This window comes from Vibrio sp. 10N.261.45.E2 (genome assembly GCF_002875705.1).
GTDB lineage: Bacteria > Pseudomonadota > Gammaproteobacteria > Enterobacterales > Vibrionaceae > Vibrio.
Genome location: NZ_MCZZ01000111.1, coordinates 57,672 through 115,342, shown reverse-complemented (window position 1 = coordinate 115,342; position 57,671 = coordinate 57,672). Strand labels below are relative to the sequence as shown.

The window sequence follows — 57,671 nt, the reverse complement described above, 5'->3', positions numbered from 1 at the left end:
CTTTCTCGCCAGACAGCTACGATGGCCAACGTGACAACTTCCTTGGCATGTACCGCGATGAAGCAAATCCAATTGCGGTTGAAAACGGTAAGTGTTCTAACAGCGCTCAAACTTGTTACAACCACTGTGGTTCTCTGCACAAGCAATTTACGATTCAGCCGGGTGAAGAAGTTCGCTTTGCGTATGTACTCGGTATCGGTAAAGGCAACGGTGAGCGCTTACGTGAGAAGTATCAAGACACAGCAAACGTAGACGCAGCCTTCCAAGGGATCAAAGATCACTGGGACGAGCGTTGCAACAAATTCCAAGTTAAGTCTCCAAACGAAGGCTTAGACACCATGATCAACACGTGGACACTATACCAAGCTGAAACTTGTGTGGTGTGGTCGCGCTTTGCATCCTTTATTGAAGTTGGTGGCCGTACTGGTCTTGGTTACCGTGATACTGCGCAAGATGCTATCTCAGTACCTCATGCCAACCCGCAAATGACCAAGAAACGCATTGTCGACCTGCTACGCGGTCAAGTGAAAGCGGGCTACGGTCTACACTTGTTCGATCCAGACTGGTTCGATCCAGAGAAAGCCGACGTTGAGCCTTCTAAATCACCAACGGTTGTTCCAACACCGTCAGATGACGACAAGATCCACGGCATTGAAGATACTTGTTCTGATGATCACTTATGGATCGTACCAACCATCATTAAATACGTGATGGAAACGGGTGAACATGACTTCTTTGATGAAGTGATTCCATACGCAGACGGAGGTGAAGCCACGGTTTACGAACACATGAAAGCGGCGCTGAACTTCTCTGCTGAGTACGTTGGTCAAACGGGTATCTGTAAAGGTCTTCGTGCTGACTGGAATGACTGTTTGAACCTTGGTGGCGGTGAATCTTCAATGGTTTCATTCCTACACTTCTGGGCTCTGCAAGAATTCTTAGATCTTGCTAAGTTCCGTAACAACGACACTGATGTTGCGAAATACACAGAAATGGCAGCGAACGTTCGCGAAGCGTGTGAAGCGCACCTTTGGGATGACGAAGGCGGCTGGTACATCCGTGGTCTAACCAAAAATGGCGATAAGATTGGTACTGCTCAACAAACAGAAGGTCGTGTACACCTTGAGTCAAACACGCTCGCGGTTCTATCTGGTGCGGTTTCTCAAGAACGTGGCGAGAAAGCGATGGACGCTGTTGATGAGAACCTATTCTCTGAATACGGCCTACACCTAAACTCTCCTTCATTCGCAACACCAAACGATGATATCGGCTTCGTCACTCGCGTTTACCAAGGTGTTAAAGAGAACGGTGCTATTTTCTCTCACCCTAACCCATGGGCTTGGGTAGCAGAAGCAAAACTTGGTCGTGGTGACCGTGCGATGAAATTCTACGACGCGCTTAACCCATACAACCAAAACGACATGATTGAAACACGTTACGCAGAACCATACTCGTACGTGCAGTTCATCATGGGTAAAGACCACCAAGACCACGGCCGTGCAAACCACCCTTGGTTAACTGGTACCTCTGGTTGGGCTTACTTCGCGGTAACTAACTTTATTCTTGGTGTTCGCACAGGCTTTGAAGGCTTAACGGTTGATCCTTGTATCCCAACTGATTGGCCAGAGTTCGAGGTTACTCGCCAATGGCGTGGCGCGACTTACAACATCACGGTTCAAAACCCGAATGCAGTAAGTAAAGGCGTTGCATCTATCACTATCAATGGTGAATCAGTTGAAGGCGCTATCCCGGTACAAGCGGAAGGCAGCGTAAACGATGTTGTCGTCGTTCTTGGTTAGTCATTTAATTTAACGAACAGCTATTGTCTCAAGTCTTTACAGGCTTGAGGCAATGAGACTAAAAGGATTTTCTAATGATTAAATTTGGTACAGGTGGCTGGCGCGCATTCATTGGTGAAGAGTTCACTAGAGAAAACGTCCGTTTGGTGGCGCAAGCGCTCGCTAACATCATCAATAATGAAGATGCTGCAAAAAATGGATTTGTGATCGGTTATGACCGTCGCTTCCTTTCAGATAAAGCCGCATGCTGGTTTGCAGAAGTGCTGGCAGCCAACAACATCAAAGTCAGCTTCATCGATAAGTTTGTTCCAACGCCTATCGTGATGTTCCAAGCGAAAGAGATGGGCTGCACCTACTCGGCATGTATTACCGCTTCTCACAACCCAGCAGATTACAACGGTATCAAGGTATTCATCGAAGGTGGACGCGATGCTGATGAGATCATCACTGAAAAGATCGAACAGCAAATCGCAACACTGACCAACGAAGATGTTATCCGTGTTGATTTCGAACAAGCATTAAACGACAAAGAAATCGAGATCATTAACCCAATGAACGCCTTTGTTGATTCGATCATTAACGCTATTGATATTGAATCGATCAAGAAAGCGAATCTACGCGTGTTGATTGACCCGATGTTTGGTGTAGCGAAAAACGCATTACAAACAGTACTTATCAATGGTCGCTGTGATGTCGACGTAATCAACGATGGCAAAAACCCAGATTTCGGCGGACTGATGCCCTCTCCAAGTGCAGCAACGCTATACCGCTTGAAACACTTAGTAGCAGCAGAAGGCTATGACATTGGTATTGGTACCGATGGCGATGCAGACCGCTTGGGTATTATCGATGAGAAAGGCCACTTCATTCATCCTAACGAAGTACTATTACTGCTTTACTACTACTTACTGGAATACAAAGGTTGGAAAGGCTCTGTGGTTCGTAATATCGCAACCACACACCTATTGGATAAAGTGGCGGCGGATCATGGTGAGAAGAGCTTTGAGGTTCCGGTGGGCTTTAAGCATATCAGCTCGCAAATGGAAGCCGACGACTCTCTGATTGGTGGCGAAAGTTCGGGTGGTTTAACCATTCGAGGTCACATCAAAGGTAAGGATGGCGTATTTGCATCAAGCTTACTGGTTGAGATGATCAGTGTAACGGGCAAGAAATTATCTGAGCTACTTGATGAGATCTACTCGAAATATGGCTATGCCTACACCGCAGAAGGCGACTGTAAATTCAAGCCTTCTGAAAAAGAAGCGCTCTACACTAAGATTTATGTCGAGAAGCAACTGCCTGAATTTGAATACGAAATTGAAAAAGTCAGCTATGAAGATGGCGCTAAGGTGTACTTCAAGAATGGCGGTTGGGTAATTGCTCGCTTCTCAGGAACAGAGCCGTTACTACGAATCTTCGCAGAAATGGAAGATAAAGACACAGCAGAACGTGTTCTTCAAAAAGTGAAAGACTTCCTCTCTCTATAGGCTTATAGAGTGCAGCAGTTTTGGATGGGATTTAACAAATCACTGCCTTGTTAAAGCCTATAGGTGAAGAACTCTTGCCCAGTACTTTGGTGAAAGTACTGGGCTTTTTTATCGCAATTACTATAACGATAAGTACTGCGTTGCCTCTATTTAAAAAGCCAATACGCCTTTGGTATCAACCTTTACGTTGACCGGCATACCCACTTCAAGGGCTTCTGATGAGGTTGCTAATAGTTTCTGACCATGCGCTTCGATAACATAACGACAGTGATCGCCCATAAATTGCTGTTCTAGCACTGAAATGGCACTATCTTGTTCGTAACTTGCATGAATATGCTGCGGTCTTAACAAAAGCTCACAGGTATTGCCGAACTCAATATCCGTTTGCGGTTTAGCTTCAACCATACCCAAACTGGTTTCAAATTCATGCTCTGAAATACGTTGTGCATTGAGGTAGCTACCGCCACCTAAAAAGTCTGCGACGAACTTACTCGAAGGATGGAAATACAATTCAGAGGCTGAACCATACTGTTCAATTACACCATGGTTCATAACTGCCATCTTATCTGCAAATGCAAACGCCTCTTCACGACTGTGAGTTACGAAGATAGCTGTAACACCTTGTTTTTTAAAGATCTTACGAATCTGAGAAATCAGCTCATGACGAACCTGAGTATCAATGTTAGAAAATGGTTCATCCAATAACAGCAGGTCTGGCTTATATGCCAAAGAACGAGCAATCGCGACACGCTGTTGTTGACCACCAGAAAGTTGATGCGGGTATCGGTCACCGAACTCACCTAAGTGAACCAGTTCTAACATCTCTTGAACTTTCTCTTTCTTTTCCTGCTCAGAAAGCTCTTTTAATCCAAAGCCGACATTCTGGTTTACCGTCAGGTGCGGAAACAGAGCGTAATCTTGGAAAATCATACCAATGTTGCGCTGTTCAGGTGGCAACCAATTCTTACCATCATCAATGGTTTGGCAGTTCAAACTCATCACACCGCTACTCAATGGAAGTAAGCCTGCAATCGCCTTAAGTAAGGTCGTTTTGCCGCAGCCGCTCGCACCAAGAAGACAAACAATTTCACCATGCTCAACTTCTAACGAGAGCGCTTCCAAAATGGTTTGCGACTCATACTTACAAGTCAGATCTTTAATTGATAATGCACAACTCATTAGTTTTTCTGCTCCAAGGAACGGTTTACGATGATCAGAGGAATTAAACCTACTAACACCAATAATACGGCAGGCATCGCTGCTAATTCGAGGTGCTCATCTGAGGCATAGTTATAAACATAAGTCGCCAGTGTTTCGAAGTTGAAAGGGCGCAGCAGCAATGCCGCATTTAGCTCTTTCATTGATTCGATAAACACCAGTAAGCCAGCGATCAAAGCACCGCGTTTAATCAAAGGTAAATGAACTCGACGTAACATCTGGTTAGTGTTGCAACCCATTGTTTTTGAAGCCATATCCAGTGAAGGAGATACTTTACTCAAGCTACTTTCAATACTGCCAATCGCAACCGCTGAAAAACGCACGACCATGGCAAAGATTAACGCGAACATGGAACCAGAGAAGATCAAACCCGGTCGCCCCCACTCCATGACTTTCGCAATGTCATTGATTAGGTGATCCATGAACAAAACAGGAACCATCACACCAATCGCTAACACTGTGCCTGGAACGGCATAGCCCATAGACGCAAGACGCATGTATGCCTGACTTCTCTTACCCGGGCTTACTCGTTGATTAAAGTTCACAATGAGAGCAATGATCACACCGATAATCGCAGCCACAATAGAAACATATAAGCTGTTAACCGCGTATTCTCTAAACTCTGGAGTCCAGCTTTGGCCGAAATATTTATAAGCATAAATAATTAATTGACCAAGCGGGAACAAGAATGCGACGCAGACTAAACCCCAACACCAAAATAGTGCTAGCCATTTTTTCCAACCAGACAGGTCATAACGAAAATCTTCACTACTACTGAATTGATTTTGAAATAGCTTCTGTTTACGTCGACTGTATCGCTCCGAGCTTAACAATAGAATCACGATAACCAACATGATTGCCGATATTTTCGCTGCCGCAGTCAAGCTGGAGTAGCCTAACCAGGTATCATAAACCGCAGTTGTTAAGGTGTTCACCGCAAAGTAGCTGACCGTGCCAAAGTCTCCGATGGTTTCCATAGCAACTAAAGATAAACCGACAGCCATTGATGGGCGTACAAGCGGCAAAGAGATTCGACGGAAGCTTTCCCAAGGTGAGCATTTCAATAATCTAGCGGATTGAAGTAGAGAGACGTTCTGCTCCATGAATGCAGCACGGCACAACAGGTATATATAAGGGTATAGAACAAGCGACAGAACAATAATTGCGCCAGACAAGGTTCTAATATCCGGGAACCAATACTCCCCAGGCCCCCAGCCAGTTAGGTCGCGAAGCAGAATCTGCACCGGGCCGGCAAAGTCAAACCAATCGGTAAAGATATATCCGACAATATAAGCTGGCATTGCAAGTGGCAAAACTAATGCCCACTGCAGCACCTTTTCGCCAGGCACACGACACATCGCCATGATCCATGCTGAAGGGATGCCAAATAGCAGCGACAAGAACATGGTTCCTATCACTAAAACGACAGTGTTATAAGCGTAAGTCGGCATCACCGTGGACATCAAATGAGAAAACAGCTCATTTGTCTCACCTACAGCGGTGGTGAATATCGCTAAGATCGGAAAAACCAGTAGTAAAGCGATCAAGCCACTACTGGTGTTCCATAAATAATTTTTTTCTTTCATCGCCTAATTACAACGAGGCTTAATGGAATACAAGTGCAGTTGCAAATACATCTCATGCCCTTTTAGTGGTGGGGGTTATTTATACCCATATACTGTAATGACTTCAAGATGAGATGCTCATAACTCAAGGGTTCAACGGCTAGCTTTGTATCAAAACGTAATTTTCCAAAAACAAACAACCCCAAGTTACCGAAAGTGGTGACTTGAGGTTGTCATTTTACTTAGGCCGAAGCCTACAGTAATAAATTAAAGATCGAACTTAACTTCGTCTAATAGTTTAATTGCTGCTGCGTGGTGGTCAGCAATTTGGTCTAGAGAAATTGTATCTGCTTTGAATTCACCCCATGAAGCAACAAGCTCAGAAGGTTTAACATCAGCTTTCACTGGGTATTCATAGTTCACTTCTGCGTACATGCTTTGTGCTGTGTTACCCGATAGGAATTCCATTAGCTTAACGGCATTCTCTTCGTTCGGAGAGTATTTAGCCATTGCCATACCAGAGATATTCACGTGAGTACCCGTTGTCTCTTGGTTAGGGAAGTTAATGTAAACAGCGTCAGCCCAAGCTTTTTGCTCTTTATCGTTAACCATCTTGCCTAGGTAGTAGCTGTTACCAAGAGAAACGTCACATAGACCTTCTTTGATAGCTTTAACTTGTGCACGGTCGTTGCCTTGAGGCTTACGAGCTAGGTTAGCTTTTACGCCTTCTAGCCATTCTTTAGTTTCTGCTTCGCCTTTATGAGCAATCATAGAAGATACTAGAGAAACGTTGTATGGGTGCTTACCGCTACGAGTACAGATTTTGCCTTTGAATTCAGGCTTAGCTAGGTCAGCGTAAGTGAAATCTTCACCTAAGCGGCCAACACGGTCACGAGAAGAGTAAACGCTACGTGTACGTGTTGTTAGAGCGAACCACTCATTGTTTGTATCTTGGTATTGAGCAGGAATATTCTTTTCAAGAACTTCGCTTTCAACAGACTGAACTAAACCTTGTTTAGTTAGCTCAGATAGACGACTGATGTCTACAGTTAACACTACGTCTGCAGGGCTGTATTCGCCTTCTTGAGCTAACTTTTCTGCTAAACCTTTTTTAGCAAACTTAACGTTTACTTTAATGCCAGTCTCTTTTGTGAATTCCTTGAACATTGGTTCAACTAGGAAAGGTTGACGGTAAGAGTATACGTTCACTTCTTCCGCAGCCATTGCAGCAGGGGCAATGACACTACACGCTAGAGCTGAAAGTGTTAGCAGTTTTTTCATGGTAAAATCCTTTATATCGAAATGATAATCTATATCAGTTGCGTTATTATATTCATCAGTAACACAATTACAATGATGTCCGACAAAAAAATTGTTCGCTCTGCGCCATCAGTCTCGCACTTTTGTAACAATTCATTTCAAAGCGACCACTTATGCTTGCGAAGCGTTGCCGGCTAGCTCGGTTTATCTACATCAATCAAAACTACTCGACCATTAATAACAAAACCCCACAACCAATAGCTATGGGGTTTTCTTTGTCCTGCCTAACCCGTTCAGATTAGACAAATACTATTGATTATTTTACTGATACAAACTCTGGGTAAGCGCCAACACCACAATCGTGCATGTCCATACCTTCTAGCTCTTCATCTTCACTAACACGAATACCGATTGTTGCTTTAAGCACTGCCCATACCGCTAGGCTCGCACCGAATACCCATGCAAAGATTACTGCTGCACCGAATAGTTGAGCACCAAATGTTGCATCAGCGTTGCTTAGTGGCACAGCCATTAGACCGAAGAAACCACACACACCGTGTACCGAGATAGCACCTACTGGATCATCAATCTTAGCTTTGTCTAGAGCGATGATGCTAAATACAACCAATGCGCCAGATACCGAACCAATTGCTACTGCGAATAGAGGTGATGGTGATAGAGGGTCTGCAGTGATTGCTACTAGGCCAGCTAATGCGCCGTTAAGAATCATTGTTAGGTCTGCTTTACCCCAAGTTGTTTTACATACTAGTAGTGCTGCGATTGCACCCGCCGCTGCTGCTGCGTTGGTGTTAAGGAAGATTTGACCCACTGCTGTCGCATTCTCGAAGTCTGAAACCATTAGTTGAGAACCGCCGTTGAAACCAAACCAACCGAACCAAAGGATAAATGTACCTAGCGTTGCAAGTGGCATGTTTGAACCAGGAATCGGGTAGATTTCACCGTTTTTACCGTATTTACCTTTACGAGCACCAAGTAGTAGAACGCCTGCTAATGCAGCGGCTGCACCAGCCATGTGCACGATACCTGAACCTGCGAAGTCACTAAAGCCAGCTTCAGATAAGAAACCACCACCCCATGTCCAGTAACCTTCCATTGGGTAAATGAACGCTGTTAGAACAACAGAGAAGATTAGGAATGACCAAAGCTTCATACGCTCAGCAACCGCGCCAGATACCACAGACATTGCTGTTGCAACGAATACTACCTGGAAGAAGAAATCTGACTCTAGAGAGTGGTCTGCACCTTCACCTTGAGTACCAATTAGAGTACCAAATGATGGCAACCAGCCGCCTTCACCGTTGTCGACATACATGATGTTGTAACCAACCACTAAGAACGCTGTACAAGCAATCGCGTACAAACAGATGTTCTTAGTTAAAATTTCAGTGGTGTTCTTTGAACGAACTAGGCCAGCTTCTAACATCGCGAAGCCTGCTGCCATCCACATTACCAACGCACCTGAAATGAGGAAGAAAAAAGTGTCTAGTGCGTAACGTAGTTCCGTTACTGTTGTTGTAAGTTCCATATTAAAGTCTCCAGTCCTTGTAATTCTTTAAAGTGCTTCAGCGTCCATTTCACCTGTACGGATTCGTACGGCTTGGCTTAGGTCATACACAAAAATTTTACCGTCACCGATTTTCCCGGTATGTGCTGCTTGGCTAATCGCTTCAACAACTCGGTCAACGTTTTCAGCTTGAGTTGCGATTTCTAGCTTCACCTTTGGTAGGAAATCTACTTGGTATTCCGCACCACGGTACAATTCTGTGTGTCCTTTCTGACGACCAAAACCCTTCACTTCAGAGACCGTCATACCTTCAATACCCACATCAGAGAGCGCTTCGCGTACATCGTCTAATTTGAATGGCTTAACAATGGCATTTATCAGTTTCATATTCGTTCCTTAAATTCTTACTTAATCCGTTAATTCTCTTATTACAATCCAAGTAGCGTGCCAAAAAGTTAACTTATTGATTTCAAATAAAAACAAGATGATAAGTCCCTAATAACGAAAAAGGCCGCACCATATTGGTGCGGCCTTTTCACTATCTTAATGCGTGATGCTCTTATTGCTCCAGTTTTGGGCAACGGAGCCTTCAAGGCTCTGAATGACTAACAAATAGGTGTTAGAGACTAGTAACCTAAAAAGTCAATCCAGCGTTCGATGAGTAGTTCGAAATCGTCGATTCCACAGCTTGCTTGGCTTTCACAGTTATAGAAGTCAAACTCACTGCCCTCTTCCATCTCTTGCTCATGCGCTAACACGTTTTCTTGAATCGTTACTTCATCTTCATTAATCGCAAGACTAATCTCTTTGCCAAGCAACGTCACTTCATTGCTCAGATCCTGTCGAGATTGCTCAATAAGCGCCATCACATGATCTAATTTCTGCTTATCTTTGCCGATCTCTTCTTGTAACCAGCGGCCAACGATCTCGTGCCCCATACTGCATTTCACATAGTATTCACCCATTAGAGTGTTTCTAGTAAATTCGAATTCCATAGTGCCTCCACGCAGTTACTGCAGACAGGGTTAAAAATGAGGCGAGAGTATATAGCGAAGTGCTTAAGAGGTCGAGTCGCTCATCGCCCGGTATTCAGACATAAAAAAACGCCTTCTACGAATAGAAGGCGTTTAATCAGTTATTTAACCAGTCAGCGATTAAGCCGGCTCTTGGAAGATAACCGTATCAGCTTTCTCCGTGTACTGACCCATTTTATGGAAGTTCAGGTAACGGTATGTATCTGCAGCCGTTGCATTAATCTTCTCTGCGTACTCTAGGTACTCTTCTTTTGTTGGGATACGACCAAGTATCGCACCAACAGCAGAAAGTTCAGCAGAAGCTAGGTAAACGTTAGCACCTGTACCCAAACGGTTCGGGAAGTTACGAGTAGACGTAGACATTACTGTCGACTTATCTGCAACACGTGCTTGGTTACCCATACACAGTGAACAACCCGGAGTTTCGATACGAACCCCAGCACGGCCGAAGATGCCGTAGTAGCCTTCTTCTGTCAGCTGGTCTTTATCCATCTTAGTTGGCGGAGCAACCCATAGGCGAGTGTTTAGAGAGCCATTGAACTCTTCAAGCATCTTACCTGCAGCACGGAAGTGACCGATGTTCGTCATACAAGAACCGATGAACACTTCTTGAATCTCAGTGCCTTGAACGTCAGAAAGAAGACGAGCATCATCTGGATCGTTTGGAGCACATAGGATTGGTTGATCGATGTCAGCAAGGTCGATCTCGATAACATGAGCGTATTCAGCGTCTGAATCAGCAGACAGCAACTCAGGGTTAGCTAGCCACTCTTCCATAGCTGTAATACGACGTTCGATAGTACGAACATCACCGTAACCTTCAGCGATCATCCACTTAAGCATCACGATGTTCGAGTTCAAGTACTCAGAGATAGACTCTTCAGAAAGCTTAACCGTACAACCTGCTGCTGAGCGCTCAGCAGATGCATCAGAAAGTTCGAATGCTTGCTCAACAGATAGGTGCTCAACACCTTCAATTTCTAGTACACGACCAGAGAATTCGTTGATCTTACCTGCTTTCTCTACAGTCAGTAGACCTTGCTTGATGCCGTATAGAGGAATTGCGTGTACTAGGTCACGTAGCGTGATACCTGGCTGCATTTCACCTTTAAAACGAACCAAGATAGATTCAGGCATATCAAGTGGCATAACACCCGTTGCTGCCGCGAATGCGACTAGGCCAGAACCCGCAGGGAACGAAATACCTAATGGGAAACGAGTATGCGAGTCACCACCTGTACCAACAGTATCTGGAAGCAACATGCGGTTTAGCCATGAGTGGATAACACCATCACCCGGACGAAGTGAAACACCCGCACGGTTCATGATGAAATCAGGTAGTGTATGGTGAGTGTTCACATCAACCGGTTTAGGGTATGCAGATGTGTGACAGAAAGACTGCATAACTAAATCAGCAGAGAAACCAAGACACGCAAGGTCTTTAAGCTCATCACGCGTCATAGGACCGGTAGTATCTTGAGAACCCACTGTCGTCATTTTAGGTTCACAGTACTGACCAGCACGCACACCTTCAACACCACATGCTTTACCTACCATCTTCTGAGCAAGCGTGTAGCCTTTATCAGATGCTGATGGGTCGATTGGTTTAGCAAATAGGTCCGTTTCAGCTAGACCTAGAGAATCACGAGCGCGACCCGTTAGACCACGACCAATGATCAGTGGAATACGGCCACCAGCACGCACTTCATCAAGAAGCACTTTGCTAAGCTCAAAGTTTGAAATCACAGAACCGTTCTTGTGAACAACACCTTCGTATGGGTAGATATCAATGATATCGCCCATGTTCATGTCTTGTACATTCAGCTCAATTGGTAGTGCGCCTGAATCTTCCATTGTGTTGTAGAAGATTGGTGCAATTTTACCACCAAGACAAACACCGCCAGTACGCTTGTTTGGTACGAATGGGATATCTTCACCCATGAACCAAAGTACTGAGTTTGTTGCCGATTTACGTGAAGAACCAGTACCAACAACATCACCAACGTAAGCCAGTGGAATGCCATCTTTTTGCATTTCTTCAATTTGATTGATTGGACCAACGCTACCCTGTTCATCAGGAGTAATGCCATCACGTTCCATCTTCAGCATCGCTTTTGCGTGTACTGGGATATCAGGACGTGACCATGCATCAGGCGCTGGCGATAAGTCATCAGTGTTAGTCTCACCAGTAACTTTGAATACTTTAACGGTGATCTTTTCTGCAACTTTGTCTTTAGATGTAAACCATTCAGCATCAGCCCAAGATTGAAGTACTTGTTGCGCTGAAGCATTGCCCGCTTTCGCTTTCTCTTCTACGTCGTAGAACGCATCGAACATCAGTAGAGTATGAGACAGGGCTTTAACCGCGATTGGAGCAAGCTCGGCATCGTCTAGTAGAGAGACTAGAGATTCGATGTTGTAACCGCCTTGCATAGTACCAAGCAGTTCTGCAGCTTTTGCTTTGCTTACTAGTGGAGAAGCTACTTCACCTTTAGTGATAGCCGTAAGAAAGCCTGCTTTTACGTAAGCGGCTTCATCTACACCCGGTGGAATGCGGTTTTCTAGTAGGTCAAGAATGATTTCTTCTTCACCTTGAGGTGGATTCTTCAGAAGTTCAACTAGGCCAGCAACCTGCTCAGCATCTAGTGGTTTTGGAACAACTCCTTCGGCAGCACGTTCTTCGACGTGTTTACGGTAGGCTTCAAGCACGACTTTTTTCCTCTCATTGCGGTTCACTTCTTCCCTTCATAATTGTTAGTAAAATAAAGAAGTGAACATCCTTGGAAACTTGGCTCTCCATTGCCATTTTTGTCATTCAATTTGTATTGATGAGCGGCGTCATAGAGGCCAAACTGTGGGCGGTAGAATAGCAAATTTAACGTTAAATTAAAATCTTATCATTTTGACCAACATAGCAAGTTAAGACGAAAGTCCCACTATTTTTGCCTAATTACGCACTTAAATGGCGACTCTACGCATGATTATTTGTAAGAAGTACCTACAATCAGATACACCGAATCGAAGTTATCTTCAGTTCGCCCATAAGCTAAAATGATCGGCCCGATGGGTGAATCGACACCCGCGAAAACAGAACCCGCGGTGTACATTGGTGCTTCATCAATGCTCAAATCATTGTTCGACCAAACACCACCGTGTTCGATAGACGCCCCCACGTAGAATGGTGACTCAAAGAGGCCGAAGTCATTTTCAAACCACTTATAACGATAGATAAGGCTCGTATAAGCCAAGTTTTGACCGATCAGACTATTTCTTGGAATACCTGACAGATTCAGAAAGCCACCAAGCTCTTTAGGATCAATAGGGAAGATCGAGTTCTTACTCTCTACAATCCCATAATCAAGCTTTGCGACTAAAGTATGCTTCTCAATACTCTTTGCTGCCATCAGATTAGCCGAAAACTCGTAAACAGTATCGCTCTCAGACGTCAACTCGGTGTCGTTAATAGAGGTATCATTCTGAAAATCATCATGGGAAACAAGGTATTCTAAATCAACAAAATAACCTTCGGTTGGCAAACTGAAGTTATCCAAAGTATCCAATCGATAACTTATAAATCCACCGATACGAGTGTAACCACCACTGCCCAATGAAGGTAAAGAAGACACCTCAACATCTCCGTCGGTGTAACGAGCACCAAATTTCAACTCTTGCCACAAGGTTGGTTGGTAGCCTAATGCCAATTCACCGACATACTCGCTGTAGGTCATTGGAAAGTAGTCTCTCGTTACGTCTAGCGTTGGCTCTTCAATTTCGTCAATATCGACCGGGAGGTTTCTATTTTCCTTACTGTAAACAATCGATGCTGAAGTGAACAATTTTTGGCTTGAAAAGAATGGCGAGTAAAGTTCGGCCTCAATTCGTTTATCTGTTCCCATCTCAACATTAGTTCTTAGTTCTGCACCGTGTGAGTTGATATCGGTAAAGTTGGCAGAGACACCGATCGAGTACTGACTGGTTGTCGAGAAATCATCTTCAAGAAAGAATCGAAAGTTGAGGTAGTTTGGGCCCCAAGATTTTTCGTTCACATCAACCTGCAGTTGGTCCTCACCATCAACGTTGTCAAACTCATAAGTCACCAACTCAAATCTATCTAGCGCATAGAGATCTTGCACTTTAGATTCAATTTCACTGGTCTTTAGCACCTTACCTGAATATAGGTTTAAGCGGTTTTCGAGCAGCTTGTCTGAATAGTGGGTGTTGTTGTTGATAACAACTCGATCAACGACGGTCTGGTCACCATGCTTAAGCTGCTTTCGAGCTTGCTGCTTATGCTCGATATACTTCTGGTAGTCAGCATTAGAGAGCGACAGCTTAGAAAGCTCTGAGCTATTCTGAATCGCAGCGTCATAACCCGCTTGGTAGGCACCCGGCATCTTATCGAATTCTGTCGTTTCCATTTGCCCAACATCAGGGCGCAGGAAAACATCATCATCGGTCAGTGTTTCAGCTTGCTCTTGGGTACTGCGTTGAACTAGGTAGTTAGAGAGTTGGTCTGCGGCCGCTAGAAAGTTCGTGAAGTCTTCTTTGCCTTTGTAGTTGGTGCTGATATCCACTGCAATAACGATGTCTGCTCCCATCGCTCGGGCAACGTCGACGGGCATATTATTAGTGACACCACCATCAACGAGCATTCGACCGTCAAGGGAATAAGGGGGAAGCGCGCCGGGTACCGACATACTGGCCATCATGGCATCGACAAGGTGACCATGATCGATGACCACTTCTTCAAGTTCGATAATATCAGTTGCTACTGAACGGTAGGGAATAGCAAGATGGTCAAAAGAGTCGAGTGGAGAGAGGTTACCGGTGGTCTCACGCAGAATACGCAACATATTCTGACCTTGAACCACACCTTTCCTTGCTTTGATTTCGCCCCAACCTAAGCCGAGATCGGTGTTCAGTTGGTAACGATCTTCATACTCTTTGTCACGCACTCGGCGCTCACTACGGTTAACGCGATCACGATAACCACGATTCCAATCAACCGTATAAATAAAGCTCTCAATCTCGCCTGCGCTCATCCCTGTCGCATAAAGACCACCAACATATGACCCCATACTGGTACCGGTAATATAATCCACCGGAATTCGCATCTCTTCAAGCGCTTTAAGCACACCAATATGTGCAGCGCCTTTTGCCCCACCACCAGCAAGAACGACAGCAACGGTTGGCCTTTTATGAGCTTGTTCAGCCTGCTGAGATTGATCAACCTGTGTCGCGGTAGATGCAAACAGCTGAAAACTGATCACAGTACCGACAATGCCTAAGCTGCTCACTAACCAACGAGAAATCATTATCTTAACTATCCTTGTCATTCTTTTCTGTTATGACTTTACCACTGAAAAAGCTTCTTTAGCCACTGTTTTGGTTGACTTTCACAGCTCTTTTTAATGTTTCCATTCTCATCCCAAACTGGCAGTTTGACAGTACCCTCGCAATCAAACTCCAAAGCCCCCTCAGTAGTTCGTGTAAAGCTCGCCGTTGCAATTCCAGTCGGCCAAGGCAGCAATAACTGCTCTGGTGTTCGGTGTTTGAGATAATCAGCATAAACACGTAACGCACCACTCGAACCAGTAAGCTTAGTCGGCTTATTATCATCACGCCCTAGCCAGATAGTCGTAACTTCACGGCCATCAACACCGACGAACCAACTATCTCGACTGTCATTACTGGTACCTGTTTTACCAGCTAACCCTGCCCATGCAAACTGACCTTGTAAGAAACGACCTGTACCTTCCGATACACCCCGCTTCATCGCATAGGTTGTTAACCAAGCCGCTTGCTGGTCAACGCTTTGTGATACACGAGGAATCGACTGATACAAAACCTCGCCATCAGTATCAACCACAGAACGAAGTGCCGACAAAGGCGCGATACGACCAGAGTTAGTGATGGTTTGATACATCTGCGCGACTTGGAACGGTGTTAATGAGAACGAACCCAAAAACATCGACGGCACTGGACGAATCTCATTTTTATCGACACCCAGCTTTCCAATCGTATCCGAGACGCCATCAATACCCAACTGCATCCCCAAACGAACCGTTGGTACGTTGTAAGACTTAGAAAGCGCCACGTACAAAGGCACATCCCCTCGGAACTTACGATCGAAGTTTCTTGGGCTCCACACACTGCCTTTACTGCCTTTCAAACTCAGTGGCGTATCTTTCAATGTTGTCGCCAACGTGTACTTCTGAGGTTGCTCTAGTGCGGTTAAGTAAATTGCAGGCTTAACCAAAGAACCAATAGGACGACTCGCATTCAAGGCACGGTTAAAGCCATCGTAACCAGTACGTTTCCCGCCTACCATAGCTCGGATTTCACCGGTATTTCTATCGACAGCAATAGCCGCAGCTTCCAGTTTGTTACCTGCGGTTTTCGATAAATCAGGCACCTTACGTGCAATCGACTTCTCTAATTTATCTTGGGAAACCGGATCCAGAGAGGTGAAGACTCGAATGCCTTTTTTCGCTTCAAACCGATCACCTACATACTTCTTCAGCTCAATGTTAACTTGTTGAAAGTAAGCGGGCTGACGGCTAGCAATACGTGGGTTGTCTTGAATATCCAAATCACGACTCGCCGCTTCCTCGTATTGTCGCGGCGTTAATATGTCTTGTTGCATCAACAAGCGAAGGACCAGATCTCGTCGAGTTTTTGCACGCTCGGGATAACGAACTGGGTTGTAGTACGACGGTCCTTTCACCATACCAACAAGCAGTGCAAGTTGGTCGATGCGAAGCTCTTGAATAGGTTGACCGAAATACAAGCGAGACGCTAAACCAAAACCATGAATCGCTTGCCCGCCGTTTTGTCCAAGGTAAACCTCGTTTAAGTAAGCCTCTAAGATACGGTCTTTGCTATAACGATGATCCAAGATAAGCGCAATGTAGGCTTCACGAACTTTACGCCACAATGTACGTTCACTGGACAGGAACAGGTTTTTTGCCAACTGCTGGGTCAGCGTACTACCACCTTGCACTGTTCGTCCTGCTTTAACGTTAACAACCATTGCACGAGCGATGGCCAGTGGTGACACACCATCATGTTGATAGAAGTTTCGGTCTTCAGTTGCCAATAAAGCATCAACCATCACTTCTGGGAATTGATTGCGTTTTAAGAACAAGCGTTGCTCATCATTACTTTTTTCAAGCATACCGAGCATTTTCGGTTCAACACGCAGATAACCCATGTCGCCTTTCTTCTCCAGCGACTGAATACGAGTTAACTCATTGCCGTTGAAATGCAGCATCACGTGACGATCCGCTTCAGGCCCATCCACAAACTCGAACGGGCGACGAATCATTTCAATCTTAGTTGAAGAAGATGAATATTCACCAGGGTGACGAGGTGAGCTCACCTTACGATAGTTGAGTACATCGAGCTCATTCTTTACCTGTACCAAACTCACCGGTGCTCCAGGAGACAGATCTAGTACTCGCGCATAAACCACGGTTGGCAAATCAAACAGCTGACCTTCAAAGCGCTGCTTGACCACAGAATCAAGATAAATACCGACAAACAACAACAAGGCCGCGAGCGCTAAGCCAGCTTTCCAAGAAATGCCCCATAGGATTTTCAACCAACCTCTTTTGCCAGATTTCTTAGCCTTGGGTTTAGTCTTTTTCGCAGCCGCTCTTGGTTTTCTTGGCTTGGCTTTGGTCGCTGGTGACTTCTTTGCTGGCGCTTTTTTAGGTGGTGCCTTTTTTGGCGTTAACATTTTGGTCATCATCGATTCAACTGTCGTTTGGTTTTAGTGGTTGCTACATGAGTAGCAGGGTCATCCGGCCAAGGATGTTTTGGGTAACGGCCTTTCATCTCTTTTTGTACTTCTTTGTACGCGCCAGCCCAAAAGCCGGCTAAATCTTGAGTAATTTGCAGTGGTCGCTGTGCTGGAGAAAGTAGCTCAAGCACCACTTTTTTGCGCCCTTGCGCTATCAATGGCGAATCTTGTTCACCAAAGACTTCCTGCATTCGCACTGAGATCACTGGTTCAGATTGATATTGATAACGAATGGCCTTCTTGCTGCCTGTAGGCATCAGATAATGCGTTGGCAGCCATTGATCTATTTCTTGATTCAAAGGCCAACCAAGATAAGCAGACAATGCCTGTTCAATCGAAACGTTCGCGAGCCCTTTTGCCGACTTAATACCATTCAAATACGGCGATAGCCACTCATCAAGGTGTTCAAGCAAACTCGCGTCATCCATCGCTGGCCAATCATGCTCTGGCATCCAAAGCTGTGCGCAGCGTACACGCTCAACCAACTGCTTAGCTGAAGCGGTCCAATTTAAACGATCCAATCCGCATCGCGAGACATAATTGAGCAATGCTTGACTCGCCTGATTCGCATCGGGGTCAGGTAAAGCTTTGGTGCTGATAATCAGCTTACCCAGAGATACTCGTTGCTCAGCGACTAAGCGACCACGTTTTTCATCCCAATCGGCGTAATCAGAACGCACAAATAGTTTTGGGAACTCAGCTTCTATCTGAGCTATATCAACCGCAGTGGCTAAGAAAATCTGGCTAGCTCGCCCTGTGCTGCGCATCAAATCAATCACTACGATATAGTCATTGTTTGCCAAGGGATCATCGTCACGAACCTCTGCGCCGTGGCCATTTGCCAAAAGGAAAGCGCTGCTGGTCGCGCTTCTCACTTGGGCAATTCGATCTGGGAAGGCAAAACAAAGCACTAATGGTAACAATGATTCATCAGCTTGTGACAAATCCAAGTGATGATTGAGTTTGCTCGCGAGACTTTTCGCTCGTTGCATCACCACGCTATTTTTCGAATGTTTTCTTTGCTTAAGTCGATGCAAAGAGTGCTGAATATCCGTCACATTGCGTTCCGGCTCTTCAAGCAAAGCAGCAGCAACAATCGCGACATTCAATAAATCAGGGCTGCCTTGCTGTGCTTTAACCAACATGCTGGCAATACGAGGCTCTAAACCTAAACGTTGGGCCTGTTTTCCAAATACCGTAAATTGACCATTACCGTCTAACAATTCAAGAGTCTGTAAGAGTTGCTTGGCTTGTTCAATAGAGGCCTTCGGTGGTACATCTAACCATTGCAGATCCTCAGCACTCGCAGCGCCCCATTGTGTCAATTCAGACACTAACGAAGACAAATCAGAGTGAAGAATTTCAGGCTCCGGTACAGCCGGTTGCTGCATAAGTTGCGTTTCGCTGTACAAACGAACGCACAAGCCTTCCTCAATTCGTCCTGCACGGCCCGCGCGTTGCTCAGCTGAAGACTGCGATATTTTTACTTGCTCAAGCTTGGTTATGCCCGTCTTGAGATCGAACTTCGCCACACGCTCAAGCCCGGAATCGACCACCAACCGAATGCCTTCAATCGTCAAAGAGGTCTCAGCAATATTAGTAGCCAACACCACCTTGCGACGCCCTTTCTCTGATGGCGCGATCGCTTTCTGCTGTTGAGAAAAGCTTAGTTGTCCATAAAGAGGACAAACATCGATATCGCTGGTGAGTTGTTCCAGTTGAGATTCGACTTGCTTAATCGCAGAAGCGCCCGGTAAGAAGGCTAAAAGTGAGCCTGACTCTTTCTCCATCAGAGAGCGAATCACATTGGCTATTTTAGGGGCTAGATATTCATTGGCACTCAAAGGCTGGTAACGGAAATCGACTGGGAAAGTTCGACCTTGCGATTCAACGTATTTGGCATTCGGCAATAGAGATTGCAGCGCTTGTTGATCTAAGGTTGCCGACATCACAACCACTTTTAGATCGTCACGCAACGCTTCTTGGATCTCCAAGCTAAACGCCAATGCGGTATCTGCGTGAATACTGCGTTCATGGAACTCATCAAAGATCACCATATCAACCCCAGTCAATTCGGGATCAGTTTGGATCATTCTTGTCATGATCCCTTCGGTGACGATTTCCAAGCGAGTTGCGCTGCTGGTTTTAGATTCACCACGAACTCTAAAACCTATGCTCTCTCCCACCTTTTCTCCCAACTGGCTCGCTAAGTAAGTGGCAATATTCCTTGCCGCTAAACGCCTCGGTTCAAGCATGATAATTTTGCCTTGAACGGCGTTGATCTTAACTAACTGTAAAGGGAAGAATGTTGACTTACCCGCACCGGGAGCAGCCTTTAGAATAAGTTGAGTGTGTGTTTCTATGCCAGTGAGCAGATCTGGCATCACAGCTTCTATGGGCAGTTGTGGCAATGGGAGAACCTTGTGGTGTAATGTTGGCAACATTGTACATAAAAACCTACCCGTCTAAATAAGTAATATGCACTTCAATCCGCCATTAGAGCCAGCGACTCTTATCAAACGCTACAAACGTTTTCTCACAGACATCAAACTTCCAGACGGCAGTGAGCGTACTATTCACTGTGCCAACACTGGAGCGATGACAGGATGTGCGACTCCGGGTAATACGGTGTGGTACTCAACCTCAGATAATGCAAAAAGAAAGTACCCAAATAGCTGGGAGATCTCAGAAACGGACAAAGGTCACCGGATTTGTGTAAATACTGCGCGGGCAAACCAGCTAGCGGTGGAAGCAATTGAAAATGGGACTATAGTTGAACTCTTAGGTTACAACGCGTTACGAACCGAAGTGAAATATGGTAGTGAAAATAGTCGCATTGACATTCTACTTGAAGACAACGAAAAACCGCCTTGCTATATCGAAGTAAAAAGCGTCACTTTGCTCGACGAGCAAGAAACGTTATCTAAAGGACAAGGTTTTTTCCCTGATGCGGTCACAACCAGAGGTCAAAAACATCTGCGTGAACTCACAGAAATGGTCGAATCTGGAAATAGAGCCGTACTTTTATTCACTGTTTTGCATTCAGGTATTGAAAAAGTATCCGCGGCACACCATATAGACGCCAAATATTCGTTATTACTAAAACAAGCACAAGACGCTGGAGTTGAAGTGCTTTGCTATAAAGCAGAGCTCAGCAGTACTCAAATACAACTAAAACAAGCTGTTGAATTTATCAATGGCTAAGCAAAGATGCTGAACTAATCACATTGATTGCAAGTTTGAATAAGAGTATTTGCCACCATTCGTTCTTTCTGCTATAGATACCCGCCTTAAAATTAGCTGCTTAGCAGTTGACTAGGTGTAAATAGGAGATGCTGTATGCCAGAATCTAAGAAAAAAGCGCTAGGCATCCTAGCCATCGCAGGTGTTGAACCGTACCAAGAAAAGCCAGGTGAAGAGTACATGTCACCTGAGCAAACGGAACATTTTACAAAAATTTTAGCAGCTTGGCGCAACCAGCTCAGGGAAGAAGTTGATCGTACTGTGCACCACATGCAGGACGAAGCAGCGAATTTCCCAGACCCAGTTGACCGTGCTTCTCAAGAAGAAGAATTCAGCCTAGAGTTACGTAACCGTGACCGTGAGCGTCGTCTTATCAAGAAAATTGAGAAGACACTAGACAAGATCGAAGAAGACGATTTCGGCTTCTGTGATTCTTGCGGTATCGAGATTGGCATTCGTCGCCTTGAAGCTCGTCCAACTGCTGATCTTTGTATTGATTGTAAAACACTTGCAGAGATCAAAGAGAAACAGATGCAAGGTTAATTCTTGCAGATGTAAAGAAAGGGAGCCTTGGCTCCCTTTTTTGTTTGTTATCCAAGCAAAGTATTTCACACGCTTGATAGTAAATAACAGCTTTAAGCCTTAGCTCTAAACATTAAAGCTCTCGTTTTAAACGTCTTAAGAATCGGCTACTGCGGTACCATTTAGATTAGGTTGTTCACTCATGAATTATATCGGGCGCTTTGCACCATCACCGTCAGGTCCTCTTCATTTTGGCTCACTTGTTGCTGCTCTTGGTAGCTACTTTCAAGCGAAATCTAACCAAGGAAAATGGTTAGTTCGTATGGAAGACCTCGATCCACCAAGAGAAATGGCCGGCGCTGCAGACCTCATTCTTAAGACGCTTGAGGCTTACCACCTATTTTGGGATGGTGAAGTCGTTTATCAAAGCCAGCGTCATGGTTTGTATCAAGCTCAAATCGATCAATGGGTCGCTGATAATCAAGCCTACTATTGCCAATGCACCCGCAAGCAGATAAAGGCTTTGGGCGGCTTCTACAATGGTCACTGTCGAAATGCAGGCTTAATTGATTCAGGTGAGCAAGCGGTACGCTTATGCATGGACTTCCCAGTAGAGTCCTTCGATGATGTTCGCCACGACACGATTCAAATTCCCAAAGCATTGGCTGAAGAAGATTTTATTATTAAACGCAGAGATGGATTGTTTGCTTATAACTTGGCCGTTGTCCTCGATGACATCGATCAAGGAGTAACAGAAGTCGTAAGAGGCGCAGACCTGATTGAACCAACAGGTCGACAAATCAGTTTGTATAAAACACTCAAGCAAAAAACCGTCAGTTACTTGCACTTGCCGTTGGCAACCGATGGCTTGGGGAATAAACTGTCAAAACAAAACCACGCCACCGCGATAGATCTCGACAACCCAAAACCAACGTTACTCAACGCTATGCGATTCTTAGGTTTTGAAATCCCAACGGCCCTTTGTGAGGCATCAATGGATGAGATTTTATTGTGGGGTTGCCAACAATGGAACGTCAGTCAGTTACCTGATAGTTTACAAAAAGAGCACTGTAATTAGCTCGATACTCACGGCAAATAGCACAAACGACACATAAAAATGCCATAACCAACTACTGTGGTTAAGCAGACGATGTTCTCAAATGGCTCGCGCTAAGCTATTATTAGCCGCAATTAAACTCTGCACTACCACTTTGGACTAAGAGAAAAACAAAGTTGGCGATACCTACTTTGTTCTAAACTAATGAATACAAACGACAATACCCCAAGCGAACAACGCGGATTCCACGAACTAGCTCTGAATATTTATACTCGTCAAGAGCACAATATTTCACGCAAGCAGATCAGCGACAACGCACTAAAAGTGCTATATCGCCTGAATGGTGCGGGTTTTGACGCATTTCTAGTCGGTGGTGGTGTGCGCGATATCTTATTAGGCTCTCAGCCAAAAGATTTTGATATTGCGACCAACGCAACGCCAGAGCAAATCAAACACCTCTTCAGAAACTGTCGCCTTATCGGTCGCCGTTTCCGCTTGGCACATATCATGTTTGGTCGTGACATTATTGAAGTGGCAACTTTCCGTGGTCATCACCAAGAACCATCGAAAAACGTTTCTGCACAATCGAAAGAAGGCATGCTACTGCGCGACAACGTATATGGCAGCGTTGATGAAGATGCAGAGCGTCGTGATTTCACAATCAACGCGATGTACTACAACATTGCAGACTACAGCATCCACGATTACGCCGGTGGTGTAGAAGATTTAGAAGATAAACTGATCCGTCTAATTGGCGATCCAGAAACGCGTTACCGCGAAGACCCAGTACGTATGCTACGTGCGATGCGCTTCGCTGCGAAACTGGATTTCGATATTGAAGAAGACACGGCTGACCCGATTGAAGAGCTAGCACACCTTCTACGAGATATCCCTGCAGCGCGCCTTTACGAAGAATCTCTGAAATTACTGCAATCAGGTCACGGTTTAGAAACCTACCACCTGATGCGCGAATACAACCTGTTCCAACAGATGTTCCCAGCAGTAGCGGAATACTTCACAGAAGATTACGACTCTCATACCGAACAGATGCTTGATTTGGTTCTCGATTCAACCGACCTTCGAATTGAAGATGGTAAACGAGTAAACCCAGCATTCATGTTTGCCGCAATGCTTTGGTACCCAATGAACAAGCTGGCAGACAAACTTGTGGCTGAGCAAGGTATGGCGCACTACGATGCGATCATGGAAGCGAGTAACATCATTCTTGATCAGCAAGTAAAATCTATTGCTATTCCTCGTCGTCACACTGCAACCATTCGCGAAGTTTGGCAACTGCAACTTCGACTGCCTCGCCGTAACGGTAAACGCGCCGTTCGCCTAATGGAGCTCAACAAGTTCCGGGCAGGCTACGATTTCCTAGAAATGCGTGGGGAGATTGAAGGCGGCGAAACCAAAGAGTTAGCAAAATGGTGGGAGCGTTATCAGACTGCGGGACGCAATATGCGTCAAGCAATGGCTAACGACGTTGCAGCACCATCAAAGTCAGGCCATCGTCGCCGTAAGACTTACCGAAACAAAAAGAGTAAGCAATCCGAATGATAACTGCTTACATTGCGGTCGGCAGCAACCTTGCCGACCCAGTTAGCCAAGCAAATTTGGCTATCGAAACGCTAAAAAGCCTACCGCGATCAACGTTTATTGCGACCTCTCAGCTATATAGTAGCACTCCAATGGGGCCGCAAAATCAGCCAGACTACATCAACGCGGTAGTCGCTATCCAAACCGAATTAACGCCAATTGAACTACTTGATTGCACTCAAAAGATCGAGCTAGAGCAAGGGCGCGTCCGTAAAGACGAACGTTGGGGTCCAAGAACCTTGGATCTCGACATTGTGTTATACGGCAATGAGGTGATCGATTCAGAGCGCTTAATCGTTCCTCATTATGGAATGAAAGAACGAGAGTTTGTACTCTATCCGCTTGCTGAAATCGCACCAAGTTTACAACTCCCTGATGGGACTGAGCTGACAGAACTACTGAAAACAGTAGATAAAAACGGGCTCAATGTTTGGCAACAATAGCCAAGCGCATTAAGGAAAACCAATGAAAAAAGTAACCATTAACGACCTGATCAAATGCAAACGTGAAGGCCGTAAATTCGCGACGTCGACAGCTTATGATGCGAGCTTTGCTCAGTTATTCGAAAGCCAAGAAATGCCAGTTCTGCTTGTCGGTGATTCACTGGGTATGGTTCTACAAGGCCATAACGACACATTACCAGTAACCGTTGAAGACATTGCTTACCATACGCGCTCAGTGCGCGCTGGTAGCCCAAATTGCCTTCTTATGGCCGACATGCCTTTCATGAGCTACGCAACACCAGAACAAGCTTGTGAGAGCGCTGCTACTTTGATGCGTGCTGGTGCGAACATGGTAAAAATCGAAGGCGGAAGCTGGTTGGTTGATACTGTGAAGATGCTAACAGAACGTGCAGTGCCAGTATGTGCACACTTAGGCTTGACGCCTCAATCTGTGAACATCTTTGGTGGTTATAAGATTCAAGGTCGCGACGACGATCAAGCGGATAAAATGGTTGCTGATGCACTTGCGCTACAAAACGCAGGTGCTCAAATCGTTCTACTTGAATGTGTTCCGGCTTCATTAGCAAAACGAATTACAGATGCTTGTCACGTGCCCGTTATTGGTATTGGTGCAGGTAATGTTACCGATGGTCAGATCTTGGTTATGCATGACATGTTCGGTATTTCTGCGAACTACATGCCGAAATTCTCTAAGAATTTCTTAGCAGAAACAGGTGATATGCGTAAAGCAGTAGCTCTATACAAAGAAGAAGTAGAGAGCGCGCGCTTCCCTGATGAAGCTCATACAATCGCTTAGGAGTAAGTATGCAAACTTTTGCTGAAATAGCGGCTCTTCGTGAGCAGATTAAACAGTTTAAGCGTGATGGACGTACGGTTGCTTTTGTACCGACAATGGGAAACCTGCATGAAGGTCACCTGACTCTTGTAAAGAAAGCTCGTGAACTGGCAGACATTGTTGTGGTAAGCATTTTTGTAAACCCAATGCAGTTTGACCGTGCCGACGACCTAAACAACTACCCTCGCACGTTAGAAGCAGATTTAAGCAAACTGACAGGCGAAGGCGTTGAGCTAGTATTTACACCCACGCCAGAGATTATGTACCCAGAGGGATTAGACAAACAGACGTTTGTTGAGGTTCCAGGCATATCTCACATGCTTGAAGGTGCGTCTCGTCCAGGTCACTTCCGTGGCGTAGCGACAATTGTCACCAAGCTGTTTAACATTGTTCAGCCAGATTTTGCATGCTTCGGCAAAAAAGACTTCCAGCAGCTTGCTGTTATTCGCCAGATGACTACTGACTTAGCGTTAGACATTAAAGTTGTGGGCGTTGCGACCGTTCGTGAAATGGATGGCTTGGCAATGAGCTCTCGCAATAGCAACCTAACGATTGACGAGCGCCAACGAGCGCCAGTTCTAGCGCGTACTATGCGCTGGATCAGCAGTGCTATTCGCGGTGGTCGCGATGATTACGCATCAGTGATTGAAGATGCTACCGACCAGCTACGCGCTGCCGATCTTCAACCAGATGAGATATTCATTTGTGATGCGAAAACGCTACAAGCGATCACTCCAGAATCAACTCAAGCTGTGATTCTTATGTCGGCTTTCCTAGGTAAGACTCGTCTTATCGATAACCAAGTTTTAGATTTGGTAACGGAAACCAAAGAAGAAGTGAAAGAAGAAACCGCTGAGTAATCGCTTTTTGCTCTTTACGTAGACCAGCTCCTAACGCGAAGCAAAAGCACAAATGAAAGAGACAAAAAAGGTCGATGTAATATCGACCTTTTTCTTTGCCTGCGATTCAGGATTATTGAGCGATCCCGGGTAATTAAGAATTAGCTACGTAAACCAATACCCTTTGTCACTAGGTAGTGAGCAATGCCATACAAAAGCACGATAAACACGCCCAGTACACCAAACGACGTCACGATACCCACATCAGACACACCCAAGAAGCCATACCTGAACGCGTTGACCATGTACACGATAGGGTTCAGCTTCGATACACCTTGCCAGAACTCAGGCAGTAAGCTGATTGAGTAGAACACACCGCCAAGATAAGTCAGAGGCGTCAGGATGAAGGTCGGAATGATCGAGATATCATCAAACGTGCGTGCGAACACAGCGTTAATCAAGCCACCCAGAGCGAACACAACTGAAGTTAAAAATACCGTCGCAATGATCACGCCCCAATGGTCAACTTGTAGGTCGACAAAGAACAACGACACGAACGTTACTATGGTGCCCACTAACAAGCCACGAACCACACCGCCCATTACGAAGCCGGCGATAATCACGTAGTTAGGAACAGGTGCTACAAGCAGCTCTTCAATGTTCTTCTGGAATTTGGCACTAAAGAACGACGAAGCAACGTTGGAGTACGAGTTGGTGATCACCGACATCATGATCAGGCCGGGCACAATATATTCCATGTAACTAAAGCCGTTCATTTCACCAATACGCGCACCAATCAGGTTACCGAAGATGATGAAGTAAAGCGTCATGGTAATCGCTGGCGGCACCAAAGTTTGCACCCAGATGCGCGTGAAGCGATTAATCTCTTTGGTCAACAAACTGCAGAAAGCTGTCCAATATAGGCTGTACATATTATTTACTCCCTTCACGGACGATACTTACAAATAGCTCTTCTAGACGGTTTGCTTTGTTACGCATAGAGAGGACTTTAACCTGTTGCTCGCTCAATTGAGCAAAGATGGTATTCAAACCTAGGTTCTTGTCGATTTCGATTTCTAGCGAGCCATTGACCATCACTTGGCTATTAACGCCTTCAAGCTTAGGTTCAGTCGCCCCCTCTTCCAGATCCAAAATAAAGGTCTCCGCACTCAACTTGCCCAACAAGGCTTTCATTGTTGTGTTCTCAATTAGCTCACCGCGATTAATGATGCCAATGTTACGACACAACATTTCTGCTTCTTCTAGGTAGTGCGTGGTCAAGATAATGGTAATGCCCTGCTTTTCGTTGATCTCTTTTAGGAATTCCCACATTGAACGACGCAGTTCAATATCAACGCCTGCTGTTGGTTCATCAAGGATCAACAAATGAGGTTCATGCATCAATGCACGCGCGATCATCAAACGACGCTTCATACCACCAGACAAGTTTCGCGCACGTTCGCCACGCTTTTCCCACAAATCGAGTTGAGATAGGTACTTTTTCGCTCGCTCTTTCGCTAATGCTTTTGGCACACCGTAATAACCCGCTTGTTGCAACACGATCTGCTCAACGGTTTCGAACGGGTTAAAGTTAAACTCTTGAGGCACTAAACCTAAGTTCTGCTTAGCCAACTCCAAGTCGGTATCAATGTCGTAGCCGAAGACTTTAACCTTGCCTGACGTTTTATTTACCAGTGAAGATATAACACCAATGGTGGTTGATTTACCCGCACCATTTGGACCAAGCAGTGCGTAAAAGTCGCCTTTTTCTACTTGTAAACTAACGCCCTTAAGAGCCTCGAAGCCCCCAGCATAAGTTTTTCTTAATTGCTCAATTTCTAATGCATACATAGAGATAGACTGCCATTTGCTATAGATAAGATGTTGACGACCGAGTATGAGGAAGAAAGTTATGCTTAAAACGAGCTAGCAGAAAACTAACTCAAACTTATTTACTCGGCCATTTTGCAAACAAGTTTATCGTTGATTAACGATGAATACAAATATCGTGTGAGAGTTTCTTTCGAAAACAAATAAGCATCTCAGCTACCTGAAGACCAAATCAGCGTTCAATAGATACAAAAATGCCGCTAAGTTATTCACTTAACGGCATTAATGATCAGTATTGAAGTGAGCGTCTATGGCTTATTCATATTAGATTATTTATATCAGCTCATTCATGTCAGATCATTGCTGAAAATTAAACTGACTCAAATTGATGTTCATCTCTGTCGACATAGCTTGTTGCTGCTGTCAGGGCTTCATATCTGAATCGATAAGTGTTGGATTTAGGCACTAGGTCAATCACGTGGAACTTCTCTAGTTGTTGACGAGTGTTCTCATTCGGACACAACAGGTACACCTCGCACTGCGCATCCAATGCATCCTTAATCGCATTTTCTAGTGCTAAGCCTACGGTGACATCAATCATAGGCACATCCGTCAGGTCTAGAATCATCGCTTCATAATCTGAGATACTTGAGTGCTGACGTGAAATAGCCTTTGATACACTGAATATCATCGGCCCAGAAAGATAAAAGAACAGCACCTTACCATTTGCACTATCGAGTAACTGACGTTCGCTATCGGTGAGTGGGATATCGTCTTCATCATCACCATCGCTGATCGCCTTAACTTGTCTCGCTTGCTCTCGGCTCAACCTTTCAATAATCAGAATGTTCGAGATAAACACACCAAGGCCAACCGCAATAATCAAGTCAACAAACACAGTCAGTAGCATCACACCGTACATCACACCCATGCCCGCATAACTGACCTTGTGCGCGCGCTGGATAAAACTCCAATCAAGAATATTGAAACCAACATACATCGCGATGCCAGCCAATACAGCCATTGGAATCGGCTCTGTTAAGCCACCCGCGACCAATACCACCAGCGCCAGAACTAATGCACGAATAACACCTGATAGTGGAGAACGAGCACCTACTTGGATATTAGTGACCGTCCCCATAGTAGCACCAGCGCCCGGCAAAGCGCCGAACAAGCCAGAAATCATATTCGCAATACCTTGACCGCGAAGTTCTTTGTCTGAATCGTGCTCTTTACGAGTCAGTGAGTCTCCGATAACCGCGGTCAGAAGCGTATCAATGCAGCCCAACGTACCAAGCACCAAGGCATCAATAACCATGGTGGTGAATTGCTCTGCGCTGATCGTAGGAATAACAAGAGAAGGTAAACCAGCTGGGATTTCACCAATACGGCGAATAGAGTCGGTATCAAAGATAATGACGGACAGGAGTGTCACAGCAACCAAAGCGACCAGTTGAGCGGGCACATATTTACGATATTTAGCAGGAAAACCGAAAAGAATACCGAGCGTCAATGCTCCTAAAAACAGCTCGCTGATTTTGAGATTAGCCAACGTATCTGGAAGTGCAGAAAGCGTGCCCATCACTCCGCCAGAAGGGGCGGCGTGTCCTAATAAAGGAGACAACTGAAGAATAATCAGAATAACGCCAATACCCGACATAAATCCGGAGATCACGCTATATGGCATCAAAGTGACGTATTTTCCGAGCTTTAATGTACCGAGTAATATCTGAAAAGCACCGGCCATCATTACTACGGTGAAGGTCATTGCCATTCCGGTTTCAGGGTACTTGGCCACCATGCTGGTCATTACGGCTGTCATGATTACCGTCATCGGGCCGGTTGGTTCTGAGATCAGACTGCTCGAGCCACCAAACAATGCCGCAAATAGGCCAACCATGATGGCACCCCAAAGGCCAGCTTCCGCGCCCGCACCAGAAGCAACACCAAATGCCAACGCTAAAGGTAATGAAATGATGGCTGTAGTGACACCACCAAACATATCCCCTTTGAGATTGATATCCGTAAAACGACTTCCAAACAAAACACACCTTCCTGATGATGAAATGACAAACCTTATCACTCTAACAAATGTATCAAGTGTTCAGAAAGTGTTAATTCAATCACATTATTCATGTCTTATAACCGGATCGAAGCTTCTACGCTAAGTTAATGATTTTAACGACGAGTACACGTCAGATGAGTACTATTTGACACAGTTTTTACGAGATTGAATTTGTAACATTGTGTATAGTTGAGATTCTTAATTAAGGGATGTAAGACGCAAAATGCCAGAGATTAAACAGCTTTTTGAAAACAACTCTAAATGGTCAGACGAAATTCGTTCAGAGCGACCTGAGTATTTTACAACGCTTGAAGAGGGTCAAAGCCCTGGGTTTCTATGGATTGGCTGCTCAGATAGCCGTGTTCCGGCCGAGCGTCTCACTGGTTTGTATTCTGGCGAACTGTTTGTTCACCGAAATGTGGCGAACCAAGTGGTTCATACCGACCTAAACTGCCTCTCAGTAGTACAGTACGCCGTCGATGTACTCAAAGTAAAACACATCATTGTCTGTGGTCACTACGGTTGTGGCGGTGTTAACGCGGCGATTGATAATCCTAAGCTTGGCCTTATCAACAACTGGTTGCTTCACATCCGCGACAATTACTTAAAATACCGTAAGCAAATCGAGGGGCTTCCTCGTGAGCAATGGGGTGACAAACTGTGCGAGATTAACGTCGCAGAGCAAGTTTATAACCTAGGTAATTCAACCATTATGCAAAACGCATGGGAGCGAGGCCAAGACGTTGAAATCCACGGTGTGGTTTACGGTATTGGCGATGGCAAGTTACAAGACCTTGGCGTACGTTGTTCAAGTAACGATACCCTAGAGAACAGTCACCTAGAGGCACTAAATAAGATCTTAACGATGCCTCTTCTTAGTCAACAAAGCTAGCCCTGACGTAATAAATGCACAAAGCCCGCATCAAGCGGGCTTTTTAATGACTTCTAATCGACAAGCGTAGTGATTACTCTTGAGGTACTACCTTACCGATGTATGGTAGGTGACGATATTTTTGAGCGTAGTCGATACCAACACCAACCACGAACTCATCTGGGATTTCAAAACCAATCCACTTTGTATCTACAGTCACTTCACGGCGAGAAGGTTTGTCTAGTAGCGTACAAATTTCGATTGATTTAGGGCCACGTAGGCTCAGAATCTCTTTTACTTTAGTCAGCGTGTTACCTGTATCGATAATATCTTCTACAAGTAGAACGTCTTTACCTTGGATATCATCATCAAGGTCTTTCAAAATACGAACATCACGTGAGCTTTCCATGCCGTTGCCGTAGCTAGACGCGGTCATGAAATCAACTTGGTGAGTTAAATCGATAGCACGAGCAAGATCCGCCATAAAGACAAAAGATCCACGCAATAAGCCAACTAAAACTAGATCTTCACTACCTTTGTAGTGCTCCGTGATCTGTTTGCCTAGTTCGTTCACTCGATCCTGAACTTCTTGCTCAGAGATCATGACTTCAACTGTATGCTTCATACTGCTCTCATTCTATTTGGTGATTGCGACGAATGTTGACAGTTTCGTCAGTTGTGTCGCTCAATTTTGTGCGTAAGTCTAGCACTGCTCAAATACCCACACCACCTTATGGTTCGAATTTACTGTCAGATTCTCAACGAAATGTGCGCTGGTGCCCTATCCCATACTCGCCTCCTTTCACATCAATACTGATCACGCTTTATGTATCAAGTTTGATGTAACTGTCTATAAAACAAGCTGAAAGGATTGACCATTCGCATATGCACCATTACACTCATCTTGGCTTAAATAATAATAAAATCATTAATATAAAAATTTCGTTGGCAAGGAAAATAAAATGGACTCAATATCTAAGAGACCTAGAACTAGGCTTTCACCTTTAAAAAGAAAACTTCAATTGATGGAAATTGCTCTTGAGGTATTCTCTCGCCGCGGCATCGGTCGTGGTGGACACGCAGATATTGCAGACATCGCTCAGGTGTCTGTAGCAACGGTATTCAACTACTTCCCTACCCGTGAAGATCTGGTTGATGAAGTACTTAATCACGTTGTCCGTCAATTCTCTAACTTCCTTTCAGACAATATCGACTTGGATATTCACGCAAAACAAAACCTACATAATATTGCGACTGAAATGGTGACGTTAGTCGCTCAAGATAGCCATTGGTTAAATGTGTGGTTCGAATGGAGTGCTTCGACTCGTGATGAAGTATGGCCGCTGTTCGTAACAACTAACCGCACCAACCAAATGTTAGTACAAAACATGTTCAGCAAAGCGATTGAACGTGGCGAAGTCTGTGACGATCACGACCCTAAACATCTGGCGAACCTGTTCCACGGCATCTGCTACTCACTATTCATTCAAGCGAAGCGTGTAGAAACACCGGAAGAGCTTTCAAGCTTAACGGATAGCTACTTGAACATGCTGTGCATTTATAAGTAGATTCGAGAAGAATAGTGAAGGGTTGACCTAATGGGTCAACCCTTTTTGTTTTAGCACTCGCTCTTCGTATACTAGAGCGCTGCGTACTCGCATCTCGGAGTGAAACGTTCCTGCTCCTTACTTCAGACATAAAAAAGCCGCTGACGAATCAGCGGCTTTTAAAAACATTAGCGAGTGGCTAAGAAAGAATTACTTCTTCTTTTTCACTGCTTTCTTATTTGGAAGGTCAGTGATTGAACCTTCGAATACTTCCGCAGCTAGACCAACAGACTCGTGTAGAGTCGGGTGAGCGTGGATAGTAAGAGCGATATCTTCTGCGTCACAACCCATCTCGATTGCTAGGCCGATTTCGCCAAGAAGTTCACCACCGTTAGTACCAACAACAGCACCACCGATTACGCGATGAGTCTCTTTGTCGAAGATCATCTTAGTCATACCGTCGGCACAGTCAGAAGCGATTGCACGACCAGAAGCTGCCCAAGGGAAAGTAGCAACTTCGTAGTTGATGCCTTCCGCTTTCGCTTCTTTCTCAGTCTTACCTACCCAAGCAACTTCTGGCTCAGTGTACGCAATTGATGGGATTACTTTAGGATCGAAGTAGTGCTTCTTACCAGAGATAACTTCAGCAGCTACGTGACCTTCATGCACACCTTTGTGCGCAAGCATTGGTTGGCCAACAACGTCACCGATCGCATGGATGTGAGGAACGTTTGTACGCATTTGCTTGTCAACGTTGATGAAACCACGTTCGTCAACTTCGATACCTGCTTTTTCAGCGTCGATAAGTGCACCGTTTGGAACACGACCGATAGCAACAAGAACAGCATCGTAGCGCTCAGCTTCAGCTGGTGCTTTTTTGCCTTCCATTGAAACGTAGATACCGTCTTCTTTCGCTTCAACTGCAGTTACTTTAGTTTCAAGCATTAGCTTGAACTTGTTCTTAATACGCTTAGTGAAGACTTTAACGATGTCTTTATCCGCAGCAGGGATAACTTGGTCGAACATCTCAACTACGTCTACTTTAGAACCTAGAGAGTGGTAAACCGTACCCATTTCAAGACCGATGATACCACCGCCCATGATAAGCAGTTTTTCAGGAACTTCTTTCAGCTCAAGTGCATCCGTAGAATCCCAAATGCGTGGGTCTTCATGTGGAATGAAAGGAAGTTTGATTGGGCGAGAACCCGCAGCGATGATTGCGTTGTCAAAGTTAACTGTTGTTGCTTCGCCTTCGCCTTCAACAAGAATGCTGTTAGGACCTGTGAACTTACCGAAACCGTTAACAACCGTTACGTTACGCATCTTAGCCATACCGCCAAGACCGCCAGTTAGTTGGTCTACTACTTTTTCTTTCCAGATACGGATCTTGCTGATGTCCGTTTGTGGCTCGCCGAATACAACGCCGTGCTCTGCCATCGCTTTAGCTTCTTCGATTACTTTAGAAACGTGAAGAAGTGCTTTTGATGGAATACAACCAACGTTTAGACATACACCACCAAGAGTGCTGTAACGTTCAACTAGTACTGTTTCTAGACCTAAATCCGCACAACGGAATGCAGCTGAGTAACCAGCAGGACCTGAACCAAGTACAACAACTTGGGCTTTAATTTCTTTGCTCATTGTGACCTCTTGTAGTCATTATCCCTAACAGGCTGAGTAGATGTTCTTAAATTATTGGGCTTTCAAACAGGAAACATTTTACAGAGATGTTAACAGTGTGAAAGTAGCTTTAAGTTAGCCTGTGAGCTAGACAACAATTCCCTTCCGCTTTATGAGAAATGCGGGAAACTGTTCTCTAAAAATAGTCTTTATATAAAGAATTAAGGTGACCCGAAAGCCACCTTAATAATTACTTTCTCAATTACAGTACTAGACGACGAATGTCAGATAGTGCGCTGTTTAGGAAAGTAATGAAGCGTGCACCTTCAGCACCATCGATCACACGGTGGTCGTATGATAGAGACAGTGGAAGCTGTAGACGTGGTTGGAACTCTTTACCATTCCAAACTGGCTTAATTTCAGACTTAGATACACCTAGGATACCTACTTCTGGAGCATTTACGATTGGAGTAAATGCAGTACCGCCAATACCACCAAGGCTAGAGATTGTGAAACAACCGCCTTGCATGTCTGCCGCTGTTAGCTTACCAGAACGTGCTTTCTTAGAAACAGCCATTAGCTCTTCAGATAGCTCGTAAATGCCTTTCTTGTTCACGTCTTTGAATACAGGAACAACTAGACCGTTTGGTGTATCAACAGCGATACCCACGTTTACGTACTTCTTAAGAATGATGCTTTCGCCATCTTCAGAAAGAGAAGAGTTAAACGCTGGGAATGCTTCTAGCGCTTTAGCAACAGCTTTCATGATGAACACTAGTGGAGTGATCTTCATGCCAGTGTCTTTCTTCGCTTCGATTGCGTTCTGTTCTTTACGGAATGCTTCCAGCTCAGTGATGTCTGCGTTATCCCACTGTGTAACGTGAGGGATCATTACCCAGTTACGGTGTAGGTTTGCGCCAGAGATCTTCTTGATCTTAGAAAGCTTCTGAACTTCAGTTTCGCCGAACTTGCTGAAGTCAACTTTTGGCCATGGTAGTAGACCAAGAGCAGAACCGTCGCCGCCTTTGCCAGATGCTGCTGCACCAGACTCTAGACGCTTAAGTGCATCTTTAACGTAAGACTGAACGTCTTCTTTAAGTACACGGCTCTTACGACCAGTACCTTTAACTTTCGCTAGGTTTACACCGAACTCACGAGCTAGACGACGAACAACTGGAGACGCGTGTGCGTACTCACCGTTCTCTTGGAAGTCGCCAGCTGCTGCTGGAGCCGCTGCCGGTGCTTCTGCTTTAGGAGCAGGTGCCGCCGCTGGAGCTGCTGCTTGTGCAGGTGCTGCAACAGGAGCTGGAGCTGCGCCTTCTACAACAAACGTCATGATTAGAGAGCCAGTTGACACTTTGTCGCCAGCTGCAATCTTGATCTCTTTAACTGTACCAGCGAATGGTGCAGGAACTTCCATTGAAGCTTTGTCGCCTTCAACAGTAATTAGAGATTGCTCTTCTTCTACTGTATCGCCAACCGCTACCATGATTTCAGTAACTTCTACTTCGTCACCACCGATGTCAGGAACGTTTACTTCTTTCTCAGCAGATGCTGCTGGAGCCGCTGCAACTGGTGCGGCCGCCGCAGGAGCCGGAGCTGCTGCAGGTGCTGAACCAGCTACCTCGAATACCATTACTAGAGAACCAGTAGAAACTGAATCACCAGAAGCGATCTTGATTTCTTTAACGATACCAGCGAATGGTGCAGGAACTTCCATTGAAGCCTTGTCGCCTTCAACAGTAAGAAGAGATTGCTCTTCTTCTACTGCATCACCGATAGCAACCATGATTTCAGTTACTTCAACTTCATCACCGCCGATATCTGGTACGTGAACTTCTTTAAGCTCAGCTGCCGCTGCAGGAGCTGCAGCAACTGGTGCCGCCGCTTCAACTGCTGGCGCAGCCGGTGCTGCTACAGCACCTTCTGCTTCGAAGATCATGATAAGAGAACCAGTAGAAACAGAATCGCCTTCTGCTACTTTGATTTCTTTAACGATACCCGCTTGAGACGCTGGAACTTCCATTGAAGCTTTGTCGCCTTCAACAGTGATCAGTGACTGCTCTTCTTCAACCTTGTCGCCAACGTTTACAAGAATCTCAGTTACTTCAACCTCGTCAGCACCGATGTCTGGTACATTAATTTCGATTGTCATTGTATTTACCTACCTTAATGCCAGTCTTATGCGTATTGCGGGTTAGTTTTTTCAGTGTCGATATCGAACTTAGCAATTGCTTCAACAACTACAGATTTCTCGATGTCACCACGTTTAGCCAGTTCAGTTAGAGCTGCAACTACGATGTAGCCAGCGTTAACTTCGAAGTGACGACGTAGGTTTGCACGGCTGTCAGAGCGGCCGAAACCATCTGTACCAAGTACTTTGTAAGACTCAGTTGGCATGTACGCACGTACTTGCTCAGCGTAGTTCTTCATGTAGTCAGTCACTGCGATTGCAGGTTCTTTACCAAGAACAGTTGTGATGTACGGTACTTTCTCTTCAGCTTCTGGGTGAAGCATGTTGTCACGCTCTACCGCTTGGCCGTCACGAGTTAGTTCGTTGAACGACGTTACTGAGAATACGTCAGATGCTACGCCGTACTCTTCGCTTAGAATTTCAGCCGCTTTACGCGCTTCGTTCATGATAGTACCAGAGCTCATTAGTTGAACTTTGCCCTTAGCACCAGCGTGAGATTCAAGCTTGTAGATACCCTTACGGATGCCTTCTTCAGCGCCTTCTGGCATTGCTGGCATTGCGTAGTTCTCGTTCATTACTGTTAGGTAGTAGTAAACGTTCTCTTGCTCAGGACCGTACATGCGACGGATACCGTCTTGCATGATTACCGCTAGCTCGTAAGCGAACGTTGGGTCGTAAGAGATACAGTTAGGGATAGTGTTCGCTTGAATGTGCGAGTGACCATCTTCGTGCTGTAGACCTTCACCGTTCAGTGTTGTACGACCTGCTGTAGCACCTAGTAGGAAGCCACGAGCTTGTTGGTCACCTGCTAGCCATGCCATGTCACCAATACGTTGGAAACCGAACATTGAGTAGTAGATGTAGAACGGGATCATTGGTAGGTCGTTCGTGCTGTATGAAGTTGCCGCTGCAACCCATGAAGCCATAGAACCTAGTTCGTTGATACCTTCTTGAAGTACTTGACCAGACGTTGCTTCTTTGTAGTAAGAAACGATGCCTTTATCTTCAGGTGTGTATTCTTGACCGTGTGGGTTGTAGATACCAACCTGACGGAATAGACCTTCCATACCGAATGTACGAGCTTCATCACAGATGATAGGAACGATGTTCTTACCAATGTTCTTATCTTTAAGAAGGATGTTTAGCGTACGAACATAAGCCATAGTTGTAGAGATATCACGCTTCTGCTCACCTAGTAGAGGTGCGAATGCGTCTAGCTCAGGAACTTTGAATTCTTGAGTGAATTTAGGCAGACGTGCTGGCGTGTAACCTTGTAGAGCTTTACGACGAGCATGTAGGTATTCGTACTCAGCAGAACCTTCTTCAAGAGTCAGGTAAGGAAGCTCAGACACTTTCTCATCAGAAAGGATGTCTTGTAGGCCTAGACGGTCACGTAGGTATTGTACGTGAGTCATGTCCATCTTCTTAACACCGTGTGCGATGTTCTTACCTTCTGCAGCTTCACCCATACCGTAACCTTTAACTGTCTTAGCTAGGATTACTGTTGGCTTGCCACCTGTCTCTTTTGCATTGTTGAATGCAGCGAACAGTTTAGAAGAATCGTGACCACCACGCTTCAGTTCGAAGATTTGGTCGTCAGTCATGTCTGCAACTAGTGCAGCTGTTTCTGGGTACTTACCAAAGAAATGCTCACGTACGTATGCGCCATCTTTAGATTTGAATGTCTGGTAGTCACCATCGATAGTTTCGTTCATTAGTTGAAGAAGCTTACCAGTAGTGTCTTTAGCTAGTAGAGAATCCCAGTTGCTACCCCAGATAACTTTAACAACGTTCCAACCTGCGCCTTTGAATAGGCCTTCAAGTTCTTGGATGATGCTACCGTTACCCATTACAGGGCCGTCTAGACGCTGTAGGTTACAGTTGATTAGGAAACATAGGTTGTCTAGCTTCTCACGCGCAGCGAAAGAGATAGCACCACGTGATTCTGGCTCATCCATCTCACCGTCGCCTAGGAAAGCGTATACACGTTGAGCAGAAGTATCTTTAAGACCACGGCCTTCTAGGTACTTAAGGAAGCGAGCTTGGTAGATCGCAGAGATCGGACCTAGACCCATAGATACTGTAGGGAACTGCCAGAACTCAGGCATCAGTTTAGGGTGCGGGTAAGAAGGGATACCTTTACCATCAACTTCTTGACGGAAGTTATCTAGCTGCTCTTCAGTTAGACGACCTTCAACGAATGCACGAGAGTAGATACCAGGAGAGATGTGACCTTGGTAGTAAACTAGATCGCCACCGTCTGTCTCGTTTGGAGCACGGAAGAAGTGGTTGAAACATACTTCGTAGAACGCTGCTGCTGACTGGTAAGAAGCCATGTGACCACCAAGGTCTAGGTCTTTCTTAGAAGCACGCAATACGATCATGATTGCGTTCCAGCGAATAATCGAACGAATACGACGCTCAAGAGTTACGTCACCAGGGTAAGCTGGCTCTTGTGCTGCTGGAATTGTGTTGATGTAGTTTGTGTTGATGCCTGTAGCCATATCAACACCATCTAAACGCGCTTTATCTAGAACTTGTTCTAGTAAAAACTGTGCACGTTCTACACCTTCTTCACGTACTACTGACTCAAGAGCTTCTAACCAATCTTGAGTTTCCAGAGCATCAACGTCATGCTTCATGTCAGACATGGCGATCTATCCTTTTTGTTAGTTGGATTCTACTAAACACGTAAATAACCGAAGTATTACGGCTATTTACCCTGTTGAATTCGACGTAAAGAACGTTCGCGACGCGATTCTTCTTTGGTCAAATCCATCAATGTTTCTTCGATGTAAGCTAAATGAGAGTGTGACATTTCACGTGCCTGTTCTGGCTGTCCTGAAACGATCGCATCCACAATGTTAGCTCGATGTATACTCACTTTCTCCACAACGTCTTTACGACGATGCAACAGCTTTAAATTTTCTAAGACGTTTTGTTCGAGTAACGGAGCCAAACTACGAACAATGTGCAATAACACCACATTGTGCGCTGCCTCTGTTAAAGCAATAAGAAAAGCCATCACTGCTGCAGATTCGGCTTCAATATCACCCTTATCTTGCGCACCGTGAATTTTTTCTTGGCATGCTTGAATTCGAGCAAAGTCTTCATCAGTTCCACGCAATGCCGCGAAGTAAGCCGAAATCCCTTCCATCGCATGACGCGATTCCAACAAGTCTAGTTGGGTTTCAGAATGGGAGGACAACAAATTAAGCAAAGGATCTGAAAAGCTTTTCCAGATATTTTCACTAACAAACGTACCTCCACCTTGACGGCGAGTAAGCAAGCGTTTTGCTTCTAAACGTTGTATCGCTTCTCGGATCGAAGGACGAGACACATCGAACTGTTTCGCCAGTTCACGCTCAGGCGGCAGCTGCTGCCCTGGAGCCAGTGTTCCTTCCACTATCAACCTTTCTAACTCTTGTTCGATAACATCGGAGAGTTTTGGCTGACGAATCCTTTGATAAGCCATAGTTTGTTATTCTTCTTTTTCTTCGCTGACAATTGGTAATACCAATTTTAAGTTGGGCAGAAATTAACATAATTAAAACGCCACTGTCCAGTGTAAAATTGACCTGCATCATAGAACGCAGTGTGAATTAACCGTGATTTAACAAATGAAATTTAAAACAGCAACCAAATTGGTCTTACCATTTACAGGGGTAATACTTTTGGGGAGTATTCGTGCTAGAAAGTTTCAGGATAAAAATGAATTGTTTCAGAAAGATTAGTATCACTTGTTTAAAAATCGAACCAAGCGCACATTTAGGATGGAAATTCTGTTCATAAGTTTTAATATATGGGTGTTTGATAAGCTCGTCACACTCTCGATTTATTGACGCTCTTCTCTCCACCACTTTCTTTACATAGCAACAACAAAAATTCACAAGTCGTTATGCTAAGCGTTGATTAAGCAAGGCTCTGCAATTGGCAGAGCCATAAAGAAGATTAGGGGTTAGAAACGCAGTTTGCCTTTAAATTTTATCCAGTCGAAGACCAAACCAGGGTCTGTTTTGCGCAGAGGTGCAATATATTGATGGCCAGTAATGCGTTCATTGGTGATTTGAGGAAAGCTTGATACCAGTGTTTTAGTTAACTGGGTCAGAGCTTGATATTGCTGCTCGCTATAAGCCACAAAGTCACTGCCCTCCAATTCGATGCCAATAGAATAATCATTACACCTTTCACGCCCAGCGAAACTCGACTGGCCCGCATGCCAAGCACGATCAAGAAACGAAACAAACTGCACAACCTCACCATCACGACGAATTAAGCAGTGTGCTGACACACCCATTTGATGAATCACCTTAAAGAAAGGATGCTCTGTTGGGTCGAGTTTGCCAGTAAAAAACTGTTCGATATGAGGCCCACCAAATTGACCCGGAGGTAGGCTAATGTTGTGAACCACCAATAGAGATATATCATCGCTACTAGGTCTCGCATCAAAATACGGCGAAGGAACATGCCGAGCGTTGTCGTACCATCCGTTGGAGCTGATCGTCATCTTGGTCTCACTTTCTTTTCTGCTAGCACAATAAGATGTGACCTTACCCATAGAGCAGTCGCGCTAGCCTCTTTAATTTGAAGTTAAGCAAGAGTATCATTCCATTCCCACTCCCTTTCAAGATTAGATTTGCGATGAAAAACACACATAACAGCCACCAACGCCTTGACTACTTAAAAGAGCAGCTGCCTCTAGAGATCACTCGTGCAGTCGCTGAAACCATCAAAGAAGATCTAGGTGGAACGTTAGATCCAGCGGCTGATATCACGGCAAGTCTAATCCCTGCAGACGCAATCAACACTGCAACCATCATTACCCGTGAGCACGGCGTGTTCTGTGGTAAAGCTTGGGCTGATGAAGTGTTTAAGCAATTGGGCGGTGAAGTGACTATCGAGTGGAATGTAGAAGATGGCGACAAGGTTGAACCAAACCAAACGCTTTGCACGCTAACAGGCCCAGCACGCGCGCTATTAACGGGTGAGCGTAACGCAATGAACTTCATTCAAACGCTCTCTGGCTGTGCGACGACGACGGCTATCTACGCAGACAAAATTAAACACACAGAGTGCCGCTTGCTAGATACGCGTAAAACGATCCCTGGCTTACGCAGCGCACTGAAATACGCGGTGGCTTGTGGTGGCGGTTTCAATCACCGTATTGGTGTTTTCGATGCTTACCTAATCAAAGAAAACCACATCATCGCTTGTGGTGGTATTGAGAAAGCTATCTCTACGGCAAAAGAGCTGAACCCAGGTAAGCCAGTGGAAGTTGAAACCGAAAGCCTAGAAGAGCTGGAGCAAGCGATCAGTGCTGGCGCAGACATCATCATGCTAGACAACTTCACTACAGACATGATGCGTGAAGCGGTCAAAATCAACGCTGGCCGCGCGGCATTAGAAAACTCAGGTAACGTGACGCTAGATACGATTGCAGAGTTCGCTGAAACAGGCGTTGATTACATCTCGGTAGGTGCACTAACCAAGCACTTGAAAGCAATGGATTTATCAATGAGATTCAAATCGTAATTGACTGAATAATAAATAATTTCTATAAAGGCACTGTTAATGACGGTGCCTTTTTATTACCTGAATTATCAGTATTTCAAAGACTTATTTAAGTTGATCGCATAAATTTGCTTTCTATATGAAACACTACACTAATAAATACCAAACCACTCGCGACCACACCTGAACACCATTCCACTTCTACATTTCGACTTCTATTCTCTCAATCAACCAGTGCTTGCACTGAAACAAACTAAAGAATGGAATTAGACAATGAATAACAAAAATAAAAGAACGAACCAGAAAGGCTTTACGCTGATTGAATTGATGATTGTGATAGCTATTATTGGTGTGTTGTCAGCGATCGCTGTACCTCAATATCAAAGCTATATTGCCAAGAGCGAAGCGGTATCAGCTCTTGCATCAATAACAAGTCATAGAACAAACGTTGAAACATACGTTTTAGAGAATGGTACTTTTCCGGCAACTTCGGCAGCTTTAGCGGTACCAACATCCCCATTAGGTATCATTTCATATGAGAATATAACCAGTGCCGCTGGAAGTATACAATTCGAATTTAATGGGACAGGCGTTAGTCCTGACGTCGTATCTAGTAAGGTTAATTTAGTCAGAGATTCTAATGGAGCATGGTCATGTACATCAGATGTCGATGGTAGCTTAAAACCTAAAGGTTGCTCATAAGTGCTAACCAACCTTCCAACCGTTCTTCGTCAGGCTGACTTACTTAGCCTGACTCAAGAACAAGCCGTGGCGGAACATGTACAAGCTTCAGGTATTTCGACACCTGAAGCTTTGCTCGTTCTGGAGTTGTTCAACGGCGATTCCTTAGCAAATAATATAAAAACCATCTTCGGTTTACCGTTAGTACAACTTGCCAATACTGATTACGAAACCTTATGTGATCAATTAGGGCTTCGCGAGCTGATCACCAAGTATCGTGCGATACCAATTTCAGTATCTAATTCGACTCTCACTCTCGCCTCAGCTGATCCGACCGATTTACAAGCGGAAGATGATTTCCGTTTTGCTACGGGACTACAGATCGAACTCGTTGTTGCTAACTATTCTGAGTTAGAAGGTGCAATACGTAAGCTGTATGGCCGTTCGATTTCCGGGCAAGACTCCAAACGAAAAGAGATCACTCAAGATGAACTTGCCAACCTGGTTGAAGTATCTGACGACGAGATATCGTCGATAGAAGACCTCAGCCAAGACGACTCCCCTGTCAGCCGATTTATCAATCAGATACTGGTCGATGCGGTGCGTAAAGGCGCTTCCGATATCCATTTTGAGCCCTACGAAGAACACTACCGTGTACGCCTGCGTTGCGATGGTATTCTTGTTGAAATACAACAGCCCGCATCTCATTTAAGTCGCCGTTTATCTGCTCGTCTGAAAATTCTCGCCAAGCTTGATATTGCCGAGCGTAGACTACCTCAAGATGGACGAATAAAATTGCGTCTGAATGATGAGCTAGCGATTGATATGCGAGTCTCAACAATGCCGACATTATGGGGCGAAAAGATCGTACTGCGACTGCTTGATAGCAGCGCTGCCAATCTCGATATCGACAAACTTGGCTACAGTGAAGATCAAAAAGCCCTCTACCTTAACGCCTTGAAGCGTCCGCAAGGGATGATCTTAATGACCGGTCCAACCGGCAGCGGCAAAACCGTTTCTCTTTATACTGGGCTTCGAGTACTCAACACCACTGAACGTAATATTTCCACAGCTGAAGATCCTGTAGAGATTAACCTGTGTGGTATCAACCAAGTTCAAGTGACCCCTAAGATTGGCTTTGGGTTTGCTGAGGCGCTGCGATCATTTTTACGACAGGATCCCGACGTGGTGATGGTGGGAGAAATCCGAGATTTAGAAACCGCAGAGATCGCAATCAAAGCATCGCAAACCGGTCACTTAGTCCTTTCGACACTACACACCAACTCAGCAGCAGAAACCGTCACTCGCCTCGCTCATATGGGTATTGAACCCTTTAACCTCGCTTCATCACTGAGTTTGATTATTGCCCAACGCTTGGCGAGGCGGCTGTGTAACCACTGCAAAGAAACTGACGACTCACCAGACATATTTCTGCGTCACTCTATCCCAAATAGCCAAACCATCTACAAAGCCAACACTCAAGGCTGTAATGAGTGCAATCAAGGATACTCCGGCCGCGTTGGTATCTACGAAGTAATGCCATTCACCGACAAACTTAAAAACAGCCTAATTAACAAACCTAATGCGTTAGCAATTGAAGATCTCGCTCGCCGAGAAGGCATGAGAACTCTGCAAGAGTCAGGGATAGATAAATTGCTTGAAGGCACCACCAGCTATCAGGAACTGCAACGTGTTCTGTACCTATAACCCAATGGAGCCCCAATGAGTAGCAAGTCCAAACAATCACAACTAAAAAGCTATCACTGGAAAGGCATTAATAGCTCTGGCAAGAAAGTGTCAGGGCAGACCTTAGCACTCACCGAATTGGAAGTGCGAGAAAAACTCAAAGACCAGCACATTCAGATTAAGAAAATCAAAAAGAAAAGTATTTCAGCCGTCACTCGTTTAACCCATAGAGTCAAAGCCAAAGACATCACTATTTTAACACGACAGCTTGCTACCATGCTGGCTACGGGTGTACCTATCGTGCAAGCCATCAAATTGGTATCAGACAATCACCGCAAAGCAGAAATGAAATCGATTTTATCGCACATCTGCAAAGGTGTAGAAGCCGGAACGCCAATCTCAAAAGCGATGCGAACCGCAAGTCGTCACTTTGATGACCTGTATACCGACTTAGTGGCGACAGGCGAACTATCCGGTAACCTCGCGCAAGTCTTCGAACGTTTGGCAACCTATCGAGAAAAGAGCGAGCAATTAAAATCCAAAGTCGTCAAAGCACTGATTTACCCTGCAATGGTGTTCACCGTTGCACTAACTGTCTCTTATTTAATGCTAACCATGGTAATTCCAGAGTTTGAGTCGATGTTTTCAGGCTTCGGCGCTGATTTACCTTGGTTCACTCAACAAGTACTTTACCTTTCTCATTGGATGCAGGCTTACAGTTTTTATGCGGCCGTAGGCATCGGGCTTGTTGCCCTGATTATTTACCAACTGTGTCAGCGCTCCCACTCGATCAGACTGTCTGTCAGTCGGCTAGGGTTGCGCTTTCCTGTACTTGGCGGCGTGCTAGCCAAAGCCTCTATAGCCAAATTCAGCCGTACCCTATCAACCAGTTTTAGCTCTGGTATTCCGATTCTCATGAGCCTCAAAACCACAGCCAAAACCGCAGGCAACCTGCATTATGAATCGGCCATCATTGAGGTTCACCGAGAAACGGCTGCTGGCATGCCAATGTATATTGCAATGCGCAACACCAATGCCTTTCCTGAAATGGTACTGCAGATGGTGATGATAGGTGAAGAGTCGGGCAACCTTGATGATATGCTCAATAAAGTAGCCTCGATTTACGAGTTTGAAGTAGACAACACCGTCGACAATTTAGGCAAAATTTTAGAGCCACTGATTATCGTATTTTTAGGCACTGTTGTTGGTGGACTTGTGGTTGCAATGTACTTACCGATCTTTAATCTTATGAGTGTGTTAGGATAGATAAAAGCAACTAAACACCCATGAGCAGCAATCTCTGCTCACCTTGATTAAGTGGTAAAGGACACTATGGAAGTATTTCACTACTATCCTTGGCTATTCCCCGTATTAGCTTTCATTTTTAGCCTTCTTATCGGCAGCTTCCTCAACGTAGTCATACACCGTTTACCAATAATGATGGAACGAGAGTGGCAACAGGAGTGCTCAGAATATTTCTCTCAATATAAAATTCCAGCACCAGAGGGAAAGTTCAACCTGAGCGTTCCTCGTTCAACTTGCCCTAAATGCAAAACCCAATTAAGAATCGTCGACAACATTCCAGTCTTAAGCTGGTTGTTCTTAAAAGGTAAGTGCCACAGTTGTGCTAATCCCATCAGTGCTCGCTATCCTTTGGTCGAATTGCTTACCGCAATACTTTGCACAGTTGTCGCGAGTCACTTTGGTTTCAGTTACTACGCCATTGCTTTGATTTTTTTCACCTTCGCACTGATTACCGCAACCTTTATCGATCTCGATACTATGTTACTACCTGATCAAATCACCTTACCTTTGGTTTGGTCTGGTATCGCTTTAGCTCTGTTTAATGTCAGCCCTGTATCACTTCAAGACTCAGTGGTTGGCGCAATGGCAGGCTACCTAGCTTTATGGTCGGTTTACTGGTTGTTCAAACTGCTGACAGGCAAAGAAGGCATGGGGTACGGTGACTTTAAACTCTTGGCTGCGCTTGGAGCATGGCTTGGTTGGCAACACCTACCGATGATCATCCTTTTATCTTCGCTTGTAGGGCTTGTGTTTGGTTTGATTCAACTTCGCTTAAAACAACAAGGCATAGATAAAGCCTTCCCGTTTGGCCCCTACCTTGCGATTGCGGGTTGGGTAAGCTTGATGTGGGGCAACGACATCATGGGTTGGTATTTCACTTCTGTACTAGGAATTTAACCATGGCAATCATTATCGGATTAAGCGGTGGTATAGCCAGTGGCAAAACCACGGTAGCTAACCTGTTCAATGAACATTTTAATATTGATATCGTCGATGCTGACATCGTGGCACGTGAAGTAGTCGCGTTAGGCAGTGACGGCTTAAAACAGATTACAGAGCACTTTGGTGAGCCGATCTTGCTTGAAGATGGAACACTTAACCGAAGTAAGCTGCGAGAGTTGATCTTCTCTGATCCCAAAGAGAAGCAGTGGCTCAATGATCTTCTTCATCCCATGATCCGTGACAAAATTGACAGTGACCTGTCTAAAATCACATCCCCGTATGGTTTATTAGTTGCACCGCTATTGGTTGAAAACCAAATGCAAGGCATGGCCGATCGCGTATTAATTGTTGATGTGCCAGCAGAAGTGCAAATAGAACGAACGATGAGTCGTGATAATGTTTCTAGGGAACAAGTAACATCAATTTTAAGATCACAGGCTTCAAGAGAACAACGCCTAGCAGTTGCAGATGACGTGATTAAAAACCATACTAAAAACCAAGAACTTTTGCCTCAAATCACAGATTTACATCAAAAGTATCTGGCAATCAGTGCCGTAGATGGGTCAGAATAGAACAATGTTGAATGAAGGTTTGCTCGATGATCACCCACAAATTTGAACATCCTCTAAATGAGAAAACACGCATCTACTTAAGAGTCGAATCACTCTTGAGGCAGTTACACTTGTCTTCTACATTTTCCGATGCTCAACAATATCAACTCTTTTTCCGTTCCATCTTTGATCTGATTGAAATATTCGAACAGATCCAACTTAAGAGCGAACTAGCAAAAGATATTGAGAAGCAGCGTGTAACCTACAAAAGCTGGTTAGATGTTGAAGGTGTCGATCAAGAGATGCTGACATCACTGCTTACAGACATTGGCAACATCTATCGTGATCTGATGCAGGCAGAGCGTTTTGGGCAATCACTTAAAGAAGATCGCTTTCTGAGTGCAATTCGCCAACGCTTTAATCTTCCAGGTGGCTCATGCTGCTTTGATCTGCCCGCACTGCATTATTGGCTGCACCTTCCTCTCGATAAGAGAATGAGAGATGCTAAAGCTTGGATGGATAGCCTACAGCCGCTGTATGAAGCGCTAACACTATGGTTAAAGCTCACCAGAGAAACGGGTCACTTCAAAGAGCAAATCGCTCGTGCAGGCTTCTTCCAGAGCGATGCCGATGAAGCGAATATCCTTCGCCTTTCTATTCCGATGCAATACGGTGCCTACCCGATGATCTCAGGTCACAAGAACCGCTTTGCTGTTAAGTTCATGAGCTTTGAAACTGGGCAAGCCTGTACTCAAGATATCGAATTTGAATTGGCGATCTGCAGCTAATTAAACCCCTTTTATAGTTTGGCTTGAGTTGTAACTTGAGCCTAAACTCTTTGTTATTACACCCTCTAATTAAGAATCACTATGTCGAAAAAAATCACCATCGTTAAATGCCCTCAATGTAAAACTGACGTTGAATGGGGTGAACAAAGCCCACACCGCCCGTTTTGCAGCAAGCAATGTCAGATGATTGATTTCGGTGAATGGGCAGACGAAGAGAACAGCATCGCTGGCGCACCAGACATGTCAGATAGCGATGGTTGGTCGGAAGATCCGCACTAGGCGAATAGCGAATAGCGAATAGCGAATAGCGAATAGCGAATAGCGAATAGCGAATAGAATTTGAAGGATTGGCGTTTACGTCAATCCTTTTTTATTGCCGGTAACATGGATGAGTAGAGATTCCCAACTCCTTCCTTCGTCATCCTCAAGAGTTGGGGATCTCTTACCTGCGAACCTCTAAATGACAGGCACAAAAAAGCGGAGCCAAATGGCTCCGCTTTTATCGATAGAATGCAAAAAGAATTACTTCTTAGTAAGCTTCTCTTTAATACGAGCTGACTTACCAGAACGCTCACGTAGGTAGTACAACTTGGCACGACGTACTGCACCACGGCGTTTAACTTCGATGCTATCAACCATTGGAGAGTGAGTTTGGAACGCACGCTCTACGCCTTCACCGTTCGAGATCTTACGAACTGTGAATGCAGAGTGTAGACCACGGTTACGAATAGCGATTACAACGCCTTCGAAAGCCTGTAGACGCTCACGGTCACCTTCTTTTACCTTAACCTGAACTACAACAGTGTCACCTGGTGCGAATTTAGGAAGGTCTGATTTTAGTTGCTCTTCTTCAAGAGCCTTGATGATGTTGCTCATTTGTATAAATTCCTAGAATAAACTGATACTAAATTTAATAGGTTACTGCTTGCTTTTCGTTAAGAGCGATGCTCTTTAATGAATTCAGCCAGTAATTGTTCCTGTTCGTCAGTCAGAGCTAGGTTTTCCAGGAGTTCTGGTCTTCTTAGCCAAGTTCGGCCCAACGATTGTTTTAATCGCCAGCGACGAATGTCCTTATGGTTTCCAGACTTGAGTACCGATGGCACATCTTTATCGTCTAGCACCTCAGGGCGCGTATAATGGGGACAATCTAGCAAACCATTTGCAAAAGAATCTTCTTCTGCTGAAGCGAAATCTCCAAGTACACCCGGAACAAACCGAGATACTGAATCAATCAGCGTCATGGCTGGCAGTTCGCCACCCGTCATCACAAAATCTCCAATCGACCATTCTTCGTCAACTTCAGATTGAATGATGCGCTCATCTACCCCTTCATAGCGACCACAAATAAGAAGTAAATTCTCGTTTGTTGCCAGCTCTTCAACACCTTTCTGGTCGAGTTTACGACCTTGGGGTGAAAGATAGATAACTTTCGTCTTTCCCGGTGCTGCTTGCTTGGCAGTTTTGATAGCGTCGCGCAAAGGCTGAACCATCATTAACATGCCAGGACCACCACCGTAAGGTCTGTCATCAACAGTGCGATGTTTATCATGAGTGAAATCACGAGGATTCCATGTCTCAATAGATAAAAGACCTTTTTTAACCGCTTGACCTGTTACTCCAAAATCAGTAACAGAACGGAACATTTCAGGAAAAAGGCTAATAATGCCAACCCACATGTGTTCTCTCGCTCTGTAATTTGGAGTTAGAATCCAGGATCCCAGTCAACTTCGATCCGGCGAGCTTCGCGATCAACTTTCTTGATCACTTGCTCTTCAAGGTACGGTACTAACCGTTCCTTTTGGCCAAAAGCATCTTTAAGATTTGCTTTGATTACTAGAACATCGTTCGAGCCAGTCTCTAATAGGTCAGTGACCTTACCAAGGTCGTAACCTTTAGTAGTAAAAACTTGCATACCGAACAATTCGCGCCAGTAGAATTCATCTTCTGACAATTCAGGTAACGAAGCAGGGTCAATAGCAATTTCAAAGTTAGTCATCAGTTGCGCGTCTTCACGAACATCTAATCCCGCTAGCTTACATACATAACCTTGGCCATGACGTTTCCAGCTCTCAACTTTGTACTCAACCCACTTACCCTTTTGGTTTAAATACCAAGGGCTGTAATCAAATATGCTTTCAGCATTGTCTGTGTAGGAGAACACTTTAAGCCAGCCACGAATACCATAGGTAGACCCAAGTTTACCCATGACAATTCTATTGTTTTGCTCGCTCATAGTTTCTTTACCCTTCATCGACATAAGCTATTTCTCTTTAAAAAAGAATTAAGCCGCTTTTTGAGCGTCTTTAACTAGCTTAGCTACACGATCAGATAGAGATGCGCCTTGACCAACCCAGTGGTTAACACGATCTAGGTCTAGACGTAGACCTTCTTCTTGACCTTGAGCAGTAGGGTTAAAGAAACCTACTTTCTCGATGAAACGGCCAGTTGCAGCGTTACGGCTATCCGCAACTACGATTTGATAAAATGGGCGCTTCTTTGCACCGTGACGTGCCAAACGAATGGTTACCATGTCGTCCTCTTTGCTTTCTTAATAAAATAATTAACCCCAAGTATAAGTAAATAGCTTGGGGTCTCGTGCCAAATTAAAGCCCCGGAATTTTACTCTTATTCCGGGGCAATGCAAGGGCTTTAGCTATTTTTTCACCAACATAGCTGCCGTACACTTTCTGTGACACGGCTAACACTATGAAAAGTAACGTAGCTAAAGCTTACATTTGTAGATTATCGACCAAACGGGTTAAAGCCACCACCCATTCCGCCCATACCTCCACCGCCGCCCATCATGCCTTGCATGTTGCGCATCATGCCTTTCATGCCACCTTTTTGCATTTTCTTCATCATTTTCTGCATCTGGGTGAACTGCTTAAGCATACGGTTTACATCTTGTACCTGTGTACCAGAACCAGCGGCAATACGCTTTTTGCGCGAGCCTTTGATTAAGTCAGGGCGTTGACGCTCTTTCATAGTCATAGAGTTGATGATCGCTTCCATCTGCTTGAACATCTTGTCATCAACTTTATCTTTAACGTTGTCTGGTAGTTGAGACATGCCTGGAAGCTTATCCATCATGCCCATCATGCCACCCATGTTTTGCATCTGGCCAAGCTGTTCACGGAAATCTTCAAGGTCAAAGCCTTTCTTCTCTTTGAACTTCTTAGCCAGCTTCTCTGCTTTCTCGGTATCAACGTTTTTCTGTAGGTCTTCAATAAGAGACAGAACGTCGCCCATACCTAAGATACGAGAAGCAACACGATCTGGGTGGAACGGTTCTAGTGCGTCAGTTTTCTCACCAACACCCAAGAACTTGATTGGCTTACCAGTGATGTGACGAACCGATAGCGCCGCACCACCACGTGCATCACCATCAACCTTAGTTAGAATCACACCAGTAAGAGGCAGTGCATCACCAAAGGCTTTTGCAGTGTTCGCAGCATCTTGACCTGTCATTGCATCAACAACGAACAGTGTCTCTACTGGTTTAATTGCAGTATGAAGCTCTTTGATCTCGCCCATCATCTCTTCATCGATAGCCAAACGACCGGCTGTATCGACTAATAGTACGTCGTAGAATTTCTTCTTCGCGTGGTCGATTGCAGCGTTTGCAATATCAAGAGGCTTTTGATCAGCTGAAGATGGGAAGAAGTCTACGCCAACATCGCTTGCTAACGTTTCAAGCTGTTTGATCGCCGCTGGACGGTAAACGTCGGCAGACACAACCAAAACTTTCTTCTTGTCACGCTCAGTTAGAAGCTTAGATAGCTTACCTACCGATGTGGTTTTACCTGCACCTTGTAGACCCGCCATTAAGATAACGGCTGGCGGCTGCGCTGCTAGGTTAAGAGCCTCATTAGACTCACCCATTACCGCTTCAAGTTCAGCTTGAACGATCTTAATGAATTCTTGACCAGGCGTTAGAGACTTAGAAACCTCAACACCCACAGCGCCTTCTTTTACGCGCTTAACAAAATCGCGGACAACTGGCAGAGCAACGTCGGCTTCAAGTAGCGCCATACGTACTTCACGCAGCGTCTCTTTAATATTGTCTTCGGTCAGACGACCTTTACCGCTGATGTTCTTCAGCGTTTTGGATAGACGATCCGTTAAATTATCAAACATAGTTTTCTCTTCGCTCAAAACTGCGACTATTACTGTGAGTATACATTAGCGCGGATTAGAGTCATACCCGTTGTAGAGCGTTAATCATCCGTGCTTGTGATGTGAGACATTATTCACTTGGAATTGAATGAGGTTCGCCATAGCCCCAAAGAGCGATGCGAGGTATAATTCGCCAATTAGTAATCATTTAAATGGATACCATGGACAGTCTTATTGCGATCGCAGCAGCCTTTCTTTATACAATGGCGATTTCCACGATCATTCCAGGTCTCGTGCACCAAACAGGAATCCGTGTAAAAACGGTGTTTATCAGCGCATTACTTGCTCTAGCTTTCCATGCTTGGTTGCTTGGCGATTTGATTTTTAATGCCAGTGGCCAAAACCTCAGTATCTTGAACGTTGCTTCGTTAATCAGTTTAATCATATCTGTGGTAATGAGCGGTGCGATGCTCAGAACCCGTCTGTGGTTTATTTTGCCTGTCGTTTATAGCTTCGCTGCGCTGAACTTGATGGCTGCCACTTTTCTTCCAAGCACCTTCATCAAACATCTAGAGAATGACCCAAAACTGCTCGTACACATTTCTTTGGCTCTATTCTCATACGCAACGTTAACTATCGGTGCGCTATACGCCCTGCAACTTGCGTGGCTAGATCACAAACTTAAAAAGAAAAAAGCATTAGTAATAAACCCTAACCTACCTCCTTTAATGATGGTGGAAAGACAGCTTTTCAAGATCATTCTGATTGGTAATGGCTTATTAACGGGTACTTTGTTGACAGGTCTCATCTTCGTGCAAGATATGTTTGCTCAAGGAAAAGCGCACAAGGCTGTGTTGTCTTTTATCGCTTGGGTTATCTATTCCATCCTTCTATGGGGTCATTATCAGAAAGGTTGGCGTGGACAAAAAGTCACTTGGTTCGCACTGGCCGGTGCCAGCATGCTCACATTAGCCTACTTCGGTAGCCGTTTCGTTCAGGAAATCATCCTGAACTAGTCTGTAAAATAAAGGCAAGGTCTCACATACCTTGCCTTTAAAATATTGAGTGCAATACATTCAATTGACATCTCGACCATGTTCGGTCATAAATTAATCAAGATACACAAATAGGAAAAGAATAGTTTTGGACGACATATCAACGGGTATCTTATTTGCGCTACTCGCGTGTCTCATTGTAATTTCTGGTTATTTCTCTGGTTCTGAAACGGGCATGATGTCCTTGAACCGCTACCGTTTAAAGCACTTGGCCAATACGGGTCATAAAGGTGCCAAACGCGTAGAAAAACTTCTGAACCGCCCAGACAGATTGATTGGCCTCATTCTCATCGGCAACAATCTCGTCAACATTCTTGCATCTGCGATCGCTACTATTCTTGGTATGCGCATCTACGGGGATATCGGTGTGGCTATCGCTACTGGTACCCTGACTCTCGTGATCCTCGTATTCGCCGAGGTAACACCAAAAACCATCGCTTCGCTATTTCCCGAACGCGTCTCTTACGCGAGTAGCATCCTTTTGATGATATTGATGAAGGTGCTGTCACCATTAGTGATCTTAGTGAACTTCATCACCAACGGCTTCATTCGTATCTTAGGCGTCAAAGCCAGCCATGATGCAACCGACCATTTAAGCTCAGAAGAGCTTAGAACCGTGGTAAATGAAGCAGGTAGCCTAATCCCCCAACGTCACCAAGATATGTTGGTGTCTATTCTGGATTTAGAGCACGTCACCGTAAACGACATCATGGTGCCTCGTAATGAGATTACTGGTATCGACATCAATGACGACTGGAAATCTATCGTTCGCCAACTGACTCACTCGCCTCATGGCCGTGTGGTTTTGTACCGTGACCAGATAGATGAAGTTGTTGGTATGCTGAGGCTACGAGAAGCTTACCGACTGATGCTTGAAAAAAACGAATTCAATAAAGAGACCTTGTTGCGTGCTGCTGATGAGATCTACTTTATTCCTGAAGCGACACCACTCAATATTCAACTGCTTAAGTTTCAACGTAATAAACAGCGTATCGGTTTGATTGTGGATGAATATGGCGACATCAACGGCCTGGTTACTCTTGAAGATATTCTAGAAGAGATCGTAGGTGAGTTTACCACTTCAATTGCACCAAGCTTATCTGAAGAAATTACGCCGCAAAGCGATGGCAGCTTCTTGATTGAAGGCAGTGCCAACATTCGAGACATCAACAAGGGTTTACAGTGGGCACTACCTACCGATGGTCCAAGAACGCTGAATGGTTTGATATTGGAGCATCTTGAGGATATCCCAGAGAGTCACCTCAGTGTTCAAGTTGCCAGCCACCCAATGGAAATTGTTGAACTTGAAGAGAACCGCATCAAGCTTGTGCGTGTATTTCCGCAAATCGTAAATGGATAATTGATCGCTACTGTTCATTTCCATAAGAACAGCCAACTGAGTTTTCACGAATACCCCACACCAAAAAAGGCCCGATTCATTGAATCGGGCCTTTCAGTATCTAACTCGCTCTGTCTCTAGAGAAAAATGTATCTAGAGTGAAGCGTATTCAAAGTGAACTAAAAATGATTAGTCGATTTTAAGCTCTTGTAGCATAGACTCTGGTAGTGCCAGCTCATCATTCTTGTTTACAGAAATACCTGCAGCGATGATCGCATTCGCGATCTCTTTCGCTTCATCTAAAGAGTGCATTGCTGCGGTACCACATTGGTATTCGTTCAGCTCTGGGATCTTATTCTGGCTCTCAACTTTCAGTACGTCTTGCATCGCTGCTAACCAACCGTCTGCCACTTGTTGCTCTGAAGGCGTGCCAATCAGGCTCATGTAGAAACCAGTACGACAACCCATCGGTGAAATATCGATGATCTCTACATCTGAACCGTTTAATTGATTACGCATGAAACCCGCGTATAGATGCTCTAGAGTATGGATACCTTTCTCAGATAGGATATCTTTGTTTGGCGCAGTAAAACGCAGGTCAAACACAGTGATGGTATCCCCTTTTGGGGTTTGCATTGTTTTAGCAACACGAACGGCAGGTGCGTTCATGCGTGTGTGATCAACAGTGAAACTATCTAATAAAGGCATTGCTCTTCTCCATGACGGCTGGCTTTAGAAAAACCAGCTTCGATTGTCTTCTAGTTCTTTGCGGCACTGTTTCAGCTGCCATCCATAATCTTTTGCTTGCTGTTCGACTTTACGCGCCACTTTAATCAACGATGGTTTGCTGTTGTAGGATTTGCGTTTATAACCACCACGGCCTTCATGATAAGCCAGGTATTGGTTATATGGGTCCCACAGTGAAATGCCTAGCTGACGACGAGTCTCGCTGGTATACCAACCGATGAACATCAATGCATCATCAAAGTTGGTGCGTGAGCCACCGTTATTGGTCGCCTTTTGGAAGTCTTCCCAAGCAGGGTCTTGAGCTTGTGCATAACCGTAGGCACTGCTCACGCGTCCCCACGGTATAAAGCCAAGAATGTAATCTTTAGGTGGGCGCGCATCGTGACGATAACTACTCTCTTGCTTCACAAAAGCCATAGCAACGTTGATCGGTGTGCCCCACTCTTCTTGCATATCCAAGGCATCTTCATACCATGAAGGGTGCTCTCGGAAGATGCTACATAAATTATCTTGCTGCTTTGGCGGTGGCGTTGCACATCCAACCAAGAGGCTAGAGACAACACCAACAGTCACTACAGGTAACCATTTACTACTCACACGAGTAGGCTGACCTAATAAGGCTTGCTTCCTTTCCACCAAAGTCTCGCTATGCTTTTAAATACGAAAAATAATCCGCTAAGAAACTGTCAAAATCTTGCGTGCTTGCTTCTTCACTTTGTTGCTGAGCAATCACAGAGCGTTGAACTTCCGCTTCCATCAACTCAGCTGAGTAAACTTTATATTGGTGTGCTTTGTGTTGCTCTGCGTAAGTTTTACCTAACGCGCAACCCACTTTACCTAAGCCACCCAGTTTTTTGGTCTCTTCTAACAACTGGCCAGAAATAGTCAGTTCTGGGTTATCAATCCAAGCTTCAAGCGTATCGCATGTTTCTTGGTATGCACGCCCACCTTGCTCTGCATCCATCATCTCGGCAATAGAGCGTAGATCTTTGAAAACACGCTTCGCCCAATCTTGCAGAGACAATCGTTCGCCATGACAACCAATTTGTAGCTCTAGACCAACCTGACGACCTTCTAAGATCACCTTATTCCAGTTATCACGCCAGCATTCAAGTTCGCAGTTATCCATTTCAGCAGAGTCTGTTAACACACTCCAGGTTAGGAATAAGTCTAAGAAGCGAACTTGCTGCTCATTGATACCAATTGAGCTGAATGGATTTACGTCTAGAGAACGAACCTCAATGTACTCAACACCACCGCGAGCTAATGCTTCAGAGGGCTTTTCACCACTCTTCGCTACACGCTTAGGACGGATTGGAGCATAAAGCTCGTTTTCAATTTGCAGTACGTTGGTATTCAATTGACGGTATTCACCATCAACCTTAGTGCCAATCTCAGCGAACTCTTCTGATGGTGTGCGAATAGCTTGATTCAAACCTTCAAGGTATTGGTCTAGGCTGTTGAAACCAATCTTCAATACGCTTTGCGCACTGTTGGTGTAGCCAAGATCGCTCAGGCGCAGTGCCGTTGCTTTTGGCAGATACAGTGTCCCACCAACCTTTTCAAAAGGCAGGTTTGTTTCTCTTCCTTTAATGAAAGAAGAGCACAACGCCGGTGAAGCACCGAAGAAGTATGGGATTAACCAACCAAAGCGGTAGTAGTTACGAATCAAACCGAAATAAGCGTCTGACTTAGCTTCACAACGTTCTTCTTCTGTTTGCTCTCCAAACAGGCTATCCCAAAAGCTTTCTGGGAACGAGAAGTTGAAGTGAACACCAGAGATAATCTGCATCAGGCTACCGTAGCGGCGCTTTAGGCCTTCACGATATAGCGTCTTCATTTTACCGTTATTCGAGGTGCCGTATTGCGCTAACTGAATGTAATCTTCATTGCCAACGTAACAAGGCATTGAAAGCGGCCACATTTTTTCGCCATTTAGCTTGGTTTGCGTGAAGTGATGGATATCAGATAACTGATTCAAAAGCGTCGGAACGTCGTTAGAAACAGGCGTAATAAATTCGAGTAGCGACTCTGAGAAATCGGTCGTTACCCATCCGTTCATCAACGCAGATCCTAAAGCTTTAGGGTGCGGCCCAGTAGCAAGGTGCCCATCTTCCGTGTAGCGTAATGTTTCCCTTTCAACACCACGACCAAATTGAGAGAAGGTCGTAGGGTTGGTTGCAACTTGCTTTAGTCGCGCAGCAAAATCAGTCAAAATTCAGTTCACTTATCTTATATTGTTCTGATTAGAACTATCATAAATTAGGTTGGAGGAGAAAAGTAGAGTCTCTTCCCTCCCCCTTTAATGTGTACTCTAACGAATGATTTCAAGCTCTTCTATTGGAATATCTAACTTTTCTAATTGTGGGCGAAGCGAAGTCGCGTCACCAACAACGATTATTTGATAATCATTCGGGTCAAACCATTTCTTCGATAGCTCGTTTAAGGTCTCTTTTGAAACCGTTTCAACTATCTGATTACGCTGTTGTAGGTAATCTTCATCAAGGCTTAATGCAACAATATTACTCAACAACCCAGCCTTTTGACTTGGCGTTTCGTATTTGAGTGCATC

Annotated in this window: 49 protein-coding genes (2 of these 49 cut by a window edge); 21 read left to right on the top strand and 28 right to left on the bottom strand. The window is 44.9% G+C overall.

Annotated elements, in window-relative coordinates; translation table 11 throughout:
• Both BCT34_RS08485 and BCT34_RS08480 read left to right on the top strand, forming a co-directional pair.
• Nucleotides 1–1,799, top strand: the 3' portion of a protein-coding gene (locus BCT34_RS08485; RefSeq protein ID WP_076655093.1) for a N,N'-diacetylchitobiose phosphorylase. Its footprint begins 607 nt before the window's first position; 1,799 of the gene's 2,406 nt are visible here — the last part of the coding sequence; its start codon lies beyond the left edge, outside the window; the stop codon is at nt 1,797–1,799.
• 74 nt (nt 1,800–1,873) lie between these two features.
• A complete protein-coding gene (locus tag BCT34_RS08480; protein ID WP_050651763.1) occupies nt 1,874–3,286 on the top strand; it encodes a phosphoglucomutase/phosphomannomutase family protein in 1,413 nt (470 codons plus the stop codon).
• Between the two features lie 150 nt (nt 3,287–3,436).
• Here BCT34_RS08480 and BCT34_RS08475 read toward each other — a convergent pair whose 3' ends face one another.
• From BCT34_RS08475 to hrpB, 10 genes are all read right to left on the bottom strand, one after another.
• Nucleotides 3,437–4,465: an ABC transporter ATP-binding protein gene (locus BCT34_RS08475; RefSeq protein WP_076655090.1), complete on the bottom strand. Its 1,029-nt coding sequence runs from the start codon at nt 4,463–4,465 to the stop codon at nt 3,437–3,439.
• Complete coding sequence (locus tag BCT34_RS08470; protein ID WP_076655087.1) at nt 4,465–6,090, bottom strand: iron ABC transporter permease; 1,626 nt, start codon at nt 6,088–6,090, stop codon at nt 4,465–4,467. Before BCT34_RS08470 ends, BCT34_RS08475 begins: the two co-directional genes overlap by 1 nt.
• Nucleotides 6,091–6,336: 246 nt before the next feature.
• Nucleotides 6,337–7,350: a Fe(3+) ABC transporter substrate-binding protein gene (locus BCT34_RS08465; protein ID WP_076655085.1), complete on the bottom strand. Its 1,014-nt coding sequence runs from the start codon at nt 7,348–7,350 to the stop codon at nt 6,337–6,339.
• A 295-nt stretch (nt 7,351–7,645) separates the two neighbouring features.
• The gene (locus tag BCT34_RS08460; RefSeq protein WP_076655082.1) at nt 7,646–8,875 is read right to left on the bottom strand and encodes an ammonium transporter; all 1,230 of its coding nucleotides are present in this window, start codon (nt 8,873–8,875) and stop codon (nt 7,646–7,648) included.
• A 27-nt stretch (nt 8,876–8,902) separates the two neighbouring features.
• The gene (gene glnK / locus BCT34_RS08455) at nt 8,903–9,241 is read right to left on the bottom strand and encodes a P-II family nitrogen regulator (RefSeq protein WP_004738200.1); all 339 of its coding nucleotides are present in this window, start codon (nt 9,239–9,241) and stop codon (nt 8,903–8,905) included.
• A 239-nt stretch (nt 9,242–9,480) separates the two neighbouring features.
• A complete protein-coding gene (locus BCT34_RS08450) occupies nt 9,481–9,849 on the bottom strand; it encodes a YacL family protein (protein ID WP_076655080.1) in 369 nt (122 codons plus the stop codon).
• Nucleotides 9,850–10,008: 159 nt separating this feature from the next.
• On the bottom strand, nt 10,009–12,597 hold the full coding sequence (gene acnB / locus BCT34_RS08445) for a bifunctional aconitate hydratase 2/2-methylisocitrate dehydratase (RefSeq protein WP_076655077.1): 2,589 nt from the start codon (nt 12,595–12,597) through the stop codon (nt 10,009–10,011).
• Between the two features lie 272 nt (nt 12,598–12,869).
• Nucleotides 12,870–15,203 carry a patatin-like phospholipase family protein gene (locus tag BCT34_RS08440; protein ID WP_076655074.1) on the bottom strand — a complete coding sequence of 778 codons (2,334 nt, stop codon included), beginning with the start codon at nt 15,201–15,203 and terminating at the stop codon, nt 12,870–12,872.
• Nucleotides 15,204–15,241: 38 nt separating this feature from the next.
• The gene (mrcB, locus tag BCT34_RS08435; RefSeq protein ID WP_076655071.1) at nt 15,242–17,641 is read right to left on the bottom strand and encodes a penicillin-binding protein 1B; all 2,400 of its coding nucleotides are present in this window, start codon (nt 17,639–17,641) and stop codon (nt 15,242–15,244) included.
• Nucleotides 17,638–20,136, bottom strand: a complete 2,499-nt coding sequence (gene hrpB, locus BCT34_RS08430; protein WP_076655069.1) for an ATP-dependent helicase HrpB — start codon at nt 20,134–20,136, stop codon at nt 17,638–17,640. Before hrpB ends, mrcB begins: the two co-directional genes overlap by 4 nt.
• Before the next feature lie 34 nt (nt 20,137–20,170).
• Between hrpB and sfsA the strand changes: the two genes are divergently transcribed.
• The 7 genes from sfsA to panC all read left to right on the top strand — a co-directional run bounded on the left by sfsA (nt 20,171) and on the right by panC (nt 26,272).
• Nucleotides 20,171–20,896 (top strand): DNA/RNA nuclease SfsA, encoded by a 726-nt coding sequence (gene sfsA, locus BCT34_RS08425; protein WP_076655067.1) that lies wholly within the window; start codon nt 20,171–20,173, stop codon nt 20,894–20,896.
• A gap of 135 nt (nt 20,897–21,031) precedes the next feature.
• The gene (dksA, locus tag BCT34_RS08420; RefSeq protein ID WP_004738189.1) at nt 21,032–21,478 is read left to right on the top strand and encodes an RNA polymerase-binding protein DksA; all 447 of its coding nucleotides are present in this window, start codon (nt 21,032–21,034) and stop codon (nt 21,476–21,478) included.
• A 181-nt stretch (nt 21,479–21,659) separates the two neighbouring features.
• Complete coding sequence (gluQRS, locus tag BCT34_RS08415; RefSeq protein WP_076655065.1) at nt 21,660–22,535, top strand: tRNA glutamyl-Q(34) synthetase GluQRS; 876 nt, start codon at nt 21,660–21,662, stop codon at nt 22,533–22,535.
• Nucleotides 22,536–22,718: 183 nt separating this feature from the next.
• A complete protein-coding gene (gene pcnB / locus BCT34_RS08410) occupies nt 22,719–24,074 on the top strand; it encodes a polynucleotide adenylyltransferase PcnB (RefSeq protein WP_057622288.1) in 1,356 nt (451 codons plus the stop codon).
• A complete protein-coding gene (gene folK / locus BCT34_RS08405) occupies nt 24,071–24,556 on the top strand; it encodes a 2-amino-4-hydroxy-6-hydroxymethyldihydropteridine diphosphokinase (protein WP_076655062.1) in 486 nt (161 codons plus the stop codon). The genes pcnB and folK overlap by 4 nt, the downstream gene beginning before the upstream one ends.
• Nucleotides 24,557–24,578: 22 nt before the next feature.
• On the top strand, nt 24,579–25,373 hold the full coding sequence (panB, locus tag BCT34_RS08400; RefSeq protein ID WP_076655059.1) for a 3-methyl-2-oxobutanoate hydroxymethyltransferase: 795 nt from the start codon (nt 24,579–24,581) through the stop codon (nt 25,371–25,373).
• An 8-nt stretch (nt 25,374–25,381) separates the two neighbouring features.
• Nucleotides 25,382–26,272, top strand: coding sequence for a pantoate--beta-alanine ligase (gene panC, locus BCT34_RS08395; protein WP_076655056.1), 891 nt, complete (start codon nt 25,382–25,384; stop codon nt 26,270–26,272).
• A gap of 140 nt (nt 26,273–26,412) precedes the next feature.
• Here the strand turns inward: panC and BCT34_RS08390 are convergent, their stop codons facing one another.
• The 3 genes from BCT34_RS08390 to BCT34_RS08380 all read right to left on the bottom strand — a co-directional run bounded on the left by BCT34_RS08390 (nt 26,413) and on the right by BCT34_RS08380 (nt 30,083).
• Entirely contained in the window at nt 26,413–27,183 is a 771-nt protein-coding gene (locus BCT34_RS08390; protein ID WP_010435987.1) for an ABC transporter permease, read from the bottom strand.
• 1 nt (nt 27,184) lies between these two features.
• Nucleotides 27,185–28,102, bottom strand: coding sequence for an ABC transporter ATP-binding protein (locus BCT34_RS08385; protein ID WP_076655054.1), 918 nt, complete (start codon nt 28,100–28,102; stop codon nt 27,185–27,187).
• Nucleotides 28,103–28,451: 349 nt separating this feature from the next.
• On the bottom strand, nt 28,452–30,083 hold the full coding sequence (locus BCT34_RS08380; protein WP_174571159.1) for a SulP family inorganic anion transporter: 1,632 nt from the start codon (nt 30,081–30,083) through the stop codon (nt 28,452–28,454).
• A 286-nt stretch (nt 30,084–30,369) separates the two neighbouring features.
• Here BCT34_RS08380 and can point away from each other — a divergent pair, with 286 nt between their 5' ends.
• Nucleotides 30,370–31,038: a carbonate dehydratase gene (gene can / locus BCT34_RS08375; protein ID WP_076655048.1), complete on the top strand. Its 669-nt coding sequence runs from the start codon at nt 30,370–30,372 to the stop codon at nt 31,036–31,038.
• A gap of 73 nt (nt 31,039–31,111) precedes the next feature.
• On the opposite strand, the gene hpt is transcribed toward can, so the two are convergent.
• Entirely contained in the window at nt 31,112–31,642 is a 531-nt protein-coding gene (gene hpt / locus BCT34_RS08370; protein ID WP_017633235.1) for a hypoxanthine phosphoribosyltransferase, read from the bottom strand.
• Nucleotides 31,643–31,979: 337 nt separating this feature from the next.
• Here hpt and BCT34_RS08365 point away from each other — a divergent pair, with 337 nt between their 5' ends.
• On the top strand, nt 31,980–32,585 hold the full coding sequence (locus BCT34_RS08365; protein ID WP_019824386.1) for a LuxR/HapR/OpaR family quorum-sensing transcriptional regulator: 606 nt from the start codon (nt 31,980–31,982) through the stop codon (nt 32,583–32,585).
• Between the two features lie 189 nt (nt 32,586–32,774).
• On the opposite strand, the gene lpdA is transcribed toward BCT34_RS08365, so the two are convergent.
• The 5 genes from lpdA to ampD form a co-directional block, all read right to left on the bottom strand.
• Nucleotides 32,775–34,205 (bottom strand): dihydrolipoyl dehydrogenase, encoded by a 1,431-nt coding sequence (lpdA, locus tag BCT34_RS08360; protein ID WP_063524431.1) that lies wholly within the window; start codon nt 34,203–34,205, stop codon nt 32,775–32,777.
• Nucleotides 34,206–34,446: 241 nt separating this feature from the next.
• Entirely contained in the window at nt 34,447–36,339 is a 1,893-nt protein-coding gene (gene aceF, locus BCT34_RS08355) for a pyruvate dehydrogenase complex dihydrolipoyllysine-residue acetyltransferase (protein ID WP_076655046.1), read from the bottom strand.
• Nucleotides 36,340–36,365: 26 nt separating this feature from the next.
• A complete protein-coding gene (gene aceE, locus BCT34_RS08350; RefSeq protein ID WP_017629814.1) occupies nt 36,366–39,029 on the bottom strand; it encodes a pyruvate dehydrogenase (acetyl-transferring), homodimeric type in 2,664 nt (887 codons plus the stop codon).
• Between the two features lie 62 nt (nt 39,030–39,091).
• Nucleotides 39,092–39,853 carry a pyruvate dehydrogenase complex transcriptional repressor PdhR gene (gene pdhR, locus BCT34_RS08345; protein WP_004735446.1) on the bottom strand — a complete coding sequence of 254 codons (762 nt, stop codon included), beginning with the start codon at nt 39,851–39,853 and terminating at the stop codon, nt 39,092–39,094.
• A gap of 483 nt (nt 39,854–40,336) precedes the next feature.
• The gene (gene ampD / locus BCT34_RS08335; protein ID WP_076655044.1) at nt 40,337–40,936 is read right to left on the bottom strand and encodes a 1,6-anhydro-N-acetylmuramyl-L-alanine amidase AmpD; all 600 of its coding nucleotides are present in this window, start codon (nt 40,934–40,936) and stop codon (nt 40,337–40,339) included.
• A gap of 83 nt (nt 40,937–41,019) precedes the next feature.
• Here ampD and nadC point away from each other — a divergent pair, with 83 nt between their 5' ends.
• The 8 genes from nadC to yacG all read left to right on the top strand — a co-directional run bounded on the left by nadC (nt 41,020) and on the right by yacG (nt 48,121).
• The gene (gene nadC / locus BCT34_RS08330) at nt 41,020–41,910 is read left to right on the top strand and encodes a carboxylating nicotinate-nucleotide diphosphorylase (protein ID WP_076655040.1); all 891 of its coding nucleotides are present in this window, start codon (nt 41,020–41,022) and stop codon (nt 41,908–41,910) included.
• 252 nt (nt 41,911–42,162) lie between these two features.
• Nucleotides 42,163–42,591, top strand: a complete 429-nt coding sequence (locus tag BCT34_RS08325) for a pilin (RefSeq protein WP_076655038.1) — start codon at nt 42,163–42,165, stop codon at nt 42,589–42,591.
• The gene (pilB, locus tag BCT34_RS08320; RefSeq protein WP_076655036.1) at nt 42,592–44,277 is read left to right on the top strand and encodes a type IV-A pilus assembly ATPase PilB; all 1,686 of its coding nucleotides are present in this window, start codon (nt 42,592–42,594) and stop codon (nt 44,275–44,277) included.
• A gap of 15 nt (nt 44,278–44,292) precedes the next feature.
• Nucleotides 44,293–45,522, top strand: coding sequence for a type II secretion system F family protein (locus BCT34_RS08315; RefSeq protein WP_076655033.1), 1,230 nt, complete (start codon nt 44,293–44,295; stop codon nt 45,520–45,522).
• 66 nt (nt 45,523–45,588) lie between these two features.
• Complete coding sequence (locus BCT34_RS08310) at nt 45,589–46,458, top strand: A24 family peptidase (RefSeq protein ID WP_076655030.1); 870 nt, start codon at nt 45,589–45,591, stop codon at nt 46,456–46,458.
• Nucleotides 46,459–46,460: 2 nt separating this feature from the next.
• Complete coding sequence (coaE, locus tag BCT34_RS08305) at nt 46,461–47,075, top strand: dephospho-CoA kinase (protein WP_076655028.1); 615 nt, start codon at nt 46,461–46,463, stop codon at nt 47,073–47,075.
• 26 nt (nt 47,076–47,101) lie between these two features.
• The gene (gene zapD, locus BCT34_RS08300; RefSeq protein ID WP_076655026.1) at nt 47,102–47,842 is read left to right on the top strand and encodes a cell division protein ZapD; all 741 of its coding nucleotides are present in this window, start codon (nt 47,102–47,104) and stop codon (nt 47,840–47,842) included.
• Nucleotides 47,843–47,923: 81 nt separating this feature from the next.
• Nucleotides 47,924–48,121 carry a DNA gyrase inhibitor YacG gene (gene yacG, locus BCT34_RS08295; protein ID WP_076655023.1) on the top strand — a complete coding sequence of 66 codons (198 nt, stop codon included), beginning with the start codon at nt 47,924–47,926 and terminating at the stop codon, nt 48,119–48,121.
• 243 nt (nt 48,122–48,364) lie between these two features.
• On the opposite strand, the gene rplS is transcribed toward yacG, so the two are convergent.
• From rplS to ffh, 5 genes are all read right to left on the bottom strand, one after another.
• Nucleotides 48,365–48,718, bottom strand: coding sequence for a 50S ribosomal protein L19 (gene rplS / locus BCT34_RS08290; RefSeq protein WP_004735514.1), 354 nt, complete (start codon nt 48,716–48,718; stop codon nt 48,365–48,367).
• A gap of 59 nt (nt 48,719–48,777) precedes the next feature.
• Nucleotides 48,778–49,518 (bottom strand): tRNA (guanosine(37)-N1)-methyltransferase TrmD, encoded by a 741-nt coding sequence (gene trmD, locus BCT34_RS08285; protein ID WP_076655263.1) that lies wholly within the window; start codon nt 49,516–49,518, stop codon nt 48,778–48,780.
• A 26-nt stretch (nt 49,519–49,544) separates the two neighbouring features.
• Entirely contained in the window at nt 49,545–50,099 is a 555-nt protein-coding gene (rimM, locus tag BCT34_RS08280) for a ribosome maturation factor RimM (protein WP_048615624.1), read from the bottom strand.
• Nucleotides 50,100–50,123: 24 nt separating this feature from the next.
• A complete protein-coding gene (gene rpsP / locus BCT34_RS08275) occupies nt 50,124–50,372 on the bottom strand; it encodes a 30S ribosomal protein S16 (protein WP_004410028.1) in 249 nt (82 codons plus the stop codon).
• A 212-nt stretch (nt 50,373–50,584) separates the two neighbouring features.
• Entirely contained in the window at nt 50,585–51,979 is a 1,395-nt protein-coding gene (ffh, locus tag BCT34_RS08270) for a signal recognition particle protein (RefSeq protein WP_010435884.1), read from the bottom strand.
• Between the two features lie 200 nt (nt 51,980–52,179).
• On the opposite strand from ffh, the gene BCT34_RS08265 reads away from it, so the two are divergent.
• Both BCT34_RS08265 and BCT34_RS08260 read left to right on the top strand, forming a co-directional pair.
• Complete coding sequence (locus tag BCT34_RS08265; protein ID WP_076655266.1) at nt 52,180–52,974, top strand: inner membrane protein YpjD; 795 nt, start codon at nt 52,180–52,182, stop codon at nt 52,972–52,974.
• A 127-nt stretch (nt 52,975–53,101) separates the two neighbouring features.
• Nucleotides 53,102–54,373, top strand: coding sequence for a CNNM domain-containing protein (locus BCT34_RS08260; RefSeq protein WP_019825852.1), 1,272 nt, complete (start codon nt 53,102–53,104; stop codon nt 54,371–54,373).
• A gap of 168 nt (nt 54,374–54,541) precedes the next feature.
• Here BCT34_RS08260 and luxS read toward each other — a convergent pair whose 3' ends face one another.
• The 4 genes from luxS to BCT34_RS08240 all read right to left on the bottom strand — a co-directional run.
• The gene (gene luxS / locus BCT34_RS08255) at nt 54,542–55,060 is read right to left on the bottom strand and encodes an S-ribosylhomocysteine lyase (protein ID WP_076655268.1); all 519 of its coding nucleotides are present in this window, start codon (nt 55,058–55,060) and stop codon (nt 54,542–54,544) included.
• 24 nt (nt 55,061–55,084) lie between these two features.
• A complete protein-coding gene (locus BCT34_RS08250; RefSeq protein WP_017629422.1) occupies nt 55,085–55,735 on the bottom strand; it encodes a hypothetical protein in 651 nt (216 codons plus the stop codon).
• A gap of 10 nt (nt 55,736–55,745) precedes the next feature.
• Nucleotides 55,746–57,314 (bottom strand): glutamate--cysteine ligase, encoded by a 1,569-nt coding sequence (gene gshA / locus BCT34_RS08245; protein WP_076655271.1) that lies wholly within the window; start codon nt 57,312–57,314, stop codon nt 55,746–55,748.
• Nucleotides 57,315–57,413: 99 nt separating this feature from the next.
• A protein-coding gene (locus BCT34_RS08240) for a pitrilysin family protein (RefSeq protein ID WP_076655273.1) crosses the window boundary here: on the bottom strand, nt 57,414–57,671 show its 3' end. Its footprint extends 2,601 nt past the window's final position; the window shows 258 of its 2,859 coding nt (coding positions 2,602–2,859); the start codon falls outside the window, past its right edge; it ends in the stop codon at nt 57,414–57,416.

Excerpts from the sequence above, each read along its gene's own strand:
- pcnB (WP_057622288.1), top strand. The coding sequence starts at position 22,719 with ATGAATACAAACGACAATACCCCAAGCGAACAACGCGGATTCCACGAA.
- glnK (WP_004738200.1), bottom strand. The coding sequence starts at position 9,241 with ATGAAACTGATAAATGCCATTGTTAAGCCATTCAAATTAGACGATGTA.
- folK (WP_076655062.1), top strand. The coding sequence starts at position 24,071 with ATGATAACTGCTTACATTGCGGTCGGCAGCAACCTTGCCGACCCAGTT.
- dksA (WP_004738189.1), top strand. The coding sequence starts at position 21,032 with ATGCCAGAATCTAAGAAAAAAGCGCTAGGCATCCTAGCCATCGCAGGT.
- hrpB (WP_076655069.1), bottom strand. The coding sequence starts at position 20,136 with ATGTTGCCAACATTACACCACAAGGTTCTCCCATTGCCACAACTGCCC.
- BCT34_RS08265 (WP_076655266.1), top strand. The coding sequence starts at position 52,180 with ATGGACAGTCTTATTGCGATCGCAGCAGCCTTTCTTTATACAATGGCG.
- aceF (WP_076655046.1), bottom strand. The coding sequence starts at position 36,339 with ATGACAATCGAAATTAATGTACCAGACATCGGTGCTGACGAGGTTGAA.
- BCT34_RS08365 (WP_019824386.1), top strand. The coding sequence starts at position 31,980 with ATGGACTCAATATCTAAGAGACCTAGAACTAGGCTTTCACCTTTAAAA.
- zapD (WP_076655026.1), top strand. The coding sequence starts at position 47,102 with ATGATCACCCACAAATTTGAACATCCTCTAAATGAGAAAACACGCATC.
- BCT34_RS08315 (WP_076655033.1), top strand. The coding sequence starts at position 44,293 with ATGAGTAGCAAGTCCAAACAATCACAACTAAAAAGCTATCACTGGAAA.
- BCT34_RS08475 (WP_076655090.1), bottom strand. The coding sequence starts at position 4,465 with ATGAGTTGTGCATTATCAATTAAAGATCTGACTTGTAAGTATGAGTCG.
- BCT34_RS08390 (WP_010435987.1), bottom strand. The coding sequence starts at position 27,183 with ATGTACAGCCTATATTGGACAGCTTTCTGCAGTTTGTTGACCAAAGAG.
- yacG (WP_076655023.1), top strand. The coding sequence starts at position 47,924 with ATGTCGAAAAAAATCACCATCGTTAAATGCCCTCAATGTAAAACTGAC.
- BCT34_RS08450 (WP_076655080.1), bottom strand. The coding sequence starts at position 9,849 with ATGGAATTCGAATTTACTAGAAACACTCTAATGGGTGAATACTATGTG.
- can (WP_076655048.1), top strand. The coding sequence starts at position 30,370 with ATGCCAGAGATTAAACAGCTTTTTGAAAACAACTCTAAATGGTCAGAC.
- ffh (WP_010435884.1), bottom strand. The coding sequence starts at position 51,979 with ATGTTTGATAATTTAACGGATCGTCTATCCAAAACGCTGAAGAACATC.
- aceE (WP_017629814.1), bottom strand. The coding sequence starts at position 39,029 with ATGTCTGACATGAAGCATGACGTTGATGCTCTGGAAACTCAAGATTGG.
- BCT34_RS08480 (WP_050651763.1), top strand. The coding sequence starts at position 1,874 with ATGATTAAATTTGGTACAGGTGGCTGGCGCGCATTCATTGGTGAAGAG.
- BCT34_RS08440 (WP_076655074.1), bottom strand. The coding sequence starts at position 15,203 with ATGATTTCTCGTTGGTTAGTGAGCAGCTTAGGCATTGTCGGTACTGTG.
- BCT34_RS08385 (WP_076655054.1), bottom strand. The coding sequence starts at position 28,102 with ATGTATGCATTAGAAATTGAGCAATTAAGAAAAACTTATGCTGGGGGC.
- gluQRS (WP_076655065.1), top strand. The coding sequence starts at position 21,660 with ATGAATTATATCGGGCGCTTTGCACCATCACCGTCAGGTCCTCTTCAT.
- panB (WP_076655059.1), top strand. The coding sequence starts at position 24,579 with ATGAAAAAAGTAACCATTAACGACCTGATCAAATGCAAACGTGAAGGC.
- BCT34_RS08470 (WP_076655087.1), bottom strand. The coding sequence starts at position 6,090 with ATGAAAGAAAAAAATTATTTATGGAACACCAGTAGTGGCTTGATCGCT.
- panC (WP_076655056.1), top strand. The coding sequence starts at position 25,382 with ATGCAAACTTTTGCTGAAATAGCGGCTCTTCGTGAGCAGATTAAACAG.
- rplS (WP_004735514.1), bottom strand. The coding sequence starts at position 48,718 with ATGAGCAACATCATCAAGGCTCTTGAAGAAGAGCAACTAAAATCAGAC.
- mrcB (WP_076655071.1), bottom strand. The coding sequence starts at position 17,641 with ATGATGACCAAAATGTTAACGCCAAAAAAGGCACCACCTAAAAAAGCG.
- pdhR (WP_004735446.1), bottom strand. The coding sequence starts at position 39,853 with ATGGCTTATCAAAGGATTCGTCAGCCAAAACTCTCCGATGTTATCGAA.
- BCT34_RS08325 (WP_076655038.1), top strand. The coding sequence starts at position 42,163 with ATGAATAACAAAAATAAAAGAACGAACCAGAAAGGCTTTACGCTGATT.
- BCT34_RS08460 (WP_076655082.1), bottom strand. The coding sequence starts at position 8,875 with ATGGAACTTACAACAACAGTAACGGAACTACGTTACGCACTAGACACT.
- rpsP (WP_004410028.1), bottom strand. The coding sequence starts at position 50,372 with ATGGTAACCATTCGTTTGGCACGTCACGGTGCAAAGAAGCGCCCATTT.
- ampD (WP_076655044.1), bottom strand. The coding sequence starts at position 40,936 with ATGGGTAAGGTCACATCTTATTGTGCTAGCAGAAAAGAAAGTGAGACC.
- hpt (WP_017633235.1), bottom strand. The coding sequence starts at position 31,642 with ATGAAGCATACAGTTGAAGTCATGATCTCTGAGCAAGAAGTTCAGGAT.
- BCT34_RS08310 (WP_076655030.1), top strand. The coding sequence starts at position 45,589 with ATGGAAGTATTTCACTACTATCCTTGGCTATTCCCCGTATTAGCTTTC.
- luxS (WP_076655268.1), bottom strand. The coding sequence starts at position 55,060 with ATGCCTTTATTAGATAGTTTCACTGTTGATCACACACGCATGAACGCA.
- rimM (WP_048615624.1), bottom strand. The coding sequence starts at position 50,099 with ATGTCGATGAAGGGTAAAGAAACTATGAGCGAGCAAAACAATAGAATT.
- coaE (WP_076655028.1), top strand. The coding sequence starts at position 46,461 with ATGGCAATCATTATCGGATTAAGCGGTGGTATAGCCAGTGGCAAAACC.
- sfsA (WP_076655067.1), top strand. The coding sequence starts at position 20,171 with ATGCACTTCAATCCGCCATTAGAGCCAGCGACTCTTATCAAACGCTAC.
- trmD (WP_076655263.1), bottom strand. The coding sequence starts at position 49,518 with ATGTGGGTTGGCATTATTAGCCTTTTTCCTGAAATGTTCCGTTCTGTT.
- BCT34_RS08380 (WP_174571159.1), bottom strand. The coding sequence starts at position 30,083 with ATGTTTGGTGGTGTCACTACAGCCATCATTTCATTACCTTTAGCGTTG.
- nadC (WP_076655040.1), top strand. The coding sequence starts at position 41,020 with ATGAAAAACACACATAACAGCCACCAACGCCTTGACTACTTAAAAGAG.
- BCT34_RS08465 (WP_076655085.1), bottom strand. The coding sequence starts at position 7,350 with ATGAAAAAACTGCTAACACTTTCAGCTCTAGCGTGTAGTGTCATTGCC.
- lpdA (WP_063524431.1), bottom strand. The coding sequence starts at position 34,205 with ATGAGCAAAGAAATTAAAGCCCAAGTTGTTGTACTTGGTTCAGGTCCT.